At 33.5% G+C, this 43301-nt stretch carries 41 protein-coding genes; 24 read left to right on the top strand and 17 right to left on the bottom strand.

Translation table 11 applies throughout. The annotated features are described in order from the left end of the window. Nucleotides 1-232: 232 nt before the first annotated feature. The 7 genes from ACRHNM_RS15610 to ACRHNM_RS15580 form a co-directional block, all read right to left on the bottom strand. Nucleotides 233-745, bottom strand: a complete 513-nt coding sequence (locus tag ACRHNM_RS15610; RefSeq protein ID WP_431137569.1) for a gliding motility-associated C-terminal domain-containing protein — start codon at nt 743-745, stop codon at nt 233-235. Nucleotides 746-907: 162 nt separating this feature from the next. Continuing rightward, the gene (locus ACRHNM_RS15605; RefSeq protein ID WP_431137568.1) at nt 908-1621 is read right to left on the bottom strand and encodes a hypothetical protein; all 714 of its coding nucleotides are present in this window, start codon (nt 1619-1621) and stop codon (nt 908-910) included. A 133-nt stretch (nt 1622-1754) separates the two neighbouring features. Beyond that, complete coding sequence (locus ACRHNM_RS15600) at nt 1755-2594, bottom strand: SIR2 family NAD-dependent protein deacylase (RefSeq protein ID WP_431137567.1); 840 nt, start codon at nt 2592-2594, stop codon at nt 1755-1757. Nucleotides 2595-2961: 367 nt separating this feature from the next. Then, nucleotides 2962-4275 carry a DUF3570 domain-containing protein gene (locus ACRHNM_RS15595; RefSeq protein WP_407941807.1) on the bottom strand — a complete coding sequence of 438 codons (1314 nt, stop codon included), beginning with the start codon at nt 4273-4275 and terminating at the stop codon, nt 2962-2964. 13 nt (nt 4276-4288) lie between these two features. Beyond that, nucleotides 4289-4501 (bottom strand): DUF4266 domain-containing protein, encoded by a 213-nt coding sequence (locus ACRHNM_RS15590; protein ID WP_129760252.1) that lies wholly within the window; start codon nt 4499-4501, stop codon nt 4289-4291. Next, on the bottom strand, nt 4498-5439 hold the full coding sequence (locus tag ACRHNM_RS15585) for an FAD:protein FMN transferase (protein WP_129760401.1): 942 nt from the start codon (nt 5437-5439) through the stop codon (nt 4498-4500). The genes ACRHNM_RS15590 and ACRHNM_RS15585 overlap by 4 nt, the downstream gene beginning before the upstream one ends. Nucleotides 5440-5479: 40 nt before the next feature. After that, nucleotides 5480-5920 carry a thioredoxin family protein gene (locus ACRHNM_RS15580; protein WP_129760253.1) on the bottom strand — a complete coding sequence of 147 codons (441 nt, stop codon included), beginning with the start codon at nt 5918-5920 and terminating at the stop codon, nt 5480-5482. Nucleotides 5921-6503: 583 nt separating this feature from the next. Between ACRHNM_RS15580 and ACRHNM_RS15575 the strand changes: the two genes are divergently transcribed. The 24 genes from ACRHNM_RS15575 (at nt 6504) to ACRHNM_RS15460 (ending at nt 32690) form a co-directional block, all read left to right on the top strand. Further along, nucleotides 6504-7616 (top strand): site-specific integrase, encoded by a 1113-nt coding sequence (locus ACRHNM_RS15575; protein ID WP_093026615.1) that lies wholly within the window; start codon nt 6504-6506, stop codon nt 7614-7616. Beyond that, nucleotides 7609-8613, top strand: a complete 1005-nt coding sequence (locus ACRHNM_RS15570; protein WP_379860678.1) for a DUF6617 family protein — start codon at nt 7609-7611, stop codon at nt 8611-8613. The genes ACRHNM_RS15575 and ACRHNM_RS15570 overlap by 8 nt, the downstream gene beginning before the upstream one ends. 210 nt (nt 8614-8823) lie before the next feature. After that, nucleotides 8824-9120 (top strand): helix-turn-helix domain-containing protein, encoded by a 297-nt coding sequence (locus ACRHNM_RS15565; protein WP_394908033.1) that lies wholly within the window; start codon nt 8824-8826, stop codon nt 9118-9120. Between the two features lie 2 nt (nt 9121-9122). Then, nucleotides 9123-9419 carry a helix-turn-helix domain-containing protein gene (locus ACRHNM_RS15560; protein ID WP_093026612.1) on the top strand — a complete coding sequence of 99 codons (297 nt, stop codon included), beginning with the start codon at nt 9123-9125 and terminating at the stop codon, nt 9417-9419. Continuing rightward, complete coding sequence (locus tag ACRHNM_RS15555; RefSeq protein WP_431137566.1) at nt 9406-10314, top strand: BT4734/BF3469 family protein; 909 nt, start codon at nt 9406-9408, stop codon at nt 10312-10314. Before ACRHNM_RS15560 ends, ACRHNM_RS15555 begins: the two co-directional genes overlap by 14 nt. Next, nucleotides 10311-12050: a DUF3987 domain-containing protein gene (locus tag ACRHNM_RS15550; protein ID WP_431137565.1), complete on the top strand. Its 1740-nt coding sequence runs from the start codon at nt 10311-10313 to the stop codon at nt 12048-12050. Before ACRHNM_RS15555 ends, ACRHNM_RS15550 begins: the two co-directional genes overlap by 4 nt. 163 nt (nt 12051-12213) lie before the next feature. After that, nucleotides 12214-12507 carry a helix-turn-helix domain-containing protein gene (locus ACRHNM_RS15545; RefSeq protein ID WP_430497184.1) on the top strand — a complete coding sequence of 98 codons (294 nt, stop codon included), beginning with the start codon at nt 12214-12216 and terminating at the stop codon, nt 12505-12507. A gap of 20 nt (nt 12508-12527) precedes the next feature. Further along, nucleotides 12528-14591, top strand: coding sequence for a Piwi domain-containing protein (locus ACRHNM_RS15540; protein ID WP_431137564.1), 2064 nt, complete (start codon nt 12528-12530; stop codon nt 14589-14591). A gap of 87 nt (nt 14592-14678) precedes the next feature. Further along, nucleotides 14679-15050, top strand: coding sequence for a hypothetical protein (locus tag ACRHNM_RS15535; protein WP_431137563.1), 372 nt, complete (start codon nt 14679-14681; stop codon nt 15048-15050). A 118-nt stretch (nt 15051-15168) separates the two neighbouring features. Next, complete coding sequence (locus ACRHNM_RS15530) at nt 15169-19584, top strand: CusA/CzcA family heavy metal efflux RND transporter (protein WP_248400103.1); 4416 nt, start codon at nt 15169-15171, stop codon at nt 19582-19584. A gap of 16 nt (nt 19585-19600) precedes the next feature. Further along, entirely contained in the window at nt 19601-20857 is a 1257-nt protein-coding gene (locus ACRHNM_RS15525; RefSeq protein ID WP_154192130.1) for an efflux RND transporter periplasmic adaptor subunit, read from the top strand. 115 nt (nt 20858-20972) lie between these two features. Next, nucleotides 20973-21311 carry a P-II family nitrogen regulator gene (locus ACRHNM_RS15520; protein ID WP_076547108.1) on the top strand — a complete coding sequence of 113 codons (339 nt, stop codon included), beginning with the start codon at nt 20973-20975 and terminating at the stop codon, nt 21309-21311. A gap of 16 nt (nt 21312-21327) precedes the next feature. Then, nucleotides 21328-21750 (top strand): Fur family transcriptional regulator, encoded by a 423-nt coding sequence (locus ACRHNM_RS15515; RefSeq protein WP_154192128.1) that lies wholly within the window; start codon nt 21328-21330, stop codon nt 21748-21750. 44 nt (nt 21751-21794) lie between these two features. After that, nucleotides 21795-22142, top strand: a complete 348-nt coding sequence (locus ACRHNM_RS15510) for an STAS/SEC14 domain-containing protein (protein WP_154192127.1) — start codon at nt 21795-21797, stop codon at nt 22140-22142. Between the two features lie 9 nt (nt 22143-22151). Then, nucleotides 22152-24677 (top strand): heavy metal translocating P-type ATPase, encoded by a 2526-nt coding sequence (locus ACRHNM_RS15505; protein WP_237608730.1) that lies wholly within the window; start codon nt 22152-22154, stop codon nt 24675-24677. 39 nt (nt 24678-24716) lie between these two features. After that, a complete protein-coding gene (locus tag ACRHNM_RS15500) occupies nt 24717-25151 on the top strand; it encodes a Fur family transcriptional regulator (RefSeq protein ID WP_256476201.1) in 435 nt (144 codons plus the stop codon). Nucleotides 25152-25231: 80 nt separating this feature from the next. After that, the gene (locus ACRHNM_RS15495; RefSeq protein ID WP_237608732.1) at nt 25232-26548 is read left to right on the top strand and encodes an APC family permease; all 1317 of its coding nucleotides are present in this window, start codon (nt 25232-25234) and stop codon (nt 26546-26548) included. A gap of 209 nt (nt 26549-26757) precedes the next feature. Continuing rightward, nucleotides 26758-27117, top strand: coding sequence for an STAS/SEC14 domain-containing protein (locus ACRHNM_RS15490; RefSeq protein WP_248400099.1), 360 nt, complete (start codon nt 26758-26760; stop codon nt 27115-27117). 25 nt (nt 27118-27142) lie between these two features. Continuing rightward, complete coding sequence (locus tag ACRHNM_RS15485; RefSeq protein WP_248400097.1) at nt 27143-27409, top strand: hypothetical protein; 267 nt, start codon at nt 27143-27145, stop codon at nt 27407-27409. Nucleotides 27410-27579: 170 nt separating this feature from the next. Further along, the gene (locus tag ACRHNM_RS15480) at nt 27580-28128 is read left to right on the top strand and encodes a hypothetical protein (protein WP_248400095.1); all 549 of its coding nucleotides are present in this window, start codon (nt 27580-27582) and stop codon (nt 28126-28128) included. A gap of 45 nt (nt 28129-28173) precedes the next feature. Beyond that, nucleotides 28174-30123, top strand: a complete 1950-nt coding sequence (locus ACRHNM_RS15475) for a heavy metal translocating P-type ATPase (protein ID WP_431137562.1) — start codon at nt 28174-28176, stop codon at nt 30121-30123. Nucleotides 30124-30958: 835 nt separating this feature from the next. Continuing rightward, nucleotides 30959-31255: a helix-turn-helix domain-containing protein gene (locus ACRHNM_RS15470; RefSeq protein ID WP_431137561.1), complete on the top strand. Its 297-nt coding sequence runs from the start codon at nt 30959-30961 to the stop codon at nt 31253-31255. Nucleotides 31256-31486: 231 nt separating this feature from the next. Beyond that, entirely contained in the window at nt 31487-31960 is a 474-nt protein-coding gene (locus ACRHNM_RS15465; RefSeq protein WP_431137560.1) for a DUF6943 family protein, read from the top strand. A gap of 88 nt (nt 31961-32048) precedes the next feature. Next, nucleotides 32049-32690, top strand: a complete 642-nt coding sequence (locus tag ACRHNM_RS15460; RefSeq protein WP_431137559.1) for a DUF6266 family protein — start codon at nt 32049-32051, stop codon at nt 32688-32690. 234 nt (nt 32691-32924) lie between these two features. Here ACRHNM_RS15460 and ACRHNM_RS15455 read toward each other — a convergent pair whose 3' ends face one another. The 10 genes from ACRHNM_RS15455 to ACRHNM_RS15410 all read right to left on the bottom strand — a co-directional run bounded on the left by ACRHNM_RS15455 (nt 32925) and on the right by ACRHNM_RS15410 (nt 43048). Continuing rightward, on the bottom strand, nt 32925-33377 hold the full coding sequence (locus ACRHNM_RS15455; RefSeq protein WP_431137558.1) for a hypothetical protein: 453 nt from the start codon (nt 33375-33377) through the stop codon (nt 32925-32927). 156 nt (nt 33378-33533) lie between these two features. Continuing rightward, a complete protein-coding gene (locus tag ACRHNM_RS15450) occupies nt 33534-34475 on the bottom strand; it encodes a hypothetical protein (RefSeq protein WP_431137557.1) in 942 nt (313 codons plus the stop codon). Between the two features lie 271 nt (nt 34476-34746). Next, nucleotides 34747-35178: a hypothetical protein gene (locus ACRHNM_RS15445; RefSeq protein WP_431137556.1), complete on the bottom strand. Its 432-nt coding sequence runs from the start codon at nt 35176-35178 to the stop codon at nt 34747-34749. Between the two features lie 270 nt (nt 35179-35448). Then, nucleotides 35449-35823, bottom strand: coding sequence for a hypothetical protein (locus tag ACRHNM_RS15440; protein WP_185098744.1), 375 nt, complete (start codon nt 35821-35823; stop codon nt 35449-35451). Nucleotides 35824-36072: 249 nt separating this feature from the next. Beyond that, the gene (locus ACRHNM_RS15435; protein WP_431137555.1) at nt 36073-36429 is read right to left on the bottom strand and encodes a hypothetical protein; all 357 of its coding nucleotides are present in this window, start codon (nt 36427-36429) and stop codon (nt 36073-36075) included. A 313-nt stretch (nt 36430-36742) separates the two neighbouring features. Then, entirely contained in the window at nt 36743-37180 is a 438-nt protein-coding gene (locus ACRHNM_RS15430) for a hotdog fold thioesterase (protein ID WP_272973347.1), read from the bottom strand. Between the two features lie 1357 nt (nt 37181-38537). Then, the gene (locus ACRHNM_RS15425) at nt 38538-40301 is read right to left on the bottom strand and encodes an AlwI family type II restriction endonuclease (RefSeq protein ID WP_431137554.1); all 1764 of its coding nucleotides are present in this window, start codon (nt 40299-40301) and stop codon (nt 38538-38540) included. Between the two features lie 2 nt (nt 40302-40303). Then, a complete protein-coding gene (locus ACRHNM_RS15420; RefSeq protein ID WP_431137553.1) occupies nt 40304-41545 on the bottom strand; it encodes a DNA methyltransferase in 1242 nt (413 codons plus the stop codon). After that, complete coding sequence (locus ACRHNM_RS15415; protein WP_431137552.1) at nt 41542-42846, bottom strand: DNA adenine methylase; 1305 nt, start codon at nt 42844-42846, stop codon at nt 41542-41544. The genes ACRHNM_RS15420 and ACRHNM_RS15415 overlap by 4 nt, the downstream gene beginning before the upstream one ends. Beyond that, nucleotides 42839-43048: a helix-turn-helix domain-containing protein gene (locus tag ACRHNM_RS15410; protein ID WP_431137551.1), complete on the bottom strand. Its 210-nt coding sequence runs from the start codon at nt 43046-43048 to the stop codon at nt 42839-42841. The genes ACRHNM_RS15415 and ACRHNM_RS15410 overlap by 8 nt, the downstream gene beginning before the upstream one ends. Nucleotides 43049-43301 lie beyond the last annotated feature (253 nt).

Raw genomic sequence — 43301 nt, 5'->3', positions numbered from 1 at the left:
AGTGTTGTTTTTTGTCTTTCATTAGGTGTAGTACTAAAAGGTTTAATTTTTAGTCAACCTATTTCAGGAAAGTACATTCGGAGCTATTGTTACTAACGTTTTTGTATATGGAAAGTTGCGTGTTTGTTTTCGGCGATTTTCCGAAGGAAAATCAGACGTAAGCAAACAAAGCAACTCACATTGGTTAAGCTGAAAATAAGCAATTTTTTATATACGTTGTTAGCACACGTTTTTAATTTCCAATTAGTGGATCAAAATATCCAGCCTCTAATGAACACTCATTATAAAAGCTAAAATCATCGTCACTTTCACCAATTCCAGTTACAACACAGACGTACCCAAATTCAACAAAGGTTTGTTCATTTTCAATGACTATTTTGTATTTCAAAGTTCCATTTTCAATATTCAAAAATCCACCATAAAGATTATTAATTCCATAATTGTCTATTGTAAAAACTACATTGTCATTTATGTCATAAAGTGTGAGGGAGTTATTTGGATATAAATCAATATTTTCAATCCAAAATGTATCATGATATCCATCACCATTTGGTGTGAATATTGGAACTACATTTAATTCACCTGCGCTTTGGTCAAGATTGTCAATATTTTCCAATTCAAATGGATTTTCTCCACAACAAAGGAAAACTTCAGGTTCAGGTTGTTGTTCCGATTCATTATCTTCATTGCAACTAATTGTTACAATAGATAATAGTAAAATCAGTGTTAAGTTTTTTAATTTCATATTTCGATGGTTTTTCAAATGTGTGCTAACGGTTTTGTGTATGGTTAGTTGTGTGTTTAAGCAACTAATTTAGTAAACAAAAACGAACGCGAGAAAATTCCGAAGGAATTTTCCAAATAAGCAACGACCAAAGCAATTAATTATACACGGTGTTGTAAGCAGTTATTTAAATCGGTTCTTATTCTTTTTAAAATAATTTTCAATGTTCGGTTTCTGTTCAGTCTGTCTAAATTCAAACACTTGGTTTTCAGATGTTATTTCTTTAGTTCTGAATTCCATTTCGCTTTTCATTACAAAACTTGAGTCAGATTTTATTGTTCCATTTAATTCGTATAAATAAGCTGAATTGAAAGAATCTTTGGTTGGGTTTTGCATCTCAATTCGGTAAAGTTGAATTTTAATTTTTTCCTTGTCAATTTGAACTAAACCTTTACTACCAATATCGTCAGGACTAAACCCACAAATGCGTTTAGTTCTTTTTTCAGTTGAATTTTGAGATTCGAGCATCAATTCAATTGTTTTATGAGCACTTTCATAGGTGTTTTCATAATTTTCCTTTTCAGCACAATAATAACGTGAAAGTCCGTTTATTCCTCCAATATTAATTACAAAACCGTCTTCGTAAATAAAAAATACAGACAGATATTTTATTTTATTTATTCCAGTCTTTTTTATGTAATCGTCTATAAAAGGTGGTTCGTTTTCTCCATATTCGAGCTCAAATTCTGCAAAATAATATCCGTTTAATTTTAGAGATTCGTTAGTTAACGAATTGTTCTCAAAATCAATCAATTTATCTTTATGATGCGTTTTAAATATTCCACAAGAATTGGAAATCAGAACAATAATAATAAGTAGGAATATTCTATTTTTCACGGGTTTTCCTTTAATTGCTTACAACGTGTTCGTGTTATGGCTAGTTGCGTTGGCTCGCACTAAGTTAGCAAAAAGAACACGAACCAGAGGAAAATCCGTAGGATTTTCCGAGTAATCTATCACCAGCAATTAGTTATACACGTTGTTCTACGCAGTTTTTTATCTGATGCTTGATTTCAGGCAAAAAATCAATACTTTTTCCACGTAAAATCAGTTTATTCTTTTTGGTGGACAAATAATTAGAAAATGAATTGTCTTCTAAATTAATGTCAACAACATATCCTCCATATTGTATTGTCGTTTCCGCTATACGCATTGGTAAATTGGTAGCTCCAGAAGTTCCTACTACAAATAATACTCCTGTATTTTTAGCAACTCTTAACGAACTATCTACTTTATTGGTCTTCTCATCATAATATTCATCAAACCATAAAATATTTGCACGCATCCAGGCACCACAATTCGGACATTTTAAAGCGTCAATTTCCTTCTGCGTTATACCTTCCGTAAGTTCTTTGCTTTTTAATTCTGTTGGCATTGGTCTTATTTCACTGCAAGCTCCAGAACATTTTATTTCACGATAATTCCCATGTATTTCGAAGAGTCTTTCATTTCCTGCACGCCTGTGAAGATTATCGACATTTTGAGTTATTAACTGAAACCTATCTTTTAATTCATTTTCAATATCGGCAATTATTTCGTGGCTTTGATTTGGTTCTGCGTTTTCTAACATCCGTTTTCTGAAAAGTGTGTATTGCCAAACTTCTTCAGGGTTTTTATGGAAATATTCAAAAGTTCCAAACTTTTCAGGTTTATGAAACTTTGTTCCTTTAACCCAAATTCCATCAGAACCTCGGTAAGTAGGAATTCCACTATCAGATGATATTCCAGCTCCAGTCAAAAAAGTGAATTTATTCTTCTTCTCTTTTTTAAAAACTTCCTCAATTATATTTTTTAATTCGATGTTTTTCAAATTGCGTAGAACGTAGCCGTATATGCAAAGTAGCGTGCAAATTATGAAATTATTTTCGGATTGAGCACAAGCCAGATTTTTAAATTTTACTATTTATCTTATTTATTGGAAATCGTCAAATTTAAAAATTTGGCGACTTTTCAAATATGCCTTAACTTTGAATTAAGCAACTAATTAGCTATGAGCCATATACGTTGTTGTGCATAGTGCTTTTCAAATTCAGCTTGGTTTTCCGATGTTTGTTATTTAGTTCTAATGTGTGCGTTGGCGAGACATACTCTTTTGCAATTTTTGGTGTAGTGTTGGATGATGCGAATTGCAAATGTGTATGGCTTTTTAGTGTTGGCTTGAAACAAACAAATTTCCATTAATCCATTACAAACTTAAATCCTGCTGTAACAATATTAGAACTAAAAGATGTATCTCTATCGTACTGATAAAATTTTAAGTCAATACTTTTTAGACCTAGTTTCCAAATATGTGCCTTTGCGAAAATATCTGTGTACGACACTCCAAAACCAATTTGGTTAGCAGAATATTCGGAAAGGTCATAATCAGAAGTATAAAAGTCATCGGTAGATAAAGTACTTTCATAAGGTCTAAAATAATCGGCTGCTGTTTGATTATAAAATCTGTAAGATGGATACAAAGTAAACTTATCAGTAATTTTAATTGGCACTTCAATACTTGCTGTATGTGAAGATATTCCCCAATCATCAAAATAATAGCGATAGAATGTTCTTACTGTAAATGTTTCATTTAAATACCAATTTAAACGACCACCAACAGCTACTTTAAATCTTGAATCTGGTAAACGCTCAACTGCATCTGCAAGTTGAAAATTATCTATGAATGAATCTGCAACATCGCTAAAATAAACTCTTTGAAATGGTGTAGATAATAATCCATCTTGTTTTACAAAATCTAGTGCTAAAGAACCTTGCACATTTTTATGAAGAATTTGAGAGAAGCCAAATCCTAAAGAATAAGAATTACGACCTTCATCTTTAAATTCACTAAATCTAGGATTGTAATTTGTGTTTCCTGTAATTGTATTTTGAGTAAACAAATTATCATTTAAACCATTGCCATTTTCTCCGAATGGTCTTAATTCGGTTGGGTAAATGGCGTTCCAAGTATCAATATAAACATTTGCATTTACACTTAATTCTGTATTCTTCTCATTAAATAATTTTGTGTAACTACCACCAACACCAGCTGAAAAATAATCGTATTCTGATGAAATAGATATTTTTGCAGACCAAATATCATTTCTATCGTCAGAACTATGACTATAACTTCCTGTTAAATTTGCCCAAAGGTCGCTACTTGATGCGCCAGAAGATGCTTGAAATGGGTCTGCTGGCCCATCATCAAAAGGTCCAACGTTACTTGAAGATGCTGATGTGTAAGCAGAAACTCCAGCGTCAATGGTTAGAACATCATCATCATTTAAAGGTATTGAAACTACAAAGGTTCCTGTAACATCTGTTAATTCTTCAGTGCCTATTCCGCCACTTACCGCAGCATTATCTCCATCTTGCGAGTAGTAACTTGTTAGAAAATCTACTTCTGTAGTTTCTAATACACGTTTTTTATAAACTTTTGTCGAGTCTTGTTCTGTTTGCGAATAAGATTTAACAAAAGCAAATACGCATAATATCAAAATAAATTTTTTCAACTTTCTTGTTTTATTAGTTACAGCCACAGCCTCCTCCAGTTTTCCCTCCATTTGCTCCTACAGCAGCTTCACGATATGAATGCATCGTGGAAACATTTCGGTCAGCTTTCTTGTCTGCCAATGCCATATCTGGGTCATTTATATTTACTTTTTCGTATTCTTTAACTACAACGCAACTACTAAGACAAGTAGTAATTAATGTAGCACATATAAATTTTTTAATCATAACTTATCTATTTCTATATTCTTTGATTTCGTGATATTTCCTTTATCATCAATGATAATACATTCTATTTTTGGTAATTGATTAATGCGGTCTAAACCAGCTTCTTTTCCCATAACAAATACTGAAGTTGCAAGTGCATCTGCCAATTCTGCTTTTGGTGCAAATACGGTTACACTTATAATTCCGGTAGAAGGATATCCAGTTCTTGGGTCAATAATATGTGTGTATCGTTTGCCATTAAAATTTACATATTTTTCATAATTTCCAGAAGTAACTACAGCTCCATTTGTAATTGGTAATAATGCAAAGACTTTATTTTTATCCATTGGATTTGTGATGGCTACTTTCCATTCATTACCATTAGGTTGTTTTCCCCAAGTATTCATATCTCCAGAAGCATTAATAATTCCAGAAGGTACACCTTTTGAAATAAGTAGATTTTTTGCCATATCAGCTGCATATCCTTTTCCAATAGCACCAAAACCTATTTTCATTCCTTCTAATTTAAGAAAGATTGTACTATTCATTTTATCTAAAACTATGTTTTGATAGCCAACTTTTTCTACTGAAGCTGTTATTTCCTCTTTTGAAGGCATTTTGGCCATACTGCCATCAAACTTCCAAATTCTGTCCATTGAAGCATAGCTAATGTCAAAAGCACCATCAGTCAATTTTGAAATGCCTATTGCTCTTTCAATTAAATCAAACAATTCTTTGTCAACTTTCACAGGTTTAATTCCTGCATTGCGATTAATTTCGGATGTTTGAGAAGTATTATCCCAAGATGAAATTAAATTTTCAATTCTTGATATTTCTGCAACAGCAGTATCGATATATATGTTTGCTTTTATAGAATCGTTTGCAACAACAGTAATGTCAAATCGACTACCCATTAATTTGAGTGTTCTCTTATATGGTTGTTGTGCTGTACAACCCATTATTGAGAATAAAAATAATAAAGTGATTATATGTTTCAAATTACTTTGTAAAAGCGTTTAATTCTTTAATATAATTTTCTGGTGTAGTCTTTTTATAACTACTTTCTCCTAACACTTGGCCATTAGAGTCAAGTACTACAACAAAAGGAAAAAAACCTTGTTTATTGTATTTTTCTGCAAGTAATGCATTCGCTTTTGTTTGTTTTTCTGACAATATGTTTTTCTTTCTTCTAGGAAAATCTGCCTTTAGCATAACATAATTATCTTTTGCATACTTTTTAAAAGTTTCTGTGCTCCAAATTTCTCTGTCAAGTTTAATACAAGGTGCACACCAATCTGAACCTTGAAATACTAATATTATGGGTTTACTTTCTTTTGATGCAATTTCTTTTGCAACGTTAATATCTGTTTGCCATTCTTGAGCAATTATTGTATTTATACTTACAATCATTACAATTAATGCCGCAATAACTTTTTTCATTTTATTATTATTTATTATTGATAAATGAGATTGTCAACAACTAGACAATACCTATTTAACGAATATATTGTTTTTTTGTTATGAACAACTCATTTTTTTTTCAGTTTAATATTAGCATCAATTTGAGCGTTGGCAAATAAACTGCTCTTTTGTTTTTTCAGAGTTGGCTTATGTGTTGAAAAAAAAACAAATGTGCTGTTTGTGGGTTGGCTTTTTTTGTTCAAATGTTAAATTTTAGCACGATTTTCGCATTATGCACAACGTAGCCGTATATGCAAAGTAGCGTATAAATCTACGGATCTTTTGTGTTTGCTATAGTTTTATAAAGAAACAAAAAATATTGGTTATAAAAAAAACTCTAGCTATTTTGTATATGCGCTGTTGGGTTTAGTAATTTGGAGATTCCCTTAGGAAATTCATTATCTTTCTTTTATTTGTTATCTACCTATTAATCATTGTTTTATAGGGTTTTTGGTATTCTTTTTTGTTGCCAAACTACCCTTTTTTGCTTATATTTGTTGCCGTATTGTTGCCCATTTAACAGTAATACAACACATCGTTTAACACAGTAAATATAAGGAAAATGAAAGTTACTTTACGCCAACGCAGAAAAGGGAAACGAATTAGTTTATATCTTGATTATTACGAAAACGGTAATCGTAAATACGAGTACTTGAAATTATATTTAACACCAGAACCCGATAAAGGGTCCTTAACCAAAGCGCAGAAATTAGAGAATAAGAAAATCTTGCAACTTGCCGAAAGCATCAGAGCTAAAAGGCATCTAGAAATTCAAAATAATATTTATGGCTTTGAGAATAAGGAAAAGAAACAAGGGAACTTCTTTGTGTATTTAGAACAATGGATTGAAAGACGTTCAGAAAGCAAGGGAAATTTAGCAGTATGGAATAGTACTTTAAAGCATTTAAAAGCTTATTATCCTAGTGGTATTTCTTTTGAAAGAATTGATGAAGAATGGGTTGAAGGTTTTAAAGAGTATTTAGATAAAAAGGCACTTTCTAGAAGTAAACGAGAATTAAGCCAAAATACTAAATCTGCATATTTTAAAAAGTTATTGGCGGTATTACGTCAAGCGGTTAAAGAAAAGGTAATACAATACAATCCTGCAATTTATGTTGAAAACTTCAAAGAAGAAGATACACATATGGAATTTTTAACTTTAGAAGAAGTTAGAAAGCTTTTTAGTACAGATAGCAAACACCCACAATTAAAAAATGCGTTTCTTTTCTCTTGCCTTACAGGTTTGCGTTGGTCGGATATTACAAAGCTACAATGGTCAGAAATCCAATATTCAGAAAGTTACGGGAATTTTATTAGATTTAAGCAAAAGAAAACTAAAGGAGCTGAAACCTTACCAATTTCCGAACAAGCATTTGAATTGTTAGGAGAAAAAGGCGAACCAACTCAAAAAGTTTTCGAGAATATAAATAATGTTCAGAGAAACTATGACCTATTAAAAGATTGGGTTGGAGATGCAGAAATTAAAAAGAATATCACGTTCCATTGTGCGCGACATTCATTTGCTACATTGCAGCTAACTTTAGGTACTGATATTTATACAGTATCAAAAATGTTAGGTCATAAGAACTTAAAAACAACTCAAATTTACGCTAAAGTAATTGACGACAAAAAGAAACAAGCAGCGTACAGAATAAACCTTAACCCAAATGGCTAAAGACCTATTTATCGACTTACTGTATGTGGAAAAGGTTACTGATGATAAAAGAACCGAAAACCAATTTAAAGAGCTTTTAAAAGGCTTTAAAAAGCAATACCTCAATACAACGCCTAAATATGAAATTGACTTCAAAAAGGCGTATTCTAACAGGCGTAAATACTATTTAAAGTTAATTGAAACCGAGTACATCAAAAATTTTAATCAAATCAATGATGCACTTGAAATCAATACTACACCAGGTCATTTATCTTTCTTGTATGATAAAGAATATAACCGTATCAAAAATTACCTAAACCAAATTAGTAACTATGTTTCTGATAACGATCTTGACGAAACCTTATACTTAAAGCCAATTCAAAACGATAAATCAGATGAAGCTTATATTATTTCATTTTTAAAGGCTAATGCGATGATGCTTTTTATGGAACTTCAAGAACGATTTTCAGAATTAAGTGATACTGAAATTTATACTATCGAAGAATTACACGAAGTATTTTTTAATGAAGAACCACCTGAAGAGTTAATTGTAAAATCCTATTCCGGTGCAGAAATAAAAACTGTTAGAAAACAAGTAAAACAAAGTTCAATTTTCAACGCTATACAAGGTGATTTTAGAGAGGAAAACAATGATGTCTTATCCTATAACGAACTTATTAACAAGACTAAACAAAGGGAATTTGCAAAATTAGAGGAGTTGTTAAATGAAAAAGGTATCATTGATGATAAATATAATTATACTAAAAAAAGGGGCAAAAAAATATTACTTGCAGCTTTTATGGTAAAACTAACGGAAGCAAAATACTTTAATGAAAGGATATTTTTTGAAGATAAACCATCAAAAAAAATAGAGCGTAAACATATTCATAAATTTTTTGCTCATCGTTATGGACCAGGTAGTAATGCCGATAAAGAATATCGTAATTTTTTAGGTGCTAAAAAAAGAGCCTATCAAAAATTAGTTGATGCCAATTTTTGGCTTGACCAAATCAAATAAAACTTCACTTTTAAAAAGTGGTATTTTCTCTATTTAATACCAAATAGATAATACCAAAAACAATATAACTTATTGTTTTACAATGGTTTAATAATACCATTTTTTCTCTTTTCTATTATACCAAACACCTTTTTCCATATTTGCTATGTCCTTGACAATCAAGGATGACTTTTGCGCAGAAGTCCATTTTTAAATTAAAATTATAAAAAGATGGACGTTAAAATTATAGAACGTTTAGAAAGCATCGAAAAGTTGTTAATAGAACAACAAACGTTGCAAAAGCAAGTATTGAACTTCAATGAAACTTGCAAGTATTTAGAACTATCACAATCGCACTTGTATAAACTTACAAGTACGGGAGCCATTCCACACTATAAACCGAATGGTAAAAAAATCTATTTCCAACGTCAGGAGTTAGACCAATGGTTACTGCGTAACCGTATGGATTCCCAGGACGAAATCGAGCAACAGGCAGCTAATTACTTAATCGAAAAAGGAAGGATTTAGTTATGACTGAAATCATCGATTTACTCTTGGCACTCTCACAAGAGATTAAGGATTTAAAAGCACGTATCGAATTAATAAGAGCTACGAGAGCAGAACGCTTAAAAGATATGTGGATTGACAATCAGGACGTAATGCAAACGCTACATATTAGCCAACGTACATTGCAAACATTCCGTTCAAATGGCACGATTCCATATAGCAAGATACAAGGTAAATTTTATTACAAAGTATCTGATATAGAGGAACTATTACAAAGCAATTATTATAACCCAAATTTTAAATGCGATGGAAATAAGTAAAGAAAGCATTTTAAAGAAAACGCATTACGGGTTAAATATTTATGCTTATGTATTAAGGCAGTATTATCCTAAAACAACAGTCCTTTCCTTAAAAGGAAGGGACTGTGGGATAACCCAAAACCCTTTTAACGGTGGTAAATCAACATTACAAATTAATGTTGTTGAAAATAAGGCAATGCATTACGACACAGAATTAACCGATTTTAAAGGTGATGTATTCGATTTTGCATCCTATCATTTTAAAATCATTAATGAAGAAGAATTGTTACTAAAAATCAATGAGGTACTGCATCTAAATTTTGAAGTTAAAAAAGAAGATGAATTATCCTGGTTAGATGCACCTGATGATACTTGGTATGCTTACAGCAGTTTTTACAGAGCACCAATTAGAAATGTGTTTCCAACTGAAAAAGTAAGATTACATCAAATATTTGAGCGTATTACAAGCGATAAGTATAAAAGTATCACAGAGCAATTTAGAGCGATTAAAGACCCTAAAGAAGCACGAAAATTTAAAGCAAATCATTTTGATTATGTAACATTTTCAGGTGTGTTTTCTAAACGAAATGATGATAGCTTAATTGAGCATTCATCACTATTAACAATCGATTTTGACCATTTGCAGAATCTTGAAGAACTAAAACAACAATTATTAAATGATGTATATTTTGAAACCGAATTGTTGTTCACATCACCTTCAGGAGAAGGTTTAAAATGGATAATTAGAATCGATGTATCTAAAGTGCCACACAACGAATATTTTATTGCGGTGGCCAATTACATAAAACATACATATAACATTGAGGTTGACCAATCAGGTAAAGACATTTCCAGAGCGTGTTTTTTATCCCACGATCCATTGGCATACCTACATAAAAGACATCAAAAGATATGACAAAGATATTCAACCCGAAAGATTGGTTAGCTGTTCCAGAGCAAAAAGAAGTGCCTAAAAAACCAATCAACAACAACCCAACAACGGTTGTTGCCAATGATATTGAAACATATATCAGTACTTTAGAACAATCAGGTATCGATATTACAGATACTTATGAAAAATGGCGTGATATTGGTTTTGCTATTTCAGAGGAATACGGTGAAGCTGGACGTGATTACTACCATAGAATTAGCAGAAATTATTCAGGTTACGACTATAAAGAATGCGACGAACAGTATAATAAATGCTTACAAGCAAAAGGGCACGGTATAAGTATAGCAACCTTATACCACCATTTGCATCAAGTTGGTATTAAACCAAAACAGCAACAACAAGTTGTTGAAGTATTGCAACAGCCAGAGGAAGAAAAACAACCGTTGCCAACAATACCAACAACAGTTTACAACAACATCCCAACATTTTTGCAACAAGTGGTACAACCATCAAGCAGTAATGAAGAACGTGATATTTTGTTGTTGGGTGCATTAACAGCGTTTAGTGCTTGTTTCCCTAAATTGTTTGGTGTGTACGACCAACGTAAAGTGTTTAGCAACTTGTATTTATTTGTTACAGCACCAGCTTCAGCAGGGAAAGGAAGATTAAACCAAATTAAAAATTTGGTAAATCCTGTTCACAAACAAAAACGCGAACAATCCAAAACCTTAAAACAACAGCATCAGGTTGAAATGGCTACTTATAATATGAATAAGGGCAAAAGTGAAACTATGGAAAAACCGAGTAAACCACCTGAAAGAATGTTGTTTATTCCGGCTAACAATAGTGTAACAGGTGTTTATCAATTAATATCGGATAATGAAGGTAGAGGGTTAATTTTTGAAACCGAAGGAGATACTTTAGCACAAGCTTTTAAAAGTGATTACGGTAATTATTCCGATGGTTTTCGTAAAGCATTCCACCACGAAACCATTAGTTACTATCGTAGAACGGACAGAGAGTATGTAGATATTGAAAGACCTTGTTTGTCAACGGTGTTGTCTGGTACACCAAAGCAGATTCAGGCATTGGTTCCAAGTGCTGAAAATGGCTTGTTTAGTCGTTTTATGTTTTATTATATGAATATCAAACCTACTTGGAAGAACGTTTTTCAAACTGATACAACCAATGGTTTAGATGAATATTACGACCAATTAGGAAAAGAATTTTTTGGGTTATACAAAACCCTAAAAAACAATCCTGATATTGAAGTAAGGCTAACAACCGAGCAACAACAAAAGTTTAATGTGTTTTTTGAGAAGCTTCAAACCAAATACCTCAATCTTCAACCCGATGACTATATAGCAACTGTTAGACGTTTGGGGTTAATAGCATTTAGAATTATAATGTTGTTTTCTGTATTTCGCATTATGGAAGATGGTGATGTAAACCAAGTAAGATATTGTGAGGATATAGATTTTGAAAATACATTGGAAATGATAAGCGTATTAGTAAAGCACAGTAGTAAGGTGTTTAACGATTTACCTATCGAACAAAAAGAAGTAAAAAGAGCCAATCGTAAAGAACGTTTTTTAGAAGCACTACCTTATCAATTTTCAAGACAAGATTACCTAAATATAGCCGACAAAAACAAGATTCCTCATAAAACAGCAGAAGGCTATATTACTAAATTTGTTGATGCTGGTCTAATACATAGGGAAGCACATAACAATTATACAAATCCCACAAAAGCACAATAAGGATTTTGAGGATTTTAAGGAAACGAGGATTTATAAAAATACTTTATATCCTCAAATCCTTAACTTCCTCATTTCCTGTTTATAATTGTTAATATCTTTTTGTTAGTTCTTATTTTCTTTTTCTTACATTAGACAAATATTGACAAGTCAAAATATCCCCAAAATGACATTTGGCGAATACATCAGAGAAATACGAGAGGAACAACAATTACTATTAAGAGAGGTTGCATCTCAAATGAATATTGATACGGCACTTTTAAGTAAAATTGAACGTGGTACTCGTATAGCTCGTAAAGAACAAGTTGAAGCATTAGCTAAAGCATTAAAGCAAAACAAAAGCGAATTACTTCAATATTGGTTAGCAGATAAAATTGTCTTTATGTTAAAAGAAGAAAAAAACATTACGGAAATCCTCAAAATTGTAGAACAAAAAATTAATAGATTGAGCAAGAAGTAGAATTAATAAACCCAAGTATTATGAGTCAGGAACTTTATTTCAATATCATAACGTTTGATTTACCAGACAAACCAATAACTTTTTATTTAAGTAAAGAGAAAATTGGTAATGCTCAAAAGCTCTATAAAACAAAGTTTCCAACCAATATTGAAGAATTGTTTCCTGGTATAAAAGAAGAAAACCCTGATTTCATATACACATCGTTTATTTACGAAAAAGAAGGCTATCATCCCTTATCACTCAATCTAAAGGAACAACCAACCGACTTAATTAAACACTATTATAATTGGCGTATCAAAAAATTCTTTAATAGCATTAAAAAACTTGTTGGTCAAAACTTTGTGAATGATAATCAAATTTGGATAGGTAATAGATCATATCAAAATAAAAGTTTTGCACAGTATTATAAGTTTACTGTCAAAGTACAAATTAAAGAAGTTAGTGAATATGGTGAGTTAGTTATTTCTTATGATGGTATGGCCAAAGTGTTTAAAAAACCTATTTCTGAAATTATAAAACATACCTCAACAACAAATCTTAATAAAGTTGTATATAAAATGAGGTTATTAAAATATCATAAGGAAAAGGAATTTATTGATGATAACACAAAGGCTTTTGCCATTTTGAATAACGATTTACCTAATGCGTTTAAAATTAAACCAGAACCCAAAGATGATTCCAATAAATATATTGGGTACAAAAACAAAATTGATAAGTTTATTCAACATTTCATTTTAAGTGATGAATTTAAGAAAGTTATCCCTGTAAATAATGATGATTACCTGCCAGTAGAAATAAATCGCATTGGTGAAGTAACTGATGAAAGTAATGATTTAGTGTTCCAAAATGGTGTTGGTAGAAATCCCAAAATAGATTTTAAGAACTTAAAACCTTTAAATCCTTGTCAGTTAGATAATGTGCATTTCTTCTTTATACATCATACAAGTTATGCTAAAGAAGTAGAAGCATTGCAAAAATTATTGGAAGATGGTACAAGTTGGTATAAAGGTTTAAACATTTATGCAGGTGTTTTAGCACATTTCGATAATGATGTCAATATAGTATTTGATGATTTAGAAAATCCATTACCTCAAATTTCACAAGGTATAAAAGACTTTAAATCAGACCCTAACATTAATTACGTTGCTATTTATTTAAGCCCTTTTAACAAGCACGAACCTAATCTTGAAAAAAAGTTAGTGTATTACAAGGTTAAAGAACAGCTATTATATAAAAGAATAATATCTCAAGTAATAGAGTTTGATAGATTTAGAAGAAACCAACATAAATTTATTTACGATTTAACCAATATATCATTAGCCTTATTAGCAAAATTAGATGGTACACCTTGGCAACTTAATGTAAAACCAAAAAATGAATTGGTAATTGGTGTTGGTGCTTTTAAAAATACCGAAGAAAACATTCGTTATGTAGCAAGTGCATTCAGTTTTAAAAACAATGGAAGGTTCAATGAATTTCATTATTTCAGTAAATCAGATGTTAAACAATTAGGCAATGCTTTAAGTGATGCTATTTGGCAATATGTTCCAACGAATAAGTCACCCGAAAAAATAGTGATTCACTTTTATAAGGATATGAAGGATGAAGAAATACAACCTGTTTTAGAAATGATGGATAAACTTCAATTGCCTTGTCCTCTTTTTGTTCTTAATATTAATAAAACTAAATCACAAGATATTATTGCTTTTGACCAAAATTGGAATGGTGAGTTAATTCCAATGAGTGGCACATATATAAATATTGGCCCTAAAGGAGAATATAAATATTTACTCTTTAATAATTTGAGGTATAACAATACTGTAAAATACCCAAGTCATTCAAGTTATTCATTTCCAATAAAACTTAAAATATCAAGTCCTACACCAGAGGCTTTAAATGATAGTAAAATGATTAGAAAGCTAATAGAGCAAGTGTATCAATTTAGTAGGCTATATTGGAAATCCTTACGTCAACAAAACGTACCAATAACAATTAAATATCCTGAAATGGTTGCAGAAATAGCACCTCGTTTTGAAAGCAAGGAAATACCACCTTTTGGTCAAGAAACCTTATGGTTTTTATAATCCGAAGCCTTTTTTCTTTGCACAACCATTGCATTCAATAATTTGTATATTTGTATAAATTATATGAAAATATTTGTTTCCATATCAATGTCTATTTTATTCTTTTTTCAGGGAATTAGCCTTGATATGGACTTTTGTGGACCAATAAAAGAAATTTCAAACATCATTACCCATTATCAAGACCATAAAATGTATGGCGACTCTTTCCTTGAATATGTAGTTGAAGATTACATTGACAATGATGCAAAAAATGAAGGGCATCATAATAACCCAGATAAGGAGAATACACCAGTTCATTCCCATCATCAATGTTGTCATCCTTTAGTGTTATTTATTACGAACAACAATTCGGCCCTAATCAATCGACTAAAGTTTGAAGATAAAGAGCCGTTCAATTTATATACAGTTAACTTATATTCCAGATATCTGGAATCTCTCTTCCAACCCCCGCGAGTATAATTCAGTTTTTTTAAGGATAGCTATATCCTAACGTGATGCTTCTCAAGATAGGCATTGCTTTATAAATGCGTTGCATCTATTCGCATCGTAAGTTTTAAACTGAATTAATACATTTTCTATGATTAACAAAATCATTTCATTTTCCATTAATAATAAATTTATTATTGGCTTATTTATAGTGGCACTTGTTGGTACGGGCATTTGGTCTATGGCCACTATAAACTTGGGTTCTGTACCCGATATAACAAACAACCAAGTACAGGTAATAACCGTGGCCCCAAACTTGGGGACAGAAGATATAGAACAATTTGTTACCTATCCCGTAGAATTGGCAATGGCCAATCTTCCTGACGTCATCGAGCTGCGTTCAGTATCCCGTTTTGGGCTGTCCGTGGTTACCATTGTTTTTAAGGACGAGGCAGGCACTTATCTGCCACGGCAATTGGTACAGGAGAAATTAACCGAAGTTGCCGGAGAAATCCCCGAAGGTTTTGGCACACCTTTTATGGCACCCATAACAACAGGTCTGGGCGAAATTTTTCAATATACCTTAAAAGTGACAGAAGGCTATGAAGACAAATATGACGCAATGGAGCTTCGTACCATCCAAGATTGGATTGTAAAACGCCAAATGGCTTTAGTGCCAGGCGTAGTCGAGGTCAATGCTTTTGGAGGTTATGTAAAACAATATGAAGTTGCCATAAATCCTGATAAACTAAAAAGTTTTGGCATTACAATGAATCAGGTTTTTGAAGCTCTTAAAGTGAACAATGCTAATACCGGTGGTGCTTACATTGAAAAAAACCACCAAGCCAATTTTATCCGTGGCGAAGGGCTGGCTCGAAGTATCGCCGATTTGGAAAACACGGTTGTGACCACTCAAAATGGAAGCCCTGTCTTGGTAAGGGACGTTGCCGAAAAAGTGGGCTACGGAAACCAAGTGCGTTATGGTGCATTTACCCAAGACGGTCACGAATCCGTAGGTGGACAAATTTTAATGCTGAAAGGCGAAAGCCCAGGCGACGTGATTGAAAATGTGGAAAAGCGTATTGTAGAAATTCAAAAATCCCTGCCGGAAGGTGTTTATATTGATGCTTTTTTAAGCCGAAGTGAACTTATTGAGGCAACCACAAGTACCGTTAAAAACAATCTAATAGAAGGAGCCCTAATCGTCATATTTGTTTTGGTCTTACTTTTGGGAAGCTTCCGTGGTGGCTTGATAGCAGCTTCGATAATCCCTTTATGTCTATTATTTGCATTTATTTTGATGAAACAATTTGGCATTTGGGCAAATTTAATGTCCTTGGGTGCGATCGATTTTGGAATTATTGTAGATGGAGCGGTGATTATCGTGGAAGGAGCGGTTTTCCACATTCATCAACGGATGAAAAAATCCACAACCGCCATCAACCAAGCTGAAATGGATGAAATCGCCTATGATTCTTCAAGTAAAATGATGAATTCTGCCTTCTTCGGTCAACTAATTGTTCTTATAGTTTTTACACCGATTCTTTTTTTGACCGGTGTGGAAGGGAAAATGTTCCGGCCAATGGCATTTACATTTGGTTTTGCCGTTTTAGGAGCGATTATCCTTTGTCTTACCTACGTGCCAATGATGTCATCATTATTTTTAAAACCTGCTAAAAATCAAAATAGTTGGTTCGCCAAGTTTGAAAACAAGATTGATAGGTTCAGTGATAAAATTATGGATGTTCTGAATCGTATCTATCTGCCTATATTAAATTTTGCACTTCGCTTTCGGGCAGGTGTGGTTATAGGCGCGGTTTCCTTGCTTTTGATTTCAGGATTTATTTTCAGCAATATGGGAGCAGAATTTGTCCCTAAATTTGATGAAGGCGATATTGCATTTCAAGCATTGATAAAACCGGGGAGCAGTCTTACAGAATCTATTGAGGCTTCAGAGAAACTTCAGAAGTTAATCAATGAGTTTCCGGAAGTAAAAACAGTAGTTTCTAGGATTGGTGTGGCCGAAATACCGACAGACCCGATGCCTATGGATATTGCCGATAGTTATATTATTCTTGAAAAAGATAAGAGTAAATGGACTTCCGCAGATAGTAAAGAAGAACTGATAGAAAAAATACAGGAAAAAATTTCAGTAGTTCCCGGCGTAAATTTCGTGTTTACCCAACCTGTAGAACTTCGTTTTAATGAATTGCTTACAGGGGTTCGTGAGGACGTGGCAATCAAACTGTACGGAGAAGATTTAGGCGTTTTGGCAGACAAGGTACAGGAAATCGCAGCGGTCATCAGAACCGTTCCCGGAGCGGCTGACCTCAATGTAGAAGCTACAAGCGGTTTGCCACAAATGACAGTGGTGTATAACCGGGCAAAAATGGCACAATACGGTGTAACCGTTGACAAGCTGAATGATTATGTAAGTGCTTCATTTTCTGGAGAACAGGCAGGAGTCATTTTTGAAGGGGAAAAACGATTCGATGTGGTCATTCGTTTGGCAGAGGAATATCGACAAGACATCAATAGCTTAAAAAACCTTTTCATAGACCTGCCAAACGGTGCACAAGTACCTTTAAAGGAGGTTGCAGATATCAGCTATAAGCCAGGTCCGATGCAGATTTCAAGGGACAATACCTCCCGTCGTATTTCGGTAGGGGTCAATGTTCGTGGGCGCGATGTAAAATCGATGGTCGAGGAAATTCAACAAAAATTGGAAACGGACGTGAAACTGCCACCAGGTTATTTTGTAACCTACGGAGGTTCTTTCGAAAACCTTCAACGTGCTTCAGACCGATTGATGATTGTAGTTCCAATCGTTCTATTAACAATATTTGTTCTGCTTTACTTTGCTTTAAATTCAGTTACACAGGCCTTGATGATCTATATGGCAGTGCCTTTGGCGACCATTGGTGGTGTTTTCGTTTTGTTGATTCGTGGAATGCCTTTCAGTATTTCTGCCGGAGTCGGGTTTATCGTGCTCTTCGGAGTTGCCGTATTAAACGGACTCATACTCATAAACAAATTCAATGAATTAAAAGACAGTGGAATGACAGATTTAAAAAAACGTATATACGAAGCAACGCACGAACGTTTACGTCCAATTTTATTAACAGCCATTACAACAATTATGGGTTTTATCCCAATGGCGATTTCTACCTCTGGTGGTGCAGAAGTACAGCGACCTTTGGCGACAGTAGTCATTGGAGGAATGCTTACGGCAACATTTCTGACCTTGGTGGTTATTCCTATTCTTTATTATTGGCTGGAATCCCGAAAAGAAAAGAAGGACAATGGTGGAGATGTAAGTTATATTAAAAAATCAACCAATATTGTAACCGTATTATTGATGGTTGGAGGTTTGATGGCTTCTGGTACTTCATTTGCCCAAGACACCAATCAAGATGGTACAATCCCAAAGACCTTGACCATTGATGAGGCTATTGCTATGGCTAAACAGAATTATCCATCACTTAAAGAGAGCCAAGCATTTATTGAACGGGAAAAGGCACTAAAGGGAACGAGTTTTGACCTTGGTAGCACTCAAGTTTTCACGGGCAAAGAAGAATATGGAAATAATCTTCCTGGAGTGCAGACAACCGTTGGTGTGCAACAGGGCAACATTGATTTGCTTTCCGGTTTTTCAAAATCGAAGTTTTACAAAGAGCGTATTGCCTTGGGAGAAAAGTTTTATGTGGCCAGTGAACAACAATTGGTGCGTAATGTGATGCAGGCGTATGACCAAATTAATTATTACAAGGCACAATTGCGTTTTGCAGACCAATTGGACAGTATTTATACCAATTTTAAGACCGCTGCCCAACTTCGGTATGATACGGGAGAAACAGGTAAGTTGGAATTTATTTCAGCCTCTTCAGAATTTCAACAGATTCAAGTATTAAGGCAACAAGCCTTTGATGATATTGAAATAGCCAAACGTGCCTTAAAACAATATTTGGGAACGGATGAATCCATTGAAACGATTAGTGAACCATACAAAACATTGGATTTTATGGCAATGTTAGATTCCACTTCGGTGGCCAATAACCCAATGTTGCAATATGCGTTGCAAAATGCCGAAGTAAGCAAGGCAAATGTGGGTGTTGAGAAATCACAATTCCTGCCGAAATTCAGCTTATCGTATGGCAGGCAGGTTGTAGATGATGTTTCAGGCTTCAACACCTATCAGGCGGGTATTAGCATTCCGCTATGGTTTTTTCCGCAGAAGTCAAGGGTAAAAGCAGCAAAGGCAGACGCAATGGTAGCAGAGAATCAATATTTGGAGCAAAAGGCGGTTACAGAAAGTCGCGTGTCGCAATTGACCAAATCCCTTGAAAAAACAAAGAAGATTTTGCAATATTACGAAGAAGGCGCACTATTGTTGGCAGAACAGCAAATTACCACAGCGCAATTGGCATCCAAGGAAGGCGAAATAGATTATGTCAATTATATCACAATTCTCAACAGTGCCATCAGGATAAAACAAAACCATTTGCAATACATAAACCAGTTTAACCAACAATCCATTGAGATACAATATCAATTGGGCAATTTATAATCTTAAAAAAAGAAAAATGAAGAATATATTATTAGTAAGTACCGTATTATTTACACTTATGTTTATGAGTTGTAATGATGCCCCAAAATCTGAACTTGGGCATAACGAAGCCGAAGGCGTATCAAAAACCAATGAAGCTGGGGAAGATGCACACGGCGATGAAGGCCACAATGAAGGAGAAGAAGAAGGTCACAGCGAGGAAGAAGGCGTTGTGGAACTTACAAAGCAACAGGCCGAAACCATAGGTTTGGAAATGAAACCTTTGGAGGAACGCAATTTAGGGAACAACATTAAGGTAACGGGAACGCTGGAGCTTTTCCCACAGGACAAGGCGAACATAAGCCCGTTTGTTGGTGGAAATGTGAGTGCCATAAAAGTAATACCCGGAGATAACGTAAGCAAAGGTCAAGTGCTGGCATATATAGAACACCCGGATATCATTGCAATGCAACAGGACTATCAGGAAAAAAATGACGAACTGGTCTTTTTGAAACAGGATTTTGAACGCAAGCAGACGCTTTATGACAAAGGCGTTTCTTCGGGAAAGGAATTTCAAATGGCTCAATCAAAATTTCGTTCCACAACATCCAGCGTCAATGGTTTGAGGGCCCAATTGAAGTTGTTGGGGATTAATCCGGAAAAAGTGGCGGAAGGACAGATATATTCCGCAGTTCCCATTACCACACCCATAAGTGGTTATGTGGATGAAGTAATGATTAGCCTTGGCGATTACGTGGCACAACAATCCAAAATGTTCTCGATAAGCGATAATTCAAAAATTTATGTAAACTTCAAAGTCTATGAAAAGGACATAAAGCAAATCCAGAAAGGACAACAGATATATTTTTCCACGGCCTCTCGCCCAGATGAACTGCTTAAAGCAACCGTTCGGTCTATAGGTAAAACTTTTGAGACAGACCCAAAAGCCATAGAAGTTCTTGCTGATATAGAAAACAAGGATAAAAATCTTTTGCCAGGTATGTATGTAGAAGGGCGCATAGTGCAGGGCGAGAAAAAGGGTTTTGCCGTTCCGGAAGCCGCCATTATAAAGGAAGGCGAGCAATCCTTTATTTTTATCTTGGATGAAGATGAGGAAATGGAAGTAGGCAAAATGAAATTCAAAATGATACCCGTAACGGTTGGTATTACTGATTTAGGCTTTGTTGAAGTCAATCTGCCTGCCGAAGTTTCAACCGATGCCAAAGTGGTCATAAACGGAGCTTATAACCTGTCTTCTGAAATGATAAAGGGCGAACTGGAACACGGACATTAATTCAATAATAATCAAAGGTTTTGATTCCGAGTTTGTTTATCGTCTTAATTAGTTAGTTAAAAATTATAAAACAGACTCGGTTCAAAATTGATTAAAAATTTAAAAAGTTAATAATATGAAAGAAATAAAAGCATTTATAAAACCGAACCGAATCCAAAGAGTCATTGAAGCACTTTCTGACAATGGATTTGAAAGTATGACCCTTTCACAAGCAGAAGGCACGGGCGCGTTCAAGGCAAAAGGTGCCAGACCGTCGCTGGATTTTCACGTAACAGATAGTCCAGTGGTCAAATTGGAATTGGTCTGTCAAAATGAGGAAGCCCAAGCGGCCATTGAAACAATTATAGCCAACGCCAAAACCGACGGGCCTGGAGATGGTATAATTTATATAGCTAATATAGAAGATGCGTTTCACATTAAAACAGGAGATTCCTTAAAACGTTACGACCTGTAATTCTCTTTCTAAACAAATGGAAAAAATAGTTCAATTTTTAGAAAGCAAAGGAATACGACCTACAGCTATGCGCCTTATGACCTATAAGCGGTTGGCAGAGTTGAATGTTGCCATCAGCCTTGGCGATTTGGAAAAAGATTTTAAGATCAGTGAAAGAAGTACCCTGTTTAGGACTATGAAAGCGTTTGAAGAAAAAGGGATTGTGCATCAAATCGAGGATGGGACAGGGGTTATAAAATACGCCCTTTGCGAAGAAAATTGTGAATGCGAGGTCGGCAACGACCTTCATTTGCACTTTCATTGCAACAATTGTAATGAAACGGTCTGTTTAACAGAGCATAAAATCCCTCACATCAACTTGCCTGATGGCTATATCACGGAGGACATTAACTTGGTGGTAAAGGGTATTTGCGAAAAATGCAGTGGCAATTTGGATTAAACGTTTGGTTTTTAAATTCAATTATCATTTATAAATAGTGAGCAATGATAACAATCTATAAAAAAGAGGCTACTGTATATATGGTAGCAGAGAATAAGCTGGATGCCAAGGATTATGAAAACTTGATACCGGTCTTAACAGAACACATAAATGCATATCAGGAAGTGTTCTGGTACATTGAAATGCAAAATTTTGAAGGTTGGGCAGCAGAGACATACTGGAAGGGAATTGAATTATACCTTCCGAATGAAAAGCATTTAAAGCGAGTTGCTTTGGTGGGCAGCGTTAAATGGCAAGAGCAATTTACCGAGGTATTGCTTCCTTTTTCAGAAGCTCATATAAAATTTTATAAGACCGAAGAAAAAGACGATGCCAAAGAGTGGATAAAATAAAAATAAAAAATGGAAAAACTACAACTAAAAATACCGGTCATCCTTCCGCAAGTTCCTAACGAAAAAGATTCTTGTGTTGAAAGGCTTATTCAAAAACTACAAGCTAAAGAGGGCATCGAAAAAGTGCACATTGCCGATGCAAACGGAGCTGATGTGCCAAAGCTCTGTTTTCATTATGACCCAGATATCATTTCCATTGACCGCATTCAATCCCTCGCCGAAAGTACTGGTGCCGAGATTACCGAAAAATACGGGCATTTGCTCATTGAAGTTAAAGGAATCAGACACACAAGACAGGCTCGTTCCATAGAGAGAAGCCTTTTGGCAATCAATGGAGTTTTGGAAGCTTCCGTTTCAGGCTCTGGAATGGTACGACTTGAGTTTGATAAAAAGCAAACAAATTTTGATGAAATAAGCAAACAAATTGAAAAGGAAGACCTTCAGGTTCAACGCAGTGCTTCAAACGAAAATGATTACACCGAAGCATCCAAAAAACAAGAGCGTTCAAAGAAGGAAGAGACTAAAGAGCAAACTTCCACCGAGGGACACGAGCACAAAGAAGGCGAGACCCACGAGGAAGGAGAAGAGCACGCCCACGGTGGTATTTTCGGTAAAAATACGGAGCTTATTTTTTCCATTATCTGTGGGGCACTTCTCGGAATAGGTTTCGGCCTTTCCTATGTGGAATCCATCCCAGATTGGGTCAGTCTTACTTTATACATTGGTGCTTACTTTTTCGGTGGTTTCTTTACGGCCAAGGAAGCAGTACAGACGGTTGCCAAAGGCGGTTTTGAAATTGACTTCTTAATGCTGGTTGCCGCCATTGGTGCAGCCATTCTGGGAGAATGGGCAGAAGGTGCATTGTTATTGTTCCTGTTTAGTTTGGGGCACGCCCTTGAACATTATGCAATGGAAAAGGCCCGAAAGTCCATTGCGGCACTGGCAGATTTAGCACCAAAAACAGCATTGCTGAAAAAAGATGGTAAGACAGAAGAAGTCGGGATTGAAAAATTAAGTATAGGCGATATCATTGTGGTCAAACCCAACAGTAAAATATCTGCCGATGGTGTTGTGGTCAATGGAAAAAGCAGTGTCAACCAAGCACCTATCACAGGGGAAAGTGTACCTGTGGACAAAATTCCTGTGGAAGATACGGGCAAGGACTATTCGGCAGACGATGATATCAAGGACGAAAACCGCGTTTTTGCCGGAACTATCAACGGTAATAATACTTTGGAAATAAAGGTAATCAAAGAAGCCAAAGACTCTACGCTGTCCCGACTGGTCAAATTGGTCAACGAGGCACAGACCCAAAAATCCCCCACCCAACTTTTGACCGACAAGTTTGAAAAATACTTTGTACCATCCGTACTGATATTGGTTGGTATCCTACTCTTTGCCTTTTTGGTCATTGATGAACCGTTTAGTGCCAGTTTTTACCGTGCAATGGCAGTATTGGTAGCCGCCAGCCCTTGTGCACTCGCCATTTCAACACCAAGTGCGGTATTAAGCGGTGTGGCACGGGCAGCACGGGGCGGTGTACTTATCAAAGGTGGGCGACCGCTTGAGGATTTAGGGGTCATTACCGCTTTGGCTTTTGATAAAACGGGCACACTTACCGAAGGCAAGCCCAAACTTACCGAAGTAGTACCACTGGGGAATATTGAAGAAAATGAACTGTTAAAGATAGCCGTTGCCGTTGAAAACTTGAGCGACCACCCTTTGGCCAAAGCCGTCGTAAGGGATGGGAAAGAGCGTCTGAAAGGTACTGATATTACCGATGCGTCAGATTTGGAAGCGGTTCTCGGAAAAGGTATCAAAGCTTCTTTGGGCAAGGATAAAATCTATATAGGAAACCTTGACTTGTATGAAGACCTCGATGAAGCAAAACCATCCGAAGATATATCGAATAAAGTAAAAGAACTTGAAGGTGGTGGAAATACCACAATGCTCATAAGAAGGAACAAAGAATATATAGGTATCATCGCCCTGATGGATACCCCACGGGAAGCGGCCAAGGAAACCCTTAAAAAATTAAAGGAAATCGGTATTAAGCGGATGATAATGCTAACTGGCGATAATCAAAAGGTTGCCGATGCCGTTGCTAAAGAAATTGGGTTGACCGATGCCTGGGGAAGCCTGTTGCCAGAGGAAAAGGTAGATGCCATTAAAAAATTAAAAGAACAGGAATCCAAAGTCGCAATGGTAGGCGACGGTGTGAACGATGCCCCTGCAATGGCAAACAGCACCGTAGGTATCGCAATGGGTGCAGCGGGCAGTGATGTGGCATTGGAAACAGCTGACATTGCCCTAATGGCCGATAAACTGGAAACCCTGCCCTTTGCCATAGGTTTGAGCAGGAAGGCAAAGACCATTATCAAGCAAAACCTTTGGGTCAGTCTTGGTATTGTTGCCCTGCTTATACCCTCAACCATTTTTGGGCTTGCCAATATCGGTATTGCGGTGGTAGTCCACGAAGGCTCAACACTACTTGTGGTATTCAATGCCTTAAGGCTTTTAGCGTATAAAAAATAAATTTAGTAAAAAAGATTGCTTTTTGAATCAATGCTAAAAATGACAAAGACGGAAAAAACACTTTTAAACCGAGGGATTCGACCTACTCAAATGTGGTCGAAGATATACAAGTTCCTGAAAAGGAAACAAAGTGCCATGTCCTTTTCCGATTTGAAAAAGGCGTTTGTTCAAAAGAGCGAAACCAATAAAACAGCAAACAGAACTACCTTTTATCGCAATCTCAAGATTTTTGAGGATAAAGGGTTGATTCATCAGATTAATGATGGTGTAGGAGTGGCAAAATATGCGATTTCTGATGAAAATGCCAAAGGTAAATACGGTACAGATTTACATATGCACTTTCATTGTACCGTTTGTAGGAAAACCATCTGTTTACCAAATAAAATATCGGAAGAAAGCCTGCCAGACGATTATGAAGTGAACGATGTGAACTTGGTTTTGAAAGGAATATGTGAAAAATGCAGGAAAAAATAACAGGTGGGAGTACTTGAACCTTGAACCCTTGCGCCCAATGGTCCAGTTCAGGTTTCTTTCACCCTCTTTAACTAAAAAATATGGCAGAATTAAAAAAATCATTGGGAACACTTCGACTCACTTTTTATGGCGTTGGCACCATTGTGGGCGCAGGAATTTACACGGTAATCGGCGCAGCAGCTGGACAAGCGGGAACAGACCTCTGGTTAAGTTTTATCTTTGCTGCCATTGCAGCAAGTGTCTCGGCAATGTCCTATGCAGAGTTATCCTCTACCTATCCCAACGCCGGTGCGGAATTCATTTTTGTACGGAAAGCGTTTCCAAAAATCGACATTCCATCGTTTCTAACAGGTTGGACGATTGCGTTTCATAGTTCGGCCACAATTGCAGCGGTGCTACTTGCCTTTTCGGGATATTTCAATACGTTTTTTAATATGCCCTCTCTTCTAATAAGTTATGGCATTTTATTGGTGTTGTCATTAATTAGTATTACAGGCATCACAAAATCGTCGACAGCAAATATTATTATGGTCAGCATTCAACTTTTGGGATTGTTATTATTGATAGTATTTGGGCTTTTGGAAACTGGTCCACCCAAAGCAGAATTCTTTCAGGTGGAATCGATTTCTGGAACTTTGGCGGCCACAGCTACATTGTTCTTTATCTATACCGGTTTTGAACATATGGCAGCTTTGGGTTCGGAAGTTAAGAACCCGGGAAAAACAATACCCCGCGCATTTTTAATGACTATGGTAATAACTACTACAATTTACTTATTTATTGCTTTTACGGTTTTGAACATTGCAGACCCTTCCGCTTTGGCAAATGTGGATTCGCCACTATCGCTTGCAGCTTCCAATCTCAACAATTGGTTGCCTGTGGTATTGGCTATTGCTGCACTTTTTGCTACGGCTAATGCTGCTTTTAGTGGTATCATATCCATAAGTAGATTGCTTTTTGGAATGGCAAGCGTGGGCGAACTTCCAAAGTTTATGACCAAAACCAATGCACAGAAAGTACCGTGGGTCACTACCATTATAGTTATGGCAGCAGTTGCCGGATTTTTATTGTTGGGCGATATTAAGATTGTTGCAGGAATGTCGTCATTGGGTGCTTTGCTTGTTTTTGTTGCCGTAAATGTCGCACTTATCGTGCTTCGGTTTAAAGCACCAGAGCAAGAACGACCATTTAAAGTTCCTTTGGCTATAAGACGAGTGCCGATTTTACCCATTTTGGCGATACTTATAAGTCTATCACTGATAATCCAATTTAATTGGCAGGTTTATGCAGCGTTCGTAGGTGCTATTATCGTGGGTATTGTGCTTGATTATTTTTTGGACAAAAAGTCAAAGGATGAAATAGACCCTGAAAAAGAAAAGGAACTTTTTAACCATTAAAATGAAGCTATGGATTGGATGTTCGAAGATTTTAAAACTGACCTAGATGCCTTAAATCCTATTGTCCGTAAAAAAGCCCTGTCCATAGCAAAATAACTAATTGAAAAAAAAGATATTTCAGCAAAAGAAGCTTTATCGGAAGGCATCATAAGGGCGGAAGAATGGTTTTACGATTTAGAAGGATAATTATCAATTAAAAACTATATAAAATGTTACAGATAATCGAATTAAAAGAAAAAAATATTGTTGCAACAAAAGCTTCGGGCAAATTGAGAAAAGAAGATATAGAAAAAATCCATCCACTTATCCACGCCATACTGGACAAGGGAATGAAAGTCCGTTGGTATTTTGAGATGGACAACTTCACGGGTTGGGATTTACCTGGTTTATGGGAAGACCTTAAAATGGACACAGCCCACGCCAGGGACTATGAAAAGATTGCTATGGTTGGAGATAAAAAATGGCAGAATTGGATAACCCAATTTATGAAGCCTTTTACCAACGCAGAAATTAAGTATTTCAATTTAGACCAAAAGGAAGACGCCAAAAATTGGATTGAAAGCCAGTAAAGTTTATAACCGTAAAAGACAGGCGATGAATAAAAAAAACATTCTTATTACCATTTTAATTGGGTTTGCAGTAGGTGTTTTTATCCTTCAACCTTTTGGGGTAACAATTTTCACGTTTAGCAGACAGAATTATGAAATTAATTGGTGGCAATATTTAATAAACAATGTCATTGAAATTTTGAATATCAATGGAAATCAAATTTTTGAGAACACGCTGTTTGGTTTATTAGGTGCAAGTGTTGCGCTGATTTATTATTTCGGTAAAAGAAAAAAGGATATAGATAACAAGTAGCGGTAAATCGTTACAGGAAAGAGCGAAATTTTTTATTTAAAATATATTAAGTGAAAACTTAATTAATAGCAGGCAGCTTTTATGATGCTTTTTTAAGGCAAAATGATTAATAGCATTAAAAGCAAAAGTAGAAGCTGCTTTTTTTAATTATACAAGTAAAGATGGGAATTATGAATATTAAACATTGTTTTTTAATAATCTTGTTGGTTAGTTATTATAAGGTAAACGCCCAAAAAGTTTATACAACTGAAGAAGGTCATATTATGATGATGACTTTGGTTGATGATAAACCCATCAAGGCAGAAAGCCATAAATTGGCACTATATCTTGATTATGATTCCAAAGTCGTAAACGGCGTCCTTGACCTCAAATCTTTATCAACAAATAGTTCTAAAATCAATGCCATTTTACAAGAACAGGAAGACCCATTAATGCTTCGGTTTACTGGTACAATTCCATCACAGGATTTTTTGTCAAAACGGCACGACCCTATCAAATTTAATTGGCTAATAGTTATTACTTATCAAGGGAAATCTTTTAAATCACAATTTAAAGCAACCATTACCCATATAGAACAAGGATTAAGTATGTCCTGCCTGATAAGCGCATCTGGACAATTATTGGTTTCAAATACGGGGTTGGATTCCTTAATAGAGGGTATCGATGATACCATAGAGGTGCAATTTGCACAATTAGTGTTAAAATTGGATAAACAATAATATTTAGCATCAAAGCTTTTAAAAGCAAAACACAATAGCTTAATCATGAAAAAAAAGAAAGTTAATTTAAGAGATTTAAAACCAAGTTCGGAAAAAGAGCATAACCACGATGATGGACACAATCACAGTGCTTCATCATATAACTTCAAGGTCTATATTCCCGCCATTATAAGTTTTGCAATGCTTATTATTGGTATAATACTGGATTATTTTGATATGCCTTTTTTTAAAGATGGGATACGAATTATTTGGTATGGTGCCGCTTATTTACCTGTTGGACTTCCAGTAATCAAAGAAGGATGGGAAAGCATTAAAAAAGGCGACTTTTTTACAGAGTTCTTTTTAATGTCCATCGCTACCATTGGTGCATTTGTAATTGGCCAATATCCCGAAGGTGTTGCAGTAATGCTATTTTATGCAGTAGGCGAATTATTTCAAAGTGCTGCTGTAAATCGTGCAAAAGGAAATATAAAAGCATTATTAGATGTTAGACCTAAAGAAGCCAATGTATTTCGTGAGGGAGATTATAAAAGTGTTTCGCCTGAAGTTGTCAATATTGGAGAGAAAATTCAAATTCGTGTAGGTGAAAAAATTCCATTGGATGGCATTTTATTATCCGAAAAAGCATCTTTAAATACAGCTGCGTTAACAGGAGAAAGCAAACCAGATTCCATTCAAAAAGAAGCAAAGGTTTACGCGGGTAGTATTAATTTGGAAAGCGTTATTGAAGTTGAGGTAACCAATAAGTTTGAAGACAGTTCTATTGCGAGAATATTAGACTTGGTTCAAAATGCAACAGCACGTAAATCTAAAACAGAATTATTCATCAGACAGTTTGCTCGTATCTACACACCAATTGTAGTGTTTTTAGCTATTGGTGTTACTTTTATACCTTACTTTTTTGTAGATGATTATATATTTAGAGATTGGTTATACAGAGCATTAATATTCTTGGTAATATCTTGTCCTTGTGCGTTAGTGATTTCAATTCCATTAGGATATTTCGGTGGATTGGGAGCAGCTTCAAAAAATGGAATATTATTTAAAGGTGCTTCATTTTTAGATGCAATGACCAAGATAAATACTTTGGTAATGGACAAAACAGGAACCGTAACTAAAGGTGTTTTTAAAATCAAAGAAGTAAAAGCAATTGATTGGAAAGAAACCGAATTTATGCAATATTTAATGGCGATGGAAGAACAATCCACGCATCCAATTGCTAAAGCAATTTTAGAGTATAAATCAGAAGGAGAAGATTTTGAAGCTCAAGACGTTTCTGAAATTGCAGGTAAAGGATTAAAAGGAATTGTAAATGGTAAAACAGTTTTAGTAGGAAATAAAGCCTTAATGACTGCGAATAATATAAATGTTCCAACGGAAACGGAATCTATTGTAGAATCGATAGTATTAGTTGCAATCGATAATCAATTTGCAGGTTATGTAGTCATAGCAGATGAATTAAAGGAAGATGCAAAAGAAACAATTACAGCATTACACAAAGTAGGCATTAAAAATATTATGATGCTTTCTGGTGATAAAGATTCCATTACTCAACAAGTCGCTAAAGAACTAAATATTGAAAATGCTAAAGGTGGTTTATTACCAGAAGATAAGTTAAACGAAGTTGAAATATTAAAAAAGAATCCTGAAAATAAAGTAGCATTTATAGGGGATGGTATAAACGATGCGCCTGTTTTAGCAGCAAGTAACGTTGGAATTGCAATGGGTGGTTTGGGTAGTGATGTAGCTATTGAAACAGCAGACGTTATCATTCAAACCGACCAACCTTCAAAAGTTGTTAGAGCCATTAAAATAAGTCGTTCCACACGAAAAATTGTTTGGCAGAATATCATTTTAGCTTTTGGTGTTAAAGTCATTGTCTTAATTTTAGGAGCAGGTGGTTTAGCTACAATGTGGGAAGCAGTTTTTGCAGATGTAGGAGTAGCATTATTAGCAATTTTAAATGCAGTTAGATTACAACGAATGAGTTGGTAATTGTCCCCACAACCCAAAACCCAGTTTTTTCGTACCTCAAAATCCTCTGTCTTTTGTTTTGTTCCGCTATCCACCGCACTTGTAGTTTTTGGTTGCCAACCCTCACACAGCACATTGCTTATTTTATTTGCTATTATATTTTAAAAGTAGTACAATAAAAAAGACAAATGCGCAGCATTCACGAACACCTTAATTTAAAATAGAAGTGACGTGAGTAAAGAGCTGTTGCCATCCCTCACACCAAAAACTACCCCAAGCTATGTTTACATAATACAAGTTATAGGAGCAAAAATCCTTTCAAAGGTAGCCTACGGCGTTTTATTATATTTTTGTCGCTATAACTGGTATTATGTAAAATATCCGCTATTCCAACGCTCACATCCGAACATATAACCATATTTTGAACAAGCATTAAACAATAGCAAATTTAAAAGATTGATTAAGTTTAGTATTATATTGGTTATCTCATTCAAACTGCACAAAACCATCGTTAAGTCCAAGTATTCCTTACCTCAAGTCTTTGTTTGTTTCATTTCGTTAACAAATATAAAAGTCCACTTTTCCCCACCACCCAAGTCAGCGGTTATAAAAAAATAGGTTAAGAAAATGCAGTAATACGACATAGCATATTGCTTTTTATCGTACCTCAAAAAAACAAAAAGCTATTGCCTAAAAGTCCTGTATAAGTAGCTTGTTTAAATGCTGTTTTATCAAACAACTATTTAAAACGCTACCCATACAAACGCTTCATCCCACGCTCAAATTGGTGATAACCTATTTTTTTAAGAATTTATTCCCCAAAAAGTGGAAATGAATTAACTAAAAAGAAAACAAGATGATTACAAAAACAATTCAAATCACAGAAGTTACAGTAGATGAATTAGCAGATGCGGTAGCAGATAAACTAATGTTTAAAATTGAAAACTACCTCAAAGAATTATCTAAAAAACAAAATGATGAAATCCTAACAAGACAAGAAGTAGCCGATTATTTAAAGATAAGTTTAGTAACAATACACTCCTGGAATAAACACGGTATTTTAAATCCAATTCGTATGGGCAACAGAATTTTTTACAAAAAGCAAGACATATTAGATGTGTTAGAACAACAAAAAATAAATAAAAAAAGGTAGCAAATATATGTGGCTACCACAGCCAACGCGCAAGGCTATAAAGGTCACGCCCTACGGGTTTTGAAAAAAATCTCCACCCCAATATTATTTAAAAAAGAGGGTAGTATTTTTTCCAAAAACCTTGACAGCCTTATCCACGCCACAAGAACATACGGCTTTCTTTTTTTATTGTTTTTCTTTTAAAAAATTAATGGTGCGAAGCGTAGCGAAGCAATTTTAAATTGGATAGCTATGTCAACTTTTGAACTGAAAACACACCAAATCGGAAGAACCTACTCGCAACCTCATTTTTTTATCCTGAACAAAGGGCAAAACAGCGGAAAGCCTTTAATAAATCCGTGTCCTAATTGCTTTGTGGTAACTGTACCAACCGAAGAAGAAAAGCACACCCTTTATCATTTATCGATGATGCTACAAATAGGCGGTTTCTATGCTTATTATCTGAAAGGTAGTGTTATTCCTTTCATTTCTATAAATGATTGCAGAAACACGCTTAAAGATGGCTACACTTCATTACTAAATGAATCTAAAGAGTTGCAGAAGCATATTAGTATTGTGTCAGCTATTAGCAGAAAAGAAGCAGAATTACAAAAAGTCATTTCAAAAATGGCAGATTTAAAGGTGTCATATATTCAAAGTTTATTTCATAAAAAGCAAAATCGGGCAACAAAGGGCAACAAAAACCTAATCAATCTATTAGCATAGAATTTGCCATATATTACTTGTGTTGGTGAAAGGCTATACCAAGTCCGTACCAACTTCGAACAAGTATTAATTTTAAATTTTATATGTTATGGGTGTAATTTCACAAGGAATCCTGGGCGGTGTATCAGGTAAAGTAGGAAACGTAGTTGGTGCTTCTTGGAAAGGTATTGACTATTTGAGAATCAAACCCTCAAGCGTGGCAAATCCACGTACAGAGGGGCAAGTTAACCAAAGAAACAAGTTTACTGTTACTTTGGAGTATCTTCAACCGAATTTAGGTTTTATCAAGAAAGGGTATAAATCTTATGCGGTGCAAAAAACAGAGTTTAATGCAGCAATGTCTTATGTATTGAATAATGCGATTACAGGAGCTGCACCAAACTTTACTGTAGATTATTCTTTAGCTTTATTAAGTAGAGGTAATCTATCTGGAGCATTGAACCCTGCAACAGATTTAGCAACTGCGGGACAAGTAGAATTTACTTGGGATGATAACTCTGCTGAAGGTAATGCAAATGCAACTGATAAAGCAATGATTTTAGTTTACAATCCAAGTAAAAAAGAATCAATGTATATTCTTGATGGTGCAGATAGAACTGTAGGATCTCAAATCATTACAATTCCAAGTACCTATGCAGGTGATACTGTTGAGCTTTTTATGGCATTTATTACTGCTGATGGTAGTATCGTCTCAAACAGCGTTTATTTAGGCTCTGGAACAGCTAATTAACGGTTGATGTTTAAATTATAAAACCGTTCTACACGAACGGTTTTATTTTTACCGTTTAATAAGTTCTTAATTTTATCTATTATTTCTTTCCTTTGATTAGTTCTTATAATCAAATATTTGTTGCCTTATTGTTGCCTTTTTAATTGAAATCCCTTATAAATAAGGGTTTCTTAATTTCCCTTAGGAATTTCCAAGTAGGCTAGAACCAAGCAATTGGTTATACACGTTGTTGCCTCACGTTTTTTTATCCGTTTCTAATTCCATATTTTCTATATCTAAAGGGTTAGGTCGATATAAACTTATTTCAATTCCAAAATTAAGATTACCAACTAATTTCAATAGTTTAGGATCTAGGTATTCAGTTTGACACCAAAAATCCATCATTAAGTTTTCAATTCCAAAATCTATTGTTGGGTTTTCATCATTCTTTAATCCAAATGAGTAAACTGTATTTAATTGCAGGAAATTTTTATTCAGATATTCAATTACATCTTTTTTCTGTTGCTCAAAGTCTTTAAAACCTGTTTCGCTTAAGTCAAAAGAACAACCATTTGAGTCCTGTATTTTCTTTTTTCCAATTTTAATTTTGTCTCCTTTTCGATATATTCTATATGGTTTTAAGTCAGTTGATTTTATAAAATCATCAACTCTGAAATCAATTCCATCTATTCTTAAAATACAACTCATTTATTTTTTTTAAATGTGTGGCAACGTTGTTGTATATGGTTTGTTGCGTGTTTAAGCACCTAATTTAGCAAATAAAATCCGAATAGAAAATCCGCGAGGATTTTCGTAAGTAGGCTAGAACTGGCAATAAATTATATACGGTGTTGCCAGTAGTTTTTATTCAAAGAATCCTCTGCTTTTTAAATCCGTCTTTTTCTTTATTTCAAAAATGTCAATTGCATAATTCCCATAAACTGCTTTGGCTTTAAATCCATTCGTTTCATAATATGGTTTAGGGAAACGTTGGTCAAACCATAACGTGTCAGTATCTTTTTCAAATTCAAAAGTTATCTCTTCTTTAAATTCTATTTTAATAGGCTTTTTGATACTCAAAGAATCCAATTTTTTATAGTCAAACCCTTGATATGGCGAAGCCCATTTTCCGTCCTTTGTTTTGTAAACATTATTGTATTGGTATTTTACGTGGATAAGTTCTCCGCAATATTCTGCTACATAAAGTATGACGTGTTCAAATTCAGAGAATGCTGGTTTTCCGTAATGGTCATAAGCGACAAAATTTATTGTGTCTTTTTTAAAATCGCCATATAAGTTTTCTACTATTTTATACTCTGCGTCAAACTTGGAATTCATAGAAATTCGATTACAATAATATTTTCTTTTAGCGTAATCTACATTTATTTTTTTTCCAATAAACACATATAATTTAGGACTTTCCTCTTTACAAGGAACATATTCTTCACATTTTTCAGGTTCCAAGACTATTTTGATTTTATCTCTTAAAATCAAATCTGAAACTAAATACGCTTGCGTTATTTGATGATTATATCTAAAGTATAAAGAATCATTTAGTAAAGCTTTAATTTTAAATCTCCCTTTTTTATCGGCTTGTACTGCATAATTTTTATTTGAATATAGTTGTTTGTATTCATCAATATTCAATTCAGCGTTCTTTAAGTATTTATGTATTGTATCATTAATTGTGATTTGAACTTTGTGAAATCCATTAGTTGAGTCTAATGCAATTCCTTTAACAGTAACCTTTTGCCCAAATGTTAATATCGAAAATAGCAGAAAAGTAAGTAGTAATGTTTTTTTCATAATCTAAATATTCAAATCAAATCTAAATCATACTTAAAGAAATAAAAAAGTTGAATGAGTGAACAGTGCTTTTGAATGAGTAAACAAGCAGATTCGGTTTTCTCAAATTACTGGCAACGGTTTTGTGTATGATTTCGTTGCGTGTTTAAGCACTAAAGTTAGCAAATAAATCACAGATAGAAAGTCCGCGAGGACTTTCGTAAGTAACCTTTAACTAGCAATGAATTATACACGTTGTTGCCAGCAGTTTTTATTCAGTTTATTCATTCATTTATTGGCTCACTTCGGTTATAAATCCAGATGCTCCTTTTGATTTTTTATAATTAGTCCACTTTAGCGAATCCAAAATTTCATCTCCTTTTGATAAAATCAAAGAATCAATTTTTGATAACTCTTGAAAATATTCCGTCTGTTTTAATTCACTCGTAATTTCTCCAAAAGTTAGCGTATAAAATAAATGTTTTTCCTTTGTTTTAGTTTTAATAATTTCATTGGGATAAAAACTGTAATAAGTCGAATTTTTGAATTTCGCTAAAACGCCTTTTTTGTAGTTGTTATCTTTTAAATCTAAATAATTTTCTATATAAAATTTAACGTCTCCAAATTCCGTACTTTCTTTTCCGATTAATTCCCTATTGGCTGAACAAGAAACCAAAAATACAATTACGACAAAAGTTGATATTTTCAGCGTTCTGCTTTTCATTTCGTTTCGTTTTTTATTCCGCATATTTAATTCAACCCGTATTTTCAATTCCGAATACTTTAATTAAAACTCAAGAAAATTGAATTTTTTTCTCTTTTTCAATTCAAATTACGATTTTTCTCAAATTGCTGGCAACGTTTGCGTATAAGAATAGTTGCGGGTTTGCGTGCGAGGAATTTCCGAAGGAAATTCAGACGTAACAAACACGCAACGACCTTTAATTAGGCACTAAACCGCAATTATTTTTATACATTGTTGTAGCCAGTTTTTTTATTTTTTCAGTTCGTTAAATACTATTTCATCGTTAAACTCAACTTTAGAAATATGTCTAACGCTATTATTCCAGTCGAGTGGTGTCCAATATTTAGGATATTTCACAACGATTGGATTTCCGATTAATTTTTCTTTCAGATTGTTTAATTCTAATCCATTTTCCAATCCTCTATTAATGTAAAATCTACGTTCAGTATTTTCCATTACGAAAATAACGTCATTACCTTTATTGCTATAAATTTCCGTTACAATTCCGCTTTCCGAAATAGTTCTATCTTCAGATACGATTGGGACAGGTCTAAAAATTAGGACAGCAATTATTAAAATAATTAAGCTGAAACTAATTAAAATAATCTTCGCAATTTTCTTCATAATCGTGATTTTTAAATTGGCTACAACGTGTTCGTGTTATGGCTAGTTGTGTTGGCGAGAACTAAGTTAGCAAAAAGAAACGAACCAGTAGGAAAATCCGCTAGGATTTTCCGAGTACACACTGACTAGCAATTAGTTATACACGGTGTTAGCTTTAGTTGTGACACATTTGAGAGAGCACGTTTTGTTGTTATTCCACTTTTCAATTCCGCAAACTTGCTCAAATTCCGCTTGAGTAATAATTCCGTTTTATTCAGTCAATTTATTATAATATGGCATTATCAATTCCTCTAATTTTTTCCGTTGCGATTTGGTCAAAGAATGTCCTTTTGGTGGATACGTTTTGGTTGGATTAATAGCCAATTCAATTAGTAATTCTTTTATTATTTCGTTTCGGTCAATTCCGCGTGATAATATTTTGAACGTTGTGTTATTCTGAATAACTGGTCGATCCCAATTCGAATTATCAAAGAGTTGAGAAGAAATTGAAAAAATGTGAGCAATACCAATCCAATCATCAGGAATAACTTCGATAATCGCTTTCACATCTTTTTTCGAGATGGAATGATTCGGTTCGCTATTTATTTTTTCGGTTACGATTTTCATTTTTCGGAATAATTAAAGCTAACGGCTAGTATAAGAATAGTAAGGGATTAAAACGCACTTACTTTCAAGTTTAGCACTTAGCCAAATTTACAATTTTTTCTTTAATTTTCTTTAAACCGTCAAATTGTAAATTTGGCGGACTTTGTTAATATGCACCGACTTTGGGTTTGGCACTTAACCCTTATTATTTTTATACCGTGTTACCTGCTGGCTTTATTATACCCATAATTTTTTTAACTTTTAATTCAGTCATTTATTTTGGCACTCGAATAAATCCTATTATCCTAATTTCTATCTAATTTCGAGTTACTTATTACTTCTTAGTTGAATTATCAATACGTATAAAATTATAGACACCTTTTCCTTCAGCGATTAATTCATCATTTTGGAAGGCTTTCATTTTCGTAACAAGTATTCTATTTCCCAATCTAACAATTTTACCTTCTACAATTATAGATGATGCTTCTGCTCCTTTTAGATAATCTATTCTTAAATCAATTGTTGCTAATTTATCGTCAAAAGATTTGAAATGAGTTCCGCCAGCAATTCCACCAACTGAATCCATTATTGTTGCAATAATTCCTCCGTGCCATCTATTTTTTCTAATGTCTCCAACAACTTCATCTCTAAAAGGGACACTTACTCTTACAAATCCTTTTTCTATGACTAACAATTTTAGTCCTAAAAAATTATGAATTGGAATATTTTTTTCAATTACTTGTTTAATAAATTCTATGTTATTTTCTATCATTTCTTTCGGTTTTAATCTTTGTTTTTTGCTTGCTGGTAACGTGTTGTGTATGGTTAGTTGCGTGATTTAGCAACTAATTTAGTAAATAAAACACAGATAGAATATTCCGCAGGAATATTCGTAAGCAGGCGAGACCTAGCAATTAATTATACACGCTGTTAGTTACTGTAGCGACACGATTGAGTAATCAGAATCAGTTAAGCGATAAAGATTGGACAATAAAAAGCGAAAAAAGCTAAACTCAAGTTTTGCTTTTACCATTGATAGCGAAAAGTGTTTGTAAAACTCTTTGTAGCATTTATCCTTTGAGTAAGAAATTGCGAAAGAGTAGGATTCCGATTAATTTGATTTTAATATAATAGTTGATTATATAATACTTTTTGATGTAGAGGTCTTTCCACAAACCAGCTCAAAAATCCGCAAGAGTAAAATTCTAATATTATTAATATTAAAATTAATTGATGAATAATTAAGTTCTTTTTGATGTAAAATAAATTTCAGAGTTTGAGTAAGTAAATCCGATAATTTTAAATTTTAAAACCTTTTTATGTTAGGAGTTACGATTTTCGGAGCTATTGTTACTAACGTGTTCGTGTTATGGCTAGTTGCGTTGGCGAGAACTAAGTTAGCAAAAAAGAAACGAACCATTAGGAAAATCCGATAGGATTTTCCGAGTACACACAACACCAGCAATTAGTTATACACGCTGTTAGTTACTGTAGCGACACGATTGAGTAATCAGAATCAGTTAAGCGATAAAGATTGGACAATAAAAAGCGAAAAAAGCTAAACTCAAGTTTTGCTTTTACCATTGATAGCGAAAAGTGTTTGTAAAACTCTTTGTAGCATTTATCCTTTGAGTAAGAAATTGCGAAAGAGTAGGATTCCGATTAATTTGATTTTAATATAATAGTTGATTATATAATACTTTTTGATGTAGAGGTCTTTCCACAAACCAGCTCAAAAATCCGCAAGAGTAAAATTCTAATATTATTAATATTAAAATTAATTGATGAATAATTAAGTTCTTTTTGATGAAAAATAAATTTCCGAGTTTGAGTAAGTAAATCCGATAATTTTAAATTTTAAAAACTTTTTATGTTAGGAGTTACGATTTTCGGAGCTATTGTTACTAACGTGCTTGTATATGAAAAGTAGCGGGTTTTAAGCACTAACTTTTCGGTTTATAACTGACCTCTAATTTATTCATTTACTTTCGATTAAGCGATTAAACCGCTATTTTTTATATACGTTGTTGTACACTGGCTTTTCTTCCGCAAACTTGCTAGCGTTGGCGTGAAAGCTTTTTTATTTTTGAGGCACGAAAAAAATAAATGTGCTTGAACATTGACTTGCACTAAGATTCTAAAAACTCGATAAAATCATTTTTTTGACTAAACTTACTAGAGTAATTTAAAAACTTTTCAATTTCTAAACAGTGTAATTTTGATTCATAATCTTCTAACCTTGAAAGCATACCTTTCGTTACTCTTTCTTCGTGAATTATTGGCGCTAAATAAAGTGCAAAAATCTTTTTGTCAGGATATTTTTCCTCTACTAGTCTAATGTGGTCAGGAACTGATGCTCCTTCGGCTGACCATTGTTGTGATTTTCCTTTTATTGTTGTTAGCTCAACAACTACTATCATATCATCAATAAATAAAAGAATGTCAGGAGAACCCGTTGGTCCACCAGGTGATGGAGTCGGAATTCCATATTGGCCAATTTTACCATTCCAAATAACTTCGTCAATGATGCTATTGTTTTCTAAATTTTCAAAATATTTATAAAATAAATATTCAAGTCTGGAGCCTCTTAAATTCTTGCTTTTCTGAAGATTTTTATTAACAATCTCACTTATTATTGAAATGTATTTTAAATAGTCATATGAAAATCCTTTTGAATTTATATGTTCAATAATTTCTTCTTCTATATCTATTACGTCTAATTCATTAACATTATCAGTGTTAATATTTTTTATTTCTATTTTATCTTTATCAGAAAAGGTATAATTTATTGTTTCTGCGATTGAACCATCAGATTTGTTATAAATATTGATTACATAATTATTTTTTTCAATAGCTGGAAATTGAATAACATCATCAGGATTAATTAAATTACCATTAATAATTAAATTATTTTCTGAAACTACAACTAATTGTTCGTTGCTAGTTTTATTTGAGATTGTAATATCTTTAGGTGTATTATGAACTTCTGTATTACCAATATACTGTAACCATAAGCTTAAATTGTCTTTAAAATCATAAGGTTCCGAATTATAGTCATTTAGCATTTGGTCAATTATAAATTCTTTTTCAGAAATAATTTCAATTGTATTCACTTTCCTATTGTCTGAACTATTTCCTATGACTAGTGAAGACTTTTTTATTAGACCAGTAAAACTGCATAGTTTTTCATAATAACTTGATGAAGAAGCTTTTACTAAAGAAATATTTCCGAGGTGAGTTTGTTTAAATGCATCAACTAATTTCAGTTGTTTTTTGTATTCTAAATTTCTAAAATTTTCTATTTCAAGAGAAATAAAATCAATATCATTTTGAGATTTGCTTCTAAATACAAATAGTGCAATTTCTTCACGAGTTAAATATCTTGTTTTCTTTAATACTTTCAAAGTAAAAATTAAGGGAAAAACTAGTATTCCTTCACAGTCTTTCAAAATAACTGGATTCGTTAATTGTAGTTTAAAAAATTGCTTTAGATATGTTTCCGAAAAATTAATAGTTCCACCATCTTTTTCTGCTTCTTTTAAATTCGGATAATCATAATCCTCAAGAAAGGATTCTAGTTCTTTCACAATAGTGTGTCCAGCTTCAGTTACAAAAAGTGAATTTGGAGTTGTGTCTGTATTTATAAATGTAAAACCAAAATATTGTGGAATACTAGCTAATAAAGTTCTTAAAGATTGAGGAGTAATATTTTTACCATTTTTTGTAGCTCCATTTTTACCTAGATATGATCCCAATCTATCTTGTTTAGAACCGTTCCAAGTTTTACCATTATAATTAGAATCTAAAATACCCTTTAATAACACTACAGATTGATGTAAGTTTGCGCGTTTTGGTATTAGCCAATATTCTTTATCTCTATTTTTTTGAGCCATTTTTATTTATTTAAAACAATAATTCTATCATATTTAATTAATCCGCCTCTTTTTTTTCTAGGTATTCTCAAATAAGGATTTCTTATTAAGTAGGAAAAAACTTTTGAGTTTTTATATTTATTTTTTTCTGCAAGTTCAATTAGATATTTGTAAACTGGAAATACAATTTTCCGAATCTCACAGTCTCCTACTACTAAAACGTATGAACCGTCTTCTTTTAAATATTTTCTGATGTTTATTATGTTTTCTTCCATATCTACAAAGTACTTACATACTATATGCGCTCTCTTTTTATCAATTTTATATAGTTCATCTATTTTATTGTCTAATTCTGCAATACCAAATTTATGGGTTAGCTCATTGTATTCATTGGCATAAATTTGTTCTGTACCTATTTGATTTTTTTTGTGCTCAATAATATTATTATCATCGAGATTTCGAAGCCAAACATTTTCTAACCTTAAAATCCTTACATAATCAAATGCATTTATGTAAGGTGGTGAAGCACAAACTAATTTAACTTTATTGTAATATTTTTTTGCTTTGAAATTTCTAGCATCGTTGCCAATAAATTTTGCTTTAAAATGTAAATTAAAGTCATCAGTATCTAATTTTTCTATGTATTTCTCAACTATTGTATTGAACAGTTGTACTGTTTCTTTTGGTTCTTTTTTATGTTTAGTTGATATATATGGTTTTGGAGATTGCTCATCAGAATAAGAACTTTTTCTAATAGAACTTATATAGCAAACCAAAAGAAAATCTATTATTTTTTTTGATGCCTTTAGTTCAATAATATAAAAGTATAATGCATTTAAACTTTTTATGTTTTTTTCAGGAAACCAATGATTAAGATTTTTAAGTTTTGGGAGAGGTTTATCTATGTATTTTTCTTTATCAAATTTTAATAAAATTGTTTTGATAAGTTTAATATCTTTTTTTGAAAGTTTTGTACTTTTTACCCTCGATAAAAGCCTGCTAATTTCATCAAAATCAACACCCAAGCATTCTCTGCTTTTAAGAGAAGCTTCTATTAGTGTTGTTCCAGAGCCAGCAAAACAGTCAAGAACAATATCATCTGTATTTGTAAAGTTGTCTATAGCCCAAGCAGGAATTTGCGGTATAAATTTTGCTGGATATTTGAAAAATGAATGAGTAAAATAACCAACATTGTTTGTTAAAATCTCATATATTTCATTGTTTTCAATGTTATCTATATTAGGAAGTTTTTCTACACTTATCATTTTTCAAGAATAATAATTGATTCACGAATATATTTTACCAAACTTCCTATTTTGGCATATTGTTGAGAAGAAGTTTCGTTCTTTCTAGCTACAATTAATTCTTTTACTTTGAAACCACAGTTAGTAGCTATTTCTGTTAATATTAAATCTGTTGCAACTGGAATCCCAGCATATGCAGAATTACCAACAACAATCGCTACGAAACTGTTGTTTTTTTGTTTGGAATAAAGGTCTTTAATTACGTTTTGCATATCAATAAAATATAGCATTAACATTTTTGGTATTCTTTTATCCCATAATTTTTCCTCTCCAATTTGTCCAATAACATTTTTGAAAATAGAGGATTTAATTTCATCGATAGACTTATCTTGTTTCAAGTTTGCATTTAAATTAGAAGTTAGAGCAGATTTTCTTAATGTTCTTAAATTTTTGTAATCTTTTACAAACTTCCCAATCCATAATTCAATTTTATATACTTCGAAATAGTCAAAACAATTTGCATATGGTGGAGAAAAGATTGATAGATCAATTGAATTGTCTGCAATAAGATTATCTAATTCTGTTACATTAGAATTAAATATTTTAATTTTTGAATCTGATTTCCTTCCTTTAATGTCCTCTAAAATTTGATTTAATTTCTTGCTAAATTCTACAAAGACATCTGCATCGTTAGTTTTCTTTCTTTTTTTAAGTCCATTACCTCCTTTTTTATAGTTAGAGCAAAATTCTAGAAGAGAGAATAAAGTAGCTTTTAAAATTATTTTTGCGTCATCATCTTTTATTTTTTCTATAGCTTTTCTAATTAGCTCGATTTTCGTTAAGTTTTCTTTTGAATATAATCTTTCAATCATTGAAAGTTCATAATCTTCATAAACATTCTTAATTTCTCTGTAAGGAGGAATTTCGAATTTTTCACAAAGTTCAATCACATTAGAAGAATAGTTTTTAGTTTTTGCTTGAGCCATAAAAAAACTAAAAGGGTTTAATTCAATTCCTAGAGCATCAATACCGTTTTCTTGGGCAGATACTAGAGTGCTACCTGAACCTGTGAAAGGGTCGAAAATCACAGATTCTTTTGGATTTAAATTAAGGTATGTAAATATTTCATTTACAAGGTCAGGTGAATACCCTTCTTGATAATAATGCCATCTTTGAAAAGGTAAATCTTTATGTAATGAAAAATTAACCAAAGAGGCAAATTTTTCATCAGTTCTTAAATTAAATTTTTCGTCAAAATGGATGTATAATTCATCTAAATTACAACTTGGAGTCCTCTTTTCTTTAACCTCTATACTATTCAACATTCTTATACTTGGTTCTTTCTATTAATAATTCTTTGGCTTCGACATTTAGTATTTCAGCTATTTTGTATAAATCTTCTAAACTTGGTTGTCTTTTATTTTGAGCGTAAGAGTGAACCATATTGTAGCTCTTTCCTAATTGTTCAGACAACCAAATTTGCTTTATTCCTTTCTGTTCTAAAACCTCTTTTATTCGGTTCATTTTTGAATTTTTTTAATTCAGTCCACTAATGTAAAGAACATTTTCAATATACTCACTAAATGAGTATAAAAACTATCATTCAGTTTTAATATGCGGTGGGAAAGGCAAGCTCTTTTTATTTTGTGAGGCACGAGCAAAATGAAATGTGCTTGACTGTGCTGTTGGCTTTTCAGAGCTGTCTTGTCCTGAAATATGGCTACAGGTTAAAATTGATTTACGCTGTTTTTAAATATATCATATTCGGTGTTTTATA

Source organism: Psychroserpens mesophilus (assembly GCF_050617655.1).
GTDB lineage: Bacteria > Bacteroidota > Bacteroidia > Flavobacteriales > Flavobacteriaceae > Psychroserpens > Psychroserpens mesophilus_A.
This window is presented reverse-complemented; position numbering and strand designations above follow the sequence as displayed.

Coding starts and splice junctions, on each gene's coding strand:
- ACRHNM_RS15445 (WP_431137556.1), bottom strand. CDS start 35,178: ATGAAAAGCAGAACGCTGAAAATATCAACTTTTGTCGTAATTGTATTT.
- ACRHNM_RS15540 (WP_431137564.1), top strand. CDS start 12,528: ATGAGTCAGGAACTTTATTTCAATATCATAACGTTTGATTTACCAGAC.
- ACRHNM_RS15530 (WP_248400103.1), top strand. CDS start 15,169: ATGATTAACAAAATCATTTCATTTTCCATTAATAATAAATTTATTATT.
- ACRHNM_RS15435 (WP_431137555.1), bottom strand. CDS start 36,429: ATGAAAATCGTAACCGAAAAAATAAATAGCGAACCGAATCATTCCATC.
- ACRHNM_RS15410 (WP_431137551.1), bottom strand. CDS start 43,048: ATGAACCGAATAAAAGAGGTTTTAGAACAGAAAGGAATAAAGCAAATT.
- ACRHNM_RS15420 (WP_431137553.1), bottom strand. CDS start 41,545: ATGATAAGTGTAGAAAAACTTCCTAATATAGATAACATTGAAAACAAT.
- ACRHNM_RS15570 (WP_379860678.1), top strand. CDS start 7,609: ATGGCTAAAGACCTATTTATCGACTTACTGTATGTGGAAAAGGTTACT.
- ACRHNM_RS15505 (WP_237608730.1), top strand. CDS start 22,152: ATGGAAAAACTACAACTAAAAATACCGGTCATCCTTCCGCAAGTTCCT.
- ACRHNM_RS15455 (WP_431137558.1), bottom strand. CDS start 33,377: ATGAGTTGTATTTTAAGAATAGATGGAATTGATTTCAGAGTTGATGAT.
- ACRHNM_RS15515 (WP_154192128.1), top strand. CDS start 21,328: ATGGAAAAAATAGTTCAATTTTTAGAAAGCAAAGGAATACGACCTACA.
- ACRHNM_RS15560 (WP_093026612.1), top strand. CDS start 9,123: ATGACTGAAATCATCGATTTACTCTTGGCACTCTCACAAGAGATTAAG.
- ACRHNM_RS15510 (WP_154192127.1), top strand. CDS start 21,795: ATGATAACAATCTATAAAAAAGAGGCTACTGTATATATGGTAGCAGAG.
- ACRHNM_RS15460 (WP_431137559.1), top strand. CDS start 32,049: ATGGGTGTAATTTCACAAGGAATCCTGGGCGGTGTATCAGGTAAAGTA.
- ACRHNM_RS15440 (WP_185098744.1), bottom strand. CDS start 35,823: ATGAAGAAAATTGCGAAGATTATTTTAATTAGTTTCAGCTTAATTATT.
- ACRHNM_RS15495 (WP_237608732.1), top strand. CDS start 25,232: ATGGCAGAATTAAAAAAATCATTGGGAACACTTCGACTCACTTTTTAT.
- ACRHNM_RS15485 (WP_248400097.1), top strand. CDS start 27,143: ATGAATAAAAAAAACATTCTTATTACCATTTTAATTGGGTTTGCAGTA.
- ACRHNM_RS15500 (WP_256476201.1), top strand. CDS start 24,717: ATGACAAAGACGGAAAAAACACTTTTAAACCGAGGGATTCGACCTACT.
- ACRHNM_RS15575 (WP_093026615.1), top strand. CDS start 6,504: ATGAAAGTTACTTTACGCCAACGCAGAAAAGGGAAACGAATTAGTTTA.
- ACRHNM_RS15565 (WP_394908033.1), top strand. CDS start 8,824: ATGGACGTTAAAATTATAGAACGTTTAGAAAGCATCGAAAAGTTGTTA.
- ACRHNM_RS15480 (WP_248400095.1), top strand. CDS start 27,580: ATGAATATTAAACATTGTTTTTTAATAATCTTGTTGGTTAGTTATTAT.
- ACRHNM_RS15475 (WP_431137562.1), top strand. CDS start 28,174: ATGAAAAAAAAGAAAGTTAATTTAAGAGATTTAAAACCAAGTTCGGAA.
- ACRHNM_RS15450 (WP_431137557.1), bottom strand. CDS start 34,475: ATGAAAAAAACATTACTACTTACTTTTCTGCTATTTTCGATATTAACA.
- ACRHNM_RS15610 (WP_431137569.1), bottom strand. CDS start 745: ATGAAATTAAAAAACTTAACACTGATTTTACTATTATCTATTGTAACA.
- ACRHNM_RS15525 (WP_154192130.1), top strand. CDS start 19,601: ATGAAGAATATATTATTAGTAAGTACCGTATTATTTACACTTATGTTT.
- ACRHNM_RS15545 (WP_430497184.1), top strand. CDS start 12,214: ATGACATTTGGCGAATACATCAGAGAAATACGAGAGGAACAACAATTA.
- ACRHNM_RS15550 (WP_431137565.1), top strand. CDS start 10,311: ATGACAAAGATATTCAACCCGAAAGATTGGTTAGCTGTTCCAGAGCAA.
- ACRHNM_RS15430 (WP_272973347.1), bottom strand. CDS start 37,180: ATGATAGAAAATAACATAGAATTTATTAAACAAGTAATTGAAAAAAAT.
- ACRHNM_RS15520 (WP_076547108.1), top strand. CDS start 20,973: ATGAAAGAAATAAAAGCATTTATAAAACCGAACCGAATCCAAAGAGTC.
- ACRHNM_RS15425 (WP_431137554.1), bottom strand. CDS start 40,301: ATGGCTCAAAAAAATAGAGATAAAGAATATTGGCTAATACCAAAACGC.
- ACRHNM_RS15535 (WP_431137563.1), top strand. CDS start 14,679: ATGTCTATTTTATTCTTTTTTCAGGGAATTAGCCTTGATATGGACTTT.
- ACRHNM_RS15555 (WP_431137566.1), top strand. CDS start 9,406: ATGGAAATAAGTAAAGAAAGCATTTTAAAGAAAACGCATTACGGGTTA.
- ACRHNM_RS15470 (WP_431137561.1), top strand. CDS start 30,959: ATGATTACAAAAACAATTCAAATCACAGAAGTTACAGTAGATGAATTA.
- ACRHNM_RS15585 (WP_129760401.1), bottom strand. CDS start 5,439: ATGGGTTGTACAGCACAACAACCATATAAGAGAACACTCAAATTAATG.
- ACRHNM_RS15490 (WP_248400099.1), top strand. CDS start 26,758: ATGTTACAGATAATCGAATTAAAAGAAAAAAATATTGTTGCAACAAAA.
- ACRHNM_RS15590 (WP_129760252.1), bottom strand. CDS start 4,501: ATGATTAAAAAATTTATATGTGCTACATTAATTACTACTTGTCTTAGT.
- ACRHNM_RS15465 (WP_431137560.1), top strand. CDS start 31,487: ATGTCAACTTTTGAACTGAAAACACACCAAATCGGAAGAACCTACTCG.
- ACRHNM_RS15580 (WP_129760253.1), bottom strand. CDS start 5,920: ATGAAAAAAGTTATTGCGGCATTAATTGTAATGATTGTAAGTATAAAT.